Raw genomic sequence first — 57,671 nt, forward strand, 5'->3', positions numbered from 1 at the left:
CACCCGTTCCCATGCCGAACACGGAAGTTAAGCTCTCCAGCGCCGATGATAGTCGGGGGCTCTCCCCCTGTGAAAGTAGGACGTCGCTGGGCTTTTTTATTCAAATATGGGGCCTTAGCTCAGCTGGGAGAGCGCCTGCTTTGCACGCAGGAGGTCAGCGGTTCGATCCCGCTAGGCTCCACCATTTTATTTATACGGCGGCGTAGCTCAGCTGGCTAGAGCGTACGGTTCATACCCGTGAGGTCGGGGGTTCGATTCCCTCCGCCGCTACCATATTTTATTCGGAGGAGTACCCAAGTTCGGCTGAAGGGAGCGGTCTTGAAAACCGCCAGGGGCTTTGCGGCCCGCGGGGGTTCGAATCCCTCCTCCTCCGCCATATTTTGGTCCCGTGGTGTAGCGGTTAACATGCCTGCCTGTCACGCAGGAGATCGCGGGTTCGATTCCCGTCGGGACCGCCATTTCTTTTAAAACAAGCAACTGAATGATTTTGGAGGGGTAGCGAAGTTGGCCAAACGCGGCGGACTGTAAATCCGCTCTCTCAGAGTTCGGGGGTTCGAGTCCCTCCCCCTCCACCATTTTAGGGGTATAGTTTAATGGCAAAACGAAGGTCTCCAAAACCTTTGATGTGGGTTCGATTCCTACTACCCCTGCCAATTATTTTTATGGCGGCTGTGGCGAAGTGGTTAACGCACCGGATTGTGATTCCGGCATGCATGGGTTCAAACCCCATCAGTCGCCCCACTTAGGGCTATAGCCAAGCGGTAAGGCATCGGATTTTGATTCCGTGATTCGCAGGTTCGAATCCTGCTAGCCCTGCCATTTATATGCGGAAATAGCTCAGCGGTAGAGCACCACCTTGCCAAGGTGGGGGTCGCGGGTTCGAATCCCGTTTTCCGCTCCAGTGATATCCGCCCGTAGCTCAATTGGATAGAGCATCTGACTACGAATCAGAAGGTTAGAGGTTCGAATCCTCTCGGGCGGGCCATTTTTATGTCATTTTTACTTTGATAGAATGCGGGTGTAGTTTAGTGGTAAAACCTCAGCCTTCCAAGCTGATGTCGTGGGTTCGATTCCCATCACCCGCTCCATAGTTCATATGGGCCTGTAGCTCAGTCGGTCAGAGCGCACGCCTGATAAGCGTGAGGTCGGTGGTTCAAGTCCACTCAGGCCCACCATATTCCACAGTAGCTCAGTGGTAGAGCGCTCGGCTGTTAACCGAGTTGTCGTAGGTTCGAATCCTACCTGTGGAGCCATACGGCCCCTTGGTCAAGTGGTTAAGACACCGCCCTTTCACGGCGGCGACACGGGTTCGAATCCCGTAGGGGTCACCAATATAAAGAGCCATTAGCTCAGCTGGCAGAGCATCTGACTTTTAATCAGAGGGTCGGAGGTTCGAATCCTCCATGGCTCACCAAATCGACTTTAAACTTCCTCGGTTCAGGAAGTTTTTTTATTATTGCTGTAATTGATCAAGTATGAATCACAGATCATAATTGTAATTTAATGTAAAAATAATGGTCCTTTATTGTTCGATTAGAATCTGAAAGTTATAATTAGTGCATATCGTTTGTTTGTAAGAGTTTTCACATGTTTTAATTATCACTATCCATCTATTAAGAATAAGGTAAATTATTCGAATATTTAAAATGAAACGGAGTGTTTGATGTGAGTTTGGAACAACAAAGATATACGCACCAATATTTGTTAAATAATGAATGGAAAGATAGTGAGAGCGGCGATGTCGTAGAAATAAAATCGCCTGACGATAATGCAAGTGTAGGATCTGTTCCGGCAATGTCGCAAAACGAAGTCGATGCGGCTGTGGAATCCGCTTCTGATGTTCAAGAAAACTGGGCGTCAAAAGACGGACATGTACGGTCTGAATTATTGCATCGCTGGGCTGAGGAGCTGGAAAAAATGACAGATGAAATTGGTATGAGCATTCATAAAGAAGTAGGAAAAACTCTTTCCTCTGCAAAATCAGAAGTTAAACGAACAGCAGAATTGATTCGTCATACAGCCGAGGAAGGCCTGCGCACACACGGAAGCTTTATTCAAGGCGATGCGTTTCCGGGTGCTTCACGCTCAACAAAAGCAATGGTGCAAAAAGTGCCGCACGGTGTAGTGCTTGCGATTGCGCCGTTTAATTACCCTGTTAATCTCGCAGCTTCAAAAATTGCCCCGGCTTTAATTACTGGAAACACAGTTGTTTTCAAACCAGCTACACAAGGCGCAATCAGCGGTATTCTTATGGTAGAAGCTTTAGTGAAGGCAGGGCTTCCAAAAGGTGTATTGAATATTGTCACAGGCAGAGGGTCCGTTATCGGCGATTTTGTTGTGACTCATCCGAAAATTGATATGATCACGTTTACCGGCGGAACGGGAACAGGTAAAAACATCGCCAAAAAAGCGTCGATGATCCCGGTTGTATTGGAACTGGGCGGTAAAGATCCGGCAATTGTGCTTGAAGATGCTGATTTAGATTTATCGGCAAAAGAGATTGTCGGAGGAGCTTTCAGTTATTCCGGTCAGCGCTGTACAGCTATTAAAAGAGTTATGGCGACAACAGCTGTCGCAGATGAATTGACTGAAAAAATTAAAGAGATTGTCAACAATATGAAAGTCGGTAAATCAACAGAAGGAGCAGATATTATTCCGATGATTGACCAAAAATCAGCGGACTATGTAACTTCTCTTGTTGAAGATGCTGTTAACAAAGGTGCAACAGTTGTTACGAGCGGAGAACATCAAGATAATCTGCTCTCTCCAGTTGTTTTAGATCATGTCACAGAAGATATGCGCGTAGCTTGGGAAGAGCAGTTTGGACCTGTTTTGCCGATAATGCGTGTTGAAAATGAGCTCGAAGCGATTGATTTGGAAAAACGAAATGAATACGGCTTACAGGCGAGCATCTTTACAAAGAACCTGGAAAATGCCTTTACGATTGCTGATCGATTAAATGTAGGCACAGTTCAGGTAAATGGTAAAACATCCCGCGGACCTGACCACTTTCCGTTTCTTGGTGTGAAAAATTCCGGTCAAGGTGTTCAGGGAATCGGACGAAGCATCGATTCAATGCTGCGCGATAAAGTGCTAGTTTTGAATCTGTAATAGATTATTATGAAACAAAAGCGGCTTCCTCTTAAATCGAGGAAGCCGCTTTTAATGTTAAGGAGTTAAATCTTCGTCAAGATCTTCGTTAAGTATATCGCTGTCTGTTTGTTCTGCTGAATCAATTACGTCTTGCGGAATTTCTATTTCGTCAATTTCATCAAAGTCCCGGTACATAATTGTGTTTTCCTGACTGGTTTGAATAGACTGTCCCATCATATCCATCTTCATTGACAGTTCCACTAAAGATTCTGTTTGATAATACGTATCTTTATCAATCGACACTTGAAAATTCATCGATTCGATGTCGGTTTCCTCGAACATTTCTGTAAACATTTCATCCATACCGTCCATGCCGTCCATACCCATGCCGTCCAAATCTTCCATTAACTCTTGCATGTTCATCTCTTCGGTCTCTAATGTAATAACATAGGCACTGTCTGATTCATCCATGGAAATGTCGGAAATGTGATCCTCAAGAACTTGAAGCTGATCATCAGGTGAAACTTGCTGATCGGTTATCATCAAATAATCTTCCATCATATCGTCTTCCAATTGAAACCATGTGTCCGTTGTACTGTCTTCCATAAAAAAACCTTCGTCTTCATGAAAATAGGATAAATACGTCATTTCATCGGTTTCTTCATTTGCTTCATCTTCCATTTCCGGCAGATTCATTGTCATTGTTTGTGAGAACGACAGCGGATCTAATGTCATGTCCATTTCTGTCGTTGTTTCAATGCCGAACTCGCCATCGTCAGCTTCGTCTTCTCCTTCTGTGGAAATCGATTGTGATGTAGCCATATCAATTCCGTAGGAGTCCAAATTGTCCATCGCTTCCATTGACTGGTTGAGAATTTCTTCCGGATCTTCCCCGCTGTCAGTAACGTCATTGTTGCACGCAGCGAGAGTGATAACTGTTAAACCGGTTAACCCCATAGTGTAATACTTTTTCAAAGTTATTGCCCCCTGTTACTTGTCTTTCTCTCTATATATAACAGTTATATTTTACATGAATACGGTTATTTAAGCCAATATATTTCTGGAAGCGCTCATGCTTTACGACGCGACTGCGTTAAACTTTCGGTATAAAATAACAGAAAATTCGTTTCAAACCGTGCTGTCAATTTACTAATGCAAACACTGTTTAAAAAGTAATTAAATAGCGATGTTTGAAATGTTTGACTTTTTAGTGAAATCCGCTAAATCAGCTTGTTGAGGGGGGGGATTTTTGATATAAAAGAGTTAAGGAAAACGCTTTCTAACAATTTTACGAATAAAGTTTACAATCAAACAAGCGGGTGGAAATCCGTCTGAATTCGTTTGAGTTCATTAGAAAGGGGAGTATCATTGAAGGCAAACATATAAAAGTCAACAGATCTGCGACGGCTTTTTACGTGAATGCTTGAACATGCTGGAGCAGACCGGCAATTTCCAACGGTCTTCAAATGCCCTGGGGAAGCATGAAACTTCAGTAATGTCGTCATCACAAACAGAACCAGAACTAAAAACAATGAAAGAGGGTGGGGGACAGGATGAATATACTTGTCAGCATTAAGCAAGTTCCTGACACAAAAGTCATTAAAGTTAACCCGAAAACAAATACGCTGGACCGATCGAGTGCGCCGGCGATTTTAAATCCGTACGATGCACACGCCGTTCAAGAAGCTGTGCGATTGAAACAGAAGCACGGAGGCAAGGTGATTGTATTATCGATGGGGCCGCCGCAGGCAGCGAATGCGATTCGTAAATGTGTTGAAATCGGCGCGGATGAAGGCTATTTGATTTCCGATAAAAAATTTGCCGGTGCAGATACATTGGCAACAAGCTATGCCCTTTATAAAGCGATCGAGAAACTGGAAAAAGAGCAGGGGATCGACCTTGTACTGTGCGGAAAGCACGCAATTGACGGGGATACGGGTCAAGTCGGACCGGGAATTGCCCGCCGTATGGGGATGCCTCCTTTGACGAATGTGATCAATGTTGAAAGTGTTGATACGGACAATAAGCTGATTCGTGTTCATCGCAAAATAGAAGAGGGCCATGAAGTAATCGAATCTCCGCTTCCTTGCCTGTTGACGGTTGAAAAAACGATCAACGAAGTGGAATACGCACCCTTGCCGAATATGCTTCGGGCAGCCCGTTATGAACCGTATGTCTGGTCGGTTGATGATTTGGAAGATGTCGATATTAAACAGCTCGGTCTTAAAGGATCGCCGACGATTGTCGGGACGATGTGGCCGCCGGAAAAAAGTTCTGGAGCAGAAATGATTGAAGGATCGACGGATGAGCAAGTGTCGCGGCTTCTTGAAGTGATGAACGATACGCAAGAGCTTTTGGCTGTGAAAGGCGGGGATGGCGCATGAGTATTGAAGAATACAAAGATGTCTGGGTATTTATCGAGCAGCGCGAAGGAGAAATTTTCGATGTAGGCTTGGAACTTCTCGGGGCCGGAAGAGAACTTGCAGATAAATTAGAAGTCAATCTCTGCGGTGTTTTACTAGGGAACAATGTAAAAAATTCAGCCGAGGATCTTTATGCATACGGAGCCGACATTGTTTATGTCATTGATGATCCGGTTTTGGAAAACTATCGAACAGAAACGTATATGAAGGCTGTCGGCGATCTTGTGCGCAAATACAAACCGGAGATATTCATTTACGGTGCAACATCAAACGGCAAAGATTTAGCGAGCGCTGTTGCAACAGAAGTGATGACCGGTCTTACTGCGGATACAACGATGCTTGACATCAACTTGGAAAAACGTTTATTCGAAGCGAGCCGTCCGGCTTTTGGCGGCAATATTATGGCGACGATCTTGTGTAAAAAACACCGCCCGCAAATGGCCACCGTCCGTCCGAAAGTGATGAAAAAACCGGAAGCAGATTTTTCGCGCACGGGAAAAATTATCGAAGAAGGTCTCGGCTTAAAAGAAGAAGATTTGCAGACGAAAATTATCGATATTGTAAAATCGGCGAAAAAGTCCGTGAACTTGGAAGAATCTGATATTATTGTCACTGCGGGCAAGGGGATAAAAGATGAAAAAGGAATGGCAATGGTTAAAGAATTGGCCGATACGCTCAATGCGGACCTTGGCGCTAGCCGGGACGTTGTTGAAGCCGGCTTAATCGGCCATGCACATCAAGTCGGTCAGACAGGTGTGACGGTGACACCGAAGCTTTATATTGTGATTGGGGTTTCAGGTGCCGTTCAGCATACCGTCGGAATGCAAAATTCCGATGTGATTATTGCCATTAATAACGACCCGGAAGCTGCGATTTTTAACGTTGCACACTACGGGATCGTTGCCGATGCATTTGAGATTGTACCGAAATTGACCGCTGAGCTTAAGAAAGCGCTGGATAAAGAAGGGGTGACGACAAATGGCTGAAAAATTTGATATGATCATTGTCGGTGCCGGTCCCGCCGGTTCGGCAGCTGCGTATACAGCGGCGAAAGAAGGATTGAAAGTGCTTTTAATCGAGCGCGGGGAGTTCCCTGGTGCTAAGAATGTCATGGGCGGTATTTTATATCGAAAACAGCTGGAAGAAATCATCCCTGAATTTTGGCAAGAAGCTCCGCTTGAACGCCCGGTTGTTGAACAGCGGTTTTGGTTTCTTGATAAAGAATCGATGGTTACAACGAGCTATAAAGATAAAAGCTGGGCAGAAGAACCTTATAACAGCTTCACCGTTCTTCGCGCGAAGTTCGATAAATGGTTTGCGCAAAAAGCTGTTCAACAAGGAGCTTTGTTAATCAATGAAACAGTAGTAACAGAGTGTATTGTCGAGGACGGAAAAGTGATCGGCGTGCGCACAGACCGCCCGGACGGAGATGTCTATGCGGATGTTGTTGTCCTGGCTGACGGAGTCAACTCCTTGCTGGCGAAAAACCTCGGTTTTCACAAAGAATGGAAGCCGCAAGAAGTGGCGCTCTCGGTGATGGAAGTATTAAAGCTCGATAAAAAGACAGTTAATGAACGTTTTAATGTCGGTGAAAACGAAGGGGTTTCCGTCGAGATTTTCGGGGAAGCAACGAAAGGGGCGCTTGGAACATCCTTTCTCTACACGAATAAAGACAGTGTTAATATCGGTGTCGGAACGACGCTTTCAGGGATGATTGAAAGAAAAATGAAGCCGCATGATCTCCTAGAGGAATTAAAAGCACACCCGATGATTGCACCGTATTTAGAAGGATCGGAATCGCAGGAATATTTGGCGCATCTGATTCCTGAAGGCGGGTTTGATGCCGTGCCGAAGCTGGTTGGTGACGGCGTGATTGTTGTCGGCGATGCCGGACAATTCGTCAATGCGATCCACCAAGAAGGGTCGAACATGGCAATGAAATCAGGGAAATTAGCAGCCGAAACGGTAATAAAAGCAAAAGAGTTGAACGATTTTTCTGAAGCGGCGCTGGATTCATACAGAACAGACATCTATGACAGTTTTATCGGAAAAGACTTGAAGAAGTACCGCGATGCTGCTCATACGTTCGAAGAGAATCCGCAGTATTTCGAAGAATATGTGCCGATGATGAACCAAGCGATGAATACATTCTTCACCGTCGACGGCACGCCGAAATGGGAAAAGCAGAAGAAGATTGCTGCGAAAGTGACAGCCGGCCGCGGGAAAACAGGCTTGGTCAAAGATATGTACAAAGCATGGAAGGCGGTGAAGTAAGATGGCAAAAACGCTCGAAGATAAACAGTATCTCGTCCGTTTTAACTGCGACACAGAATCGCATTTGATCATTAAAGACCATCAAGTTTGTGCAACCCAATGTCCAGGCAAAGACTGTACAGTTTTTTGTCCGGCAGACGTGTACAGGTGGGAAGGCGATCGGATGTTTGTCGGCTTCGAAGGGTGTCACGAATGCGGGAGCTGCCGGATCGGCTGTCCAAATGACAACATTGAATGGCATTATCCAAAAGGCGGACACGGGATTGTATTCCGAATGGCATAAAAAAACGACCTCAGAAGATGTTAGCTACTTCTGAGGTCTTTTACATACCCGAACAACATTCGGGAACAATGGGTGGTGTGTGAAGATTGGCAAAGTGATGTTAGCACTATTTACACAGTGTTATTATAGCGAAGAAAGCCGTGAGAGTAAAGATATTTACGAAAATTATAGTTAGCCGTTCGTTTCAGTGAAAAAAATTGAAAATTTTGATAAAGTACAGATTCAGCCTAGCCTAACGGCTGTTTGTCATGTAGAATTAAAGACCATGAATGTTTGTGAAAAGTGGAGGAATGCTTAATGGATGAGAAAGATGTTGAATTGCTTTCTATTGTCGAAGAGCAAGGGAGGCTTTCTGAAGATCAGTTGGCAAAAATGATTGCCCTTCCGGCGGATGAAGTCACAAAGCGGCTGCGCTGCCTTGAAAAAGACAACGTTATTCTCGGTTATTCAGCTTTGGTTGATTGGTCTAAAACGGAAAAAGCAGAGCCGGTAACGGCGGCGATAGATGTAAAAGTGACGCCTACGCGAGGGCGCGGATTTGATGAAGTGGCAGAGCGAATTTATCGTTATCACGAAGTGAAAGCGCTCTATTTGATGTCTGGTACGTACGATTTATCTGTCGTGATTGAAGGTGAATCGATGTCAGAAATCGCCAGGTTCGTATCTGAAAAACTGTCGACACTGGAATCGGTCATTTCGACAACGACTCATTTTCAATTGAAACGATATAAACATGACGGCTTCATTTTTGTTGATGAAGACGACCAAGATCCGAGAATGGTGGTATCGCCGTGAAGACTGCAAACACAACTCATCAGCCGAAACTTTCGCAAGCGGTGAACAGTATTGAACCTTCGGGCATCAGGCGTTTTTTTGATTTGGCCGCTTCGATGGATAACATTATTTCGCTCGGTGTAGGCGAGCCGGATTACAGCACACCGTGGAATGTCCGGGAAGCAAGTATTCATTCGCTCGAGCGCGGGCTGACAGCTTATACAGCTAATGCCGGCCTGCCCGAACTGCGAAAGTCGATCAGCCGATACTTGCTTGAACGTTTTCAGCTGGAATACGATGCGGGAAACGAAGTTGTTGTCACAGTCGGGGCAAGTGAAGGGATTGACTTAGCGCTCAGGTCGATTGTTGACCCCGGCGACGAAGTATTGGTTGTTGAACCTTGCTTTGTCAGTTATGCTCCGCTTGTGTCGCTCGCCGGCGGGACGCCGGTGTCTGTACCGACGTCGATTGAAGCGGATTTTATGGTAGAGCCTGATTTGCTCGCTGAAAAAGTCACTGATAAAACAAAAGCAGTTATGCTCTCTTTTCCCAACAATCCGACGGGCGCGGTCATGGATAACGAAACGATGCAGCGCGTCGCTGAAGTTTGTATCGACCACGACTTAATTGTGATTTCTGATGAAATTTATGCAGAGCTCTCGTATGACTGTGATCATCAAAGTGTGCCGATTTTACCGGGGATGCATGAACGGACGATTTTAATCTCCGGATTTTCTAAATCGTTTGCGATGACAGGCTGGCGAATCGGTTACGTCTGCGCCCCGCCAATTTATACCGAGGCGATGCTGAAAATTCATCAATACGGAATGATGTGTGCGTCAACGATGGCTCAATATGCAGCTTTGGAGGCGCTGGAAAACGGAAAAGACGTCATGGAAGAAATGATCATCAGTTACCGGCAACGGCGCAACTATTTCGTCGAATCCTTGAAGGAAAGCGGACTGGAATGTCATACGCCGGGCGGGGCCTTTTATGCGTTCCCATCGATAAAAAAAACCGGACTCACTTCTGCCGAGTTCGCTGAGAAACTGCTGATCGAAGAACGTGTCGCGGTTGTCCCCGGGAGTGTGTTCGGTGAAGGCGGCGAGGGTCATGTGCGTTGTTCTTATGCGGCCTCGATGGCTCAGCTGGAAGAAGCAACGGAAAGAATCGGACGGTTTGTTGCTAAATACCTTTCTGGAGATGTTGAAAGCAGATAAGCGGGAGAAAAATTTTCAAATAGATCTTTGTGAATTCAGCTGCGCTGTGTTATAATAACGGAGTTAATAAATATTTAGGAGTTGTTTTCATGGCAGGTCAATACGAAGTCGGAAGTATCGTTGAAGGAAAAGTAACAGGAATTAAACCTTTTGGCGCCTTTGTCGCATTGGATGAAAAAAAGCAAGGACTTGTGCACATTTCTCATATTGCTCACGGATATGTAAAAGATATCAATGAGGTTCTATCTGTAGGAGATCAAATTAAAGTGAAAGTTTTGTCTGTTGACGAAGAGTCCGGTAAAATTTCGCTTTCAATTAAAGAAACGCAAGAAAAGCCAGAGCGCCAAGAACGTCCGCAGAGCAGCGGTCAAAACCGCGGCGGCGGCGGAAAGCCTCAACAAAAAGAGGCTTCACAAGGGTTTAACACGTTGGAAGATAAGCTGAAAGACTGGCTTAAACAGTCAAACGAAATCCAAGCCGATCTTAACAAACGCATCAAAAAGTAAAATTTTCTTCTTTTTCCTTATCGATACGATTGGAAAACGGGGCAATCTATTGACAGATTGCCCCGTTTTCTTGTTTTTATGATAATTTTCGGCGATAATAGACATATCTGCGTTCGAAACCCGGGCAGAAATCTACTCAGTTAATAAAAGTCGTTGCCCTTTGAAAAGATAAAGCTTAAACGACCGACTGTATTCAAGCTTTTTGTCCTTGCAGTGGAAACAACCTTTTATTAAAGTTAAAACAGCAGAAAATTAGGAGGAATTATTAAATGACAGAGAAAATAACGTTCGATTATTCCAAAGCGGCAAGTTTCTTATCTGAACATGAGGTCGACTATTTACAAGGAGCGGTTCAGCAGGCTCATGATGCATTGCATGAAAAGAGCGGACCAGGTAATGACTTCCTTGGATGGATGGACCTTCCGGTTAATTACGACCAAGAAGAGTTTGCCCGTATCCAGAAAGCGGCGCAAAAAATTCAATCTGACTCAGATGTTCTTATTGTGATTGGTATCGGCGGTTCGTATCTCGGCGCACGCGCGGCGATTGAAGCTTTGACCCACACGTTTTACAATGAGCTTCCGCAAGAAAAACGGCAAGCTCCGCAAGTATTTTATGTCGGTCACAATATCAGCTCAACTTACGCTGCTCATTTGCTTGAGATCATCGAAGGAAAAGATGTCTCTGTAAATGTCATATCAAAATCGGGAACGACAACAGAGCCGGCGATTGCTTTTCGGATATTCCGTGAATGGCTTGAAAACAAATACGGAGCTGAAGAAGCGAGAAAGCGCATTTATGCGACCACTGATAAAGAGAAAGGGGCGCTGAAAACATTAGCGAATGAACAAGGCTATGAGTCATTCATCATTCCGGATGACGTCGGCGGACGTTTTTCAATCTTAACAGCTGTCGGTCTTTTGCCGATCGCCGCAACAGGCATTGACATCCGTGCGATGATGAACGGAGCAGCCGATGCCCGTACGGACTACAGTGAACCGGACCTGCAAAAAAACGCGGCCTATCAATATGCGGCCGTCAGAAATGCGCTTTATAACAAAGGTAAAACGACGGAACTTCTTGTTAATTATGAACCCGGTCTTCATTACGTTAATGAGTGGTGGAAACAGCTGTTTGGAGAAAGCGAAGGTAAAGACGGCAAAGGGATTTTTCCGGCTGCGGCGGACTTTTCCACTGATTTACACTCCCTCGGTCAATATGTTCAAGACGGCCGGCGCGATCTGTTAGAGACGGTTCTTCATGTCGGCCGGGTATCAGAAGAAATCAAAATCGGCGAAGATCCGGAAGATTTAGACGGATTGAATTATTTGCAAGGTCAAACGATGCAGTTTGTCAATGACAAGGCTTACGAAGGTACGCTGTTGGCTCATATTGACGGCGGTGTTCCGAATCTTGTGATTGAAATTCCTGAACTGTCAGCCTATCATTTCGGTTACTTAATGTATTTCTTTGAAAAGGCATGCGCTGTCAGCGGTTACTTGCTGGGAGTCAATCCATTCGATCAGCCGGGTGTTGAAGCGTATAAAAAGAACATGTTTGCGCTGCTCGGGAAACCGGGATTTGAAGCTGAAAAACAAGCGCTTGAAGCAAGGCTGAAAGAAGAATAAACGAAGCAAACACGCCGGTTCCTTAAAAGGGACCGGCGTTTTCAAAAATTCTTCACATGTTTTCACGTTTAAAAGCGAAGATTTCCGTAAATACTTAAGGTGTGAGCAAGCAAGAGATTAATTGGAGGGATTTTTCAGATGTCGCAGCTTCCTGAAGAGCAAAAAAACTGGCATGCGATGAACGACGACGATGTCGTCGAAGCATTTCAGTCTGATACGAAAAACGGACTGTCAAAAGATGAGGCGGCCAAACGCCTCGAAAATTACGGAAAAAATGAACTGCCGGAAAAAGAAGATGAATCAGCAATTATCAAATATTTTAAACACTTTCACGATGTGCTGATTTATATTTTATTGGCTGCAGCTGTGATCACTTTTGCTTTAGGGCATTACATCGATACAGCAGTCATTTTGCTCGTAGCAGTAATTAATGCAACTGTCGGTTTCATGCAGGAAAGTAAAGCGGAGAAAGCGCTTGAAGGTATTAAAAATATGCTTTCTGCAGAAGCGACAGTTCTGCGAAACGGAGAAAAAGAAACGATTGATGCCGGTGATGTCGTGCTTGGCGATATTGTTTACTTGGCTGCAGGAGATAAAATCCCGGCTGATATGAGGCTTATCCAGGCAGACAATTTAAAAGCGGAAGAGGCGGCGTTAACCGGTGAATCAACATCGGCTGACAAGGATACAGAAACATTGGATGAAGATACAGTGCTGGGCGATCGTGTCAATATTGCTTTTTCCGGAACGTCGATTACATCCGGAACAGGTGTCGGTGTTGTCACAGCAACGGCGGAAAAAACGGAAATCGGAAAAATCAATGAATCGATTGCGGAAGTTGAAGAACTGAAAACGCCGCTGATGAAGCAAACAGACAAGTTCGGCAAACAAGTTGCCGTGTTCATCGTTATTGCTTCGATATTTATTTATGCGTTCGGTTTCTTCGTCCGCGACTACGGAGCGATTGAGTTGCTGATGTCGATTATCGGCTTAGCGGTAGCGTCGATTCCGGAAGGTCTTCCGGCGATTATCTCGATTATACTCGCACTCGGTGTGCAAAATATGGCGAAACGTAAATCGATCGTTCGCAACCTTCCTTCGGTCGAAACGCTCGGTGCTGTGTCGGTGATTAATTCTGACAAAACGGGAACGTTAACGAAAAACGAAATGACCGTCACAGCCGTTATGACAAGAAATGATGAGTATGAAGTTACGGGAACAGGCTATGCGCCGAACGGGGACATTAAGTCTGATGATGAAAAGGTAAATGTGAATGAGCATCCGGACTTAAAAACGCTTTTGACTGCGATGAAGACATGTAATGATGCCTCGTTAAAACAAGAAGAAGACGGCCAATGGAAAATTAACGGCGAGCCGACTGAAGGCTGTCTGTTAACTCTGGCAGAAAAAGCAGACGCCGATATTCCAAAGCTTGAAGTGCAGTCAAAAATCCCGTTTGATTCTGCTTACAAATATATGGCTGTTCTCGTTGAGGATGAAGGCGAAAAAGTTATTTATATCAAAGGGGCTCCAGACCGTTTGTTTGACATGGCAGCAAACGGTGAGAACGGATTTGACCGCGATTATTGGGAAAAACAAATGAAGACACGAACAACGAAAGGGGAGCGTGTCTTAAGCGCCGGGTATAAAAAAGTTGATGCTTCCAAGACAGAAATTGACCATGAAGACTTAGAAGACGGCGTTCAATTTATCGGCCTGACCGGTATTATTGATCCGCCGCGGGAAGAGGCGATTCTCGCCGTTGAAGAATGTAAAAAAGCCGGTATTTCCGTGAAAATGATCACAGGAGACCATAAAGATACCGCTGTAGCGATCGGTAAGCAAATGGGTATCGGTGACGGCGAACGCGGGCTGGAAGGCATTGAGATTGACAAGATGTCTGATGAAGAACTGTCAGAGGCGATTATGGAGTATGATGTTTTTGCTCGTACAAGTCCCGACAATAAACTCCGGATTGTTGAAGCGCTGCAAGCAAATGAACAAATATCAGCGATGACAGGCGACGGTGTCAATGATGCGCCTGCGCTTAAACGGGCGGACATTGGCGTCGCGATGGGAATCAAAGGGACAGAAGTGGCGAAAGAATCTTCGCAAATGGTATTAGTTGATGATAACTTTGAAACGATTGTCGGAGCGGTCGAAGAAGGCCGCCGTGTGTATGCGAACTTGAAGAAAACGATACTGTTTATTCTGCCGACAAACGGAGCGCAAGCGTTTGTGATTATGGCGAGTATCCTGCTTGGCACGACGATGCCGCTCACCCCGATTCAAATTCTTTGGGTGAATATGGTCATCGCGATTACCGTTTCGATGGCACTGGCGTTTGAGCCGCTGGAAGAGGGGGCAATGCAGAGGCCGCCTCGCAATGTGAAAACACCGCTTTTGACGCCGTATTATATCTTCCGGATCGTCTTTGTGTCGCTTCTAATCGGGGGCGGAACTTTGGCGCTCAGCATGATGCTGATGGATGGCGGCAATTATTCCGAAAGCATGATGAATACCGTCGTGCTCCACACGATCGTTATGATGCAAATGTTCCACCTTTATAATACACGAAACGAAATCGGTTATGCGTTCAACCGCAATTTCTTTAAAAATAAAGTTGCCTTTATCGTTTCAGGTATTTTAATCTTGCTGCAGCTGTCGATCTTGTACGTTCCGTTTATGAATACAGCATTTGAAACGGAACCGCTTGGAATTGAGTTTTGGATTATTCCGATTCTCATGGGAATTGCTGCCTTCATCTTGATTGAAATTGAAAAAACGATCACGCGCCGGATTATTAACGGCCGCAACAATATTTCGTAATGTCTGACCGCCCGAATGTTACTTCGGGCGGTTTTTCGTGATAAGATTGGTCAATGGGAGGGGGAAAATTTTATGGTTCAGGCCTTTATTTTTGCCGTGACGATTTTTCTCGGCTGGATAATATTCGATGGGATTAAACATAAAAAAATCCTGAAGGAAAATGTATTTGCCGGTTTGATAACGGGAGTAACAGCAGGGGTGTTTTGGTATATTCTCTTTATCATTTTTTGAAAAAATTTGTCGTATAAGGTTGCGTATTCTCCTTTCAATCGCTATAATATTAAATTGTGAGTCACCCGATACACGCATTAATAAGAAGTCTGTTTTGGGGCATTAGCTCAGCTGGGAGAGCGCAACACTGGCAGTGTTGAGGTCAGCGGTTCGAGCCCGCTATGCTCCACCAATTTTTTTGTGATCAACGATCCGGTTTTTGGCCGAAGCCAGAAGCTGGATCGTTTTTTAGTTCGCCTGCCTTTCCAATATTCGGAGATCGTGATATTCTGTTGAGTGGGATGCATATACGAGGAGGTTCTTCATTTGAAAAAACAGTTAACGGCAGGTTTCTCTGCACTCGTTCTCGGTCTTGTTGCGTGCGGATCAAACAATGAACAAACAGGGGAATACGACCCTTCGGAATACAATTACACACTGGTGAATACAGCGGGAGAGGAAACGGAGATATTTGAAGAAAATGAAAACGCCTTGTACCTTTATTTTACGGGGACGAATTGACAGCTTTGTATTGATCAGCTGGTTCAGCTGAGTGGAGATGTGGAAGAAATTCAAGATATGGGCTATGATGTTTACGGGATAAGTCCGGCAGATCCGACAGGTCATGCCCAGCTTCGCGAGCAAAATGATTTGCCGTTTGACATTTTGACAGATTCAGACGGAGAAATGGGAGCTGACACGGGGTTTATCGATATGGACGAGGAAATGATTTATCGTGGTTATGTTGCAGTGAATGCCGATACAGGGAAAATCGCTGAGGAAATCGATTATCTCGTCGGTGACAATTCGGAAGAGGTCATTGAAACGTTAGAAAATATGCAATAAAAGAGCACCGCTAAATTGCGGTTTTCAGACTGCAGACAAACTATATTTTGATGTCAGCCATGAATCCACTACCCTCCGCTTGCCCCGGGCAAGGACTCAGCTAGTATTCGGCGGCCCGAGACCGCCGAATCCGGATCTTCGTCGCTTGCTTTCCCGGAGGCGTCGGAGGAGTGGATGGATGGCTTCTTTTTTTTATCTTATGGATATTGACCGTGCTGTAGTGTAAGATGAAAAAAAGTATTAAAGGCTGGTGGAATGATGGACGTTAAAAACATTTATTGTGTAGGAAAAAATTATACTAAACATGCAGAAGAACTTGGGAGCACCGTTCCCGAAGAACCGCTGATTTTCTCCAAACCGACGCACTCGCTTATTAAAGCTGACGCCTGTCACATCCCCCTTCCTAACGACAAAGGAGCAGTGGATTACGAAGCGGAAATCATTATTCAATTGAGCTCGGAATACGATGCAGCGGCCGGAGCAGAGTCTTGTATTGCAGCAATGGGCTTAGGAATTGATTTCACGTTGCGCGATGAGCAGAATAAACTTCGTCAAGAAGGACATCCGTGGCTGACATCGAAAGGATTTCCCAATTCAGCTGCCGTAACGGATTTTTTCCCGTTTCCCGGCGAAAACGTGATGAACAGCTCGGAATTCAGCCTCGAAATAAACGGAGAAATTGCGCAAATCGGCGATCCGAAAGACATGGTTTATAAATTGGATGATATATTGGTGCATTGCCAACAGCGGCTAGGGTTAGGCGCAGGAGATCTCATTTTCACAGGAACGCCTGAAGGGGTTGGACCGGTAAAACACGGCGATCATCTGCGCTTATTATGGAACGGTGAAGAACTCGGCTCGCTGACAGTTGCATTAGTATAAATAAAACGCTCTGCAGTGTATCTGCAGAGCGTTTCAGATTGTAGACAAATTATTATTTTGACGTAAGCTACGCAGCTACTACCCTCCGCTTGCCCCGGGCAAGGACTCAGCTAGGATTCGGCGGTATCAGACCGCCGAATCCGGATCTTCGTCTCTTGCTTTCCCGGAGGCGTCGGAGGAGTGGATGCGTGGCTTTCTTTATTATGAATACACTCGATTCAAAGAAGGAGGATGACCCAGCATCCCGGCTTTTTCCTGCGGGATAGCGAGACAGACGAGACCCTGCAGGGCCAAGCCCGAAGCGGCTCGGCGCTCGCCCGCGGACTAGTAAGACACGGCGAAGTCTTTTTGAGCCGATGTCGCAGTGATACCTTCAGGTGAAAGAAGCCGGACGATGCGCAGTCATCCGTTCCTTATAATATGACATCTATCGATGTCATGACTTTATCAACAATCTAAAACGCTCTGCAGTGTATCTGCAGAGCGTTTTTATTGGATTTAAAATAACCCGATCGAGTTTAAGAACACGATGAAGATTGCTATTGGTGCAAAGTATCGAAGGACGTACAGCCAAAAATTCCCCCAAATCGTATCACCGAAGTCAGAGGCGTCAAGCGCATCTGCTTTTTTCCAGCCCCAGCCGATAAAGAGGGCGATAATCATACCGCCGAGCGGCAAAAAGATATTAGAAGCCAAAAAGTCCATCGAATCGAGAATATCATTGCCGGCAATGGTCACGCCGGAAAGAATACCGTTCCCAAGCGATGAAGGTACACCGATTAAAAAGATCAGACCGCCGACGATTAAGGCTGCTTTTTGCCGGCTCCATGCAAACCTGCGCATGAAGTAAGCTGTTGCAACTTCTAAAAGAGAGACACTGGAAGAGATTGCTGCTGCAACAAGTAAAAAGAAGAACAGCAAGCCGAAAATGATGCCGAAATTCAGACTTTCAAAAATGCCCGGAAGCGTGATGAAAACCAGCCCGGGACCGTCTGCCGGATCAATGCCGAATGCAAAAACAGCAGGGAAGATCATAATACCGGCGATCAGTGCAAAAACGGTGTCGAGTGTTACGACGCTCGCTGCAGCTCCCGGGAGCTTCTCTTTTTGCGACAGGTAGCTGCCGTATGTTATTAATGCCCCCATGCCGAGTGACAGGGAAAAGAATGCCTGTCCCATTGCTGCTAGATAAACTTGCGGATTGCCAAAAGCGCTCCAATCCGGGCTGAACATGAAGTTCATGGCTTCTGCCGCCCCGCCGAGTGTTAAGCTGTACCCCGCGAGCAGAATAACAAGAACAGCGAGTCCCGGCATAAGAATCTTGTTCCATTTTTCAATGCCTTTTTTCACGCCGCTGTATACGATCCCGATCGTCAGCGCCATAAACAGAAACTGCCAGAAAAGCGGTGCGAGCGGCTGGGAAATAAATCCGCCGAAATAGTCAGCATAACCGCCGGCCGCATCAACTGCCGGGCCGCCGCCAAGGTATTGCACAAAATAATGGATCGACCAGCCGCCGATCACTCCGTAAAAAGATAAAATAATAAATGCTGACGCTACGCCGAGAAAACCGGCTAATACATACGGTTTACCTGGGGCAAGATCTTGAAATGCTCCGACAACATCCTTTTGCGCCCGTTTTCCAATTGTAAACTCGGCCATTAAAATCGGCAGGCCGATCAACAATATACAGGCGAGATAAATGATCAGGAATGCTCCGCCGCCCATTTCTCCAGTTACATACGAAAAGCGCCAGATATTGCCTAATCCGACGGCAGATCCCATGGCTGCTAAAATGAAGCCGAGCCTTGATCCCCATTGTTCGCGTTGATTGTTTAGTGCACTCACAAATTTTCCTCCTTTAATGCGTTGGTGTAGCAAAAATTTAGACAAGTAAAACTATAACACACTCATAAATGGATTTGTCAGTGAATTTTAATTTTTTCGTGAAAATTCGAGCAGATTTGTCGAAATTTTAGCAGAAGCTGGTTTGACTGTATATTTCACGGATAAAAGAACGAGTGCAAAGCCTAAAACTTGCCAAAATGTTAATGATTCCGCAAAAATAAGCACACCGACAAGAATAGCTACGACCGGTTCGACTGTGGACAAAATCGCTGCGCGGCTCGATTCAACGTATGTCAAGCCCAAGGTATAGAGCGCATAAGCCATCACAGTAGCAAATAACGCTAAGCCGAAACCGTTTAACAGTACACCTGGTTCAGCGAAAAGTGCAGATTTCTCCCACAGCCGGCTGGTCGGCAGTAAAAAAAGGGCACCAAACAGCATGGAATAAGCTGTGATTGTTAATGTATGGTAGCTTTTACTGATATATTTGCCGAAAATGCTGTAGAGCGCATAGAAAAAACCGGACAGAATACCGAAGATGACGATATCCCAGCCGACAGATAATTGCCCTGCCGGAAAGAATTCGACGGTAAAGGCAATTCCGGTCATCATGAACACAAGGGCGATCAATTTGTTCGCGGTGAAAGGCTCTTTAAATGTAATCCTGGAAATGATTGCGACAAACACCGGTCCAGTGTAAAGCAAAACGACAGAAAGGGAAATCGATGCTTCGTGCATGACCGTGAAAAAGAAATAGTTGAAAAAAGCGATGCTGATGATGCCGGTTCCGATCGTAAACGGTATGTGGCGAAGGCGAATGTATAAAAAGCGCCGGTCTGTAATAAACAAATACAGAAAAATCAAAACAGCAGAGAACGAAAGACGAATACCGACAACTTCCCAAGGAGTAAACCCGTATGTATTTAAATTCGTGACGAATAGTCCCGTGATCCCCCAGAGTGCAGCCCCCAGCGCGACCATGAAATAAGCGGATCGATGTGACAAGTCAAACGCTTCCTTTCTATAAAAGACTTCGATGATGACATTGACAATATCATACAGGAAATTGATGCGCGAAAAAAGACGTAAGCAGCACGGAAGAAAGATTTACGGATGAGATAGACGTGGCAGAAATTACCACGATTTGATAAACTGAAGGAAGCGTTTTCTTGTAACAGACAAACGAAAGGAAGTGTAGCGGATGGGATGGACGGTCATGAGAAATCAGCTTGATGAAGAATCCTTGCTCGTGAATGAAAGTCTCTTTGCACTCGGCAACGGTTATTTAGGTGTGAGGGGCAATTTCGAAGAAGGGTATGCTCCGGGAATCAATTCAATACGAGGAACTTACATCAATGCGTTTCACGATGAAGTGCCGATCGAACAGGCAGAAAAACTGCATGCTTTTCCGGAAGTCAGTGAGAAATTGGTTAATATTATTGATGCGCAAACGATTATGATCTGTTTTGATGACGAATGGTTTTCACTTTTTGATGGTGACATTCTCGATTACAAACGAGAAATAAATATGGATGAAGGCTATAGTGAACGACGCATCCGCTGGCGCTCTCCGCAAGGGAAAACGGTTCGCTTGCATTTTCGCCGGCTCGTATCCTTTCGGACGAAAGAGCTGTTTTTACAATGGATTGATATTTATCCGGAATCAGCTTGCCGAAATATCCGGGTGATTTCTTATCTTGACGGTGATGTAACGAACGCTGCAGATCCTGACGATCCGCGGGTCGCATCAGGCCATACGAAACGGACGAATACAACGGATGTTTTTCAAGACGGGCCTAATCATACCGTCGTTAACCGAACGTTTGAAACAAGGCTGGAAACGGCAGCTTCCGTTCGAATCCGCACTTCGCGGACGCCGGACGTTTATTCCTGTGAATACCATGGAGAAGCGGTCGTGGAAGATATGACGTTTCGTGAAGAAGAACATATACGCGTGTCAAAGTGGACAGTGTACACAGATACTTACCGTCACGGACCCGATGTCAAAAGCGAAGCGCGAACGATTCATAATGAGCTTGAAAGTGTGTCGATTGCCGATGTGTTAACCGGGCAGCGCGAGTATTTGCACGGATTTTGGCAAAGTGCAGATATTCAAGTAGAAGGGGACGCAAATTTGCAGACAGGGATACGTTTCAATTTATTTCAGCTGCTGCAATCCGTCGGCAAAGAACCGGCCAGCAATATTTCAGCAAAAGGCCTTTCCGGTGAAGGGTACGAAGGTCATTATTTTTGGGACACAGAAATTTATATGTTCCCGGTCTTTTTAATGACCGAACCTTCGATTGCGAAAAATTTGCTTGAACACCGCTATTCCCTTCTTCCGGCCGCGAAATACCGGGCGAAAGAGGTCGGACACGAACAGGGGGCGCTGTTTCCGTGGCGGACAATTAAAGGACGGGAATGTTCAGGTTTTTTCCCGGCCGGAACAGCACAATACCATATTAGTGCAGATATCGCCTACAGCTTTGTCCAATACTATTTTGCAACCAATGACATGGCGTTTATGAGCGAGTACGGTGCGGAAATCCTCGTAGAAACAGCCAGGCTTTGGATCGATACCGGACACGAAAAGGACGGACAGTTCCGCATTGACGACGTAACCGGACCTGATGAATACACGTGTATTATCAATAACAATTTTTATACGAACGCGATGGCGCGGTTTAACTTACGCTGGGCGGTGAAGTCGCTGGCGCTCGTGCAGGATTACAGCCAGGAAGCTTTTGACCGGCTTGTTATGCGGCTCAGCATTGAGCCGGAAGAAATTTTCGCTTTTCAGCGCGCAGCGGATCGGATGTATCTTCCGTATGACCCCGAGCGTGACATCCACGCCCAAGACGACACGTTTCTCGATAAAGACCGCTGGAATTTAGCTGCGACGCCGAAAGAAAAATTTCCGCTGCTTTTGCATTATCACCCGTTAACCTTATACCGTTATCAAGTCTGCAAACAAGCCGATACGGTGCTCGCACACTTTTTGCTTGATGATCTTGCTGATGAAACGACTATGAGAAAGACGTACGAATATTACGAAGCGGTCACAACCCATGATTCTTCGTTGTCGTATTGTGTATTCAGTATTATGGCCGCTCGATTAGGAGATCAAGAAAAAGCGCTTCGGTACTTTTCTGAAACGGCCCGTTTAGATCTTGATAATACGCACGGGAATACGAAAGACGGTCTCCATATGGCAAACATGGGCGGTACATGGTCGGCTCTCGTTTACGGTTTTGCAGGGATGAGGATGTCGGAAAGCGGTCTGTCCTTTCGGCCGTCATTGCCGAAATCGTGGACATCGCTAACGTTTCATATCCGTTATCATGGCCGGATCATTCAACTATATATCGACCATGACGCCGCAGAATACACGCTTGTTCACGGAGAACCGATCACTGTAACGCATCGGGCAGCTCCTATAAAACTGGCGGATGGAACGGCGGTCAGAGCCGTTCTCTGATTGAATGTGTCAATTTAATGAACACACCCTCTTGACATAATACCAACAGGGGTATAAACTGTGGGTATAGTGTAAATACCTTATTGGGTATAAATAAAGGAGGATGCTGTATGTCTGATCAAGCGAAAGATAATGCAACGATGATCGTTTTTGACGGAGATCTCGACAAAGCGATTGCAAGTTTTATTATTGCGACCGGAGCGGCTGCTATGGGCAAGAAAGTGACGATGTTTTTTACATTCTGGGGATTGAATGTGCTGCGCAAAGACGAGGCAATCAATATCCAAGATAAAAACTTTTTGGAAAAAATGTTTGAAAAAATGATGCCTCGCGGACCAAAAAAATTGAAACTGTCAAAGATGAACTACGGCGGCGCCGGTTCTTATCTGATGAAGAAAATGATGAAAGAACACAACGTTCAAACGTTGCCGGAATTGATTGAGCTTGCCCAAGACCTGGATGTGAAAATGGTTGCCTGCACGATGACGATGGATGTTATGGGGTTAAAAGAGGAAGAACTGATGGACGGAATTGAATATGCAGGTGTAGCTTCGTACCTTTCTGAAGCTGAAGATGCGAACGTGAATTTGTTCATTTAAGGAGGAAGCACTGTGGAATGGCTGATTTATCTGCTGCTCGGCCTCCTTTTGCTCTTGACTGTTATCAAACGTCTCCCGGTAAAAGGCGTCGCTAACATGAGTGCGGACGATTTAGCGGCACGGGTGAAAAACAAGAAAGATCAGCCGCTGATTATTGACGTCCGCGAAGAACATGAATTTAAGAGCGGTCATATCCGCGGATCAAAAAATTTTCCTTTAAGCCGGTTGCACGAAAGTGCGGGGAAGCTGCCGAATAATAAAGAATTGGTTTTGATCTGCCGAAGCGGCAATCGAAGTAAATCTGCTGCGAAGAAACTGAGGAAGCAAGGTTTTCAGCATTTAATCAATGTTCAAGGCGGAATCAGTTCTTGGCGCGGGGAAACAGTGAAAAAGTAGAAGTTGTTTGACGCCGGCTGTATAAGCCGGCGTATTTCTTGATATACCCTGCTAGGTTTAATATAATGGGTATATAAATATTGGTGTCGTTTATAAAAATATAGTAAAATGATATGAAAAGACTGATATAAATCAGCTGACTCATTTATCACGATGAGGAAGATCTATTATATGGAAGAGGTGTGCATAATGGAATATTCACCAGAAGTGAAAAACCGGATGAAGCGGCTCGAAGGACAAGTGCGCGGTGTGTTGCGAATGATGGAAGAAGAAAAGGACTGTAAAGAAATCATTACGCAGATGACAGCGATTCGTTCAGCTTTGGATCGTGCAACCGCAACAGTCGTGGCGAAAAACCTTGAAACATGCTTGCGCAATGAAGTAAAGACCGATGAAGAGCGTGATGAAGTTATTGATGAAGCGATCCAGCTGTTAGTGAAAAGCAGATAAAAAAGTCCGGGAGGAAATCCCGGTTTTTTTATGCCTTTCATGATCGATTGTAATTATTTTTGATTTTTTTTGATTTAAAATGATTGATTTTGCTCGAAATATAAGTTATGATAACGTTAACAAAATAAAGGTGTGAGTCAGATGCTGACAGATGAACGATATGAAAAAATTCTCAAGCTGTTAAAAAAGCAAAATGTTGCAAAGCTTGCTGAACTGGTGGAAGCAACCGGAGCCTCAGAGTCGACGATACGCAGAGACCTCTCAGAACTTGAGAGCCGGAAGAAATTAAAGCGCATTCACGGCGGTGCTTCTTTATTGAAAAGCAAGACCGATGAGCCGACGATGATTGAAAAAAAAGACCGTTACACAGAAGAAAAAGCTGAGATCGGCCGCCGGGCGGCTTCACTCATTGATGACGGGGACTGTATATTTATCGATGCCGGTACGACAACGGAAGCTTTGCTCCCGTTTGTTGAAGCCAAACAGCTTACGGTCGTGTCAAATGGTGTGAATATCATTACAGAATCGTTGGCTGCCGGCTTTCATACCTACGGAATCGGCGGATATGTCAAGTCGGGCACTCGAGCTTTTGTCGGAAAGATGGCTGCCGAAGCGTTAATGCAATTCCGGTTTGATAAAGCTTTTCTCGGCACGAACGGCATCGATCAATCGTTCGGCTATTCGACGCCGGACCCGGAAGAAGCTCACGTCAAAGGGTTGGCAATCAATCAGACCTCGGAAGCTTATGTTTTAGCGGATGCTTCCAAGTTTAAAGAGACATCGTTTGCCAAATTCGCCGATTTGCAAGATGCCTTTCTCCTTACAGCGACAGACTCGGATCCTTTTTTAGATGAAATTGAATATGATACGAACGGAAAGGTGGTGAGATTATCATGATTTACACAGTTACATTAAGTCCTTCCGTTGATTATCTAGTCGAGGTTGAGAATTTGCAGCTCGGTGAAACGAACCGGGCGCATGCCCAGCATATGCTCCCGGGCGGCAAAGGGATCAATGTATCGAAGGTTTTGCAAAGACTCGGAACAGACTCGAAAGCGCTCGGTTTTACCGCGGGGTTTACCGGTGCATTTATTGAAGAAACATTGACAGTTGAAGGGATTGCGCACAACTTTATCCACACCGAAGGAACTTCAAGAATCAATATCAAATTAAAAGCGACTGAAGAAACAGAAATTAACGGAATGTCCCCGCAAATTACTGCGGATAATTTACGGCGCTTAAAAAATCAGCTCACAGGCAGTGAAGAAAATGATTTTTTAGTGCTTTCAGGCAGTGTTCCGGCCGATCTCTCTCCTGCGGTTTATGCTGAATTGATGGAATCAGTGGCGCATACCGGCGTGCAGACAGTCCTTGATACAAGCGGGCTGCCGCTTAAAGAAGGCTTGCAGTCCGGCCCATATTTGATTAAGCCGAATAAAGCTGAATTAAGCGCTTTATACAATGAAGAGATTCAAACGGTTGAAGATGCTCTTGCCTGTGCTGAACAAGCAGTCTCAGACGGTGCAGAACGCGTCATCGTCTCGCTGGCGGGCGAGGGCGCACTATTTGTCAGCCGGCACCTCATTATGCGCGCGGATGTTCCCGGCGGCGACGTTGTCAATTCTGTAGGTGCAGGAGATTCGATGGTCGCTGCGTTTCTCGACCGCAAATCCCGCGGTTTTTCCGATGAGCAGGCGTTCAGCTTCTCTGTTGCAGCCGGAAGCGCAACAGCTTTTTCGCAAGGCTTTTGTGAAAAGGAAGAGGTCGAAAGGTTAGAAAGCGACGTGTCAATTCAAATCCAAAAGAAAGAAGGAGGGGCATTATGAAGATCACAGAATTACTTGGAAAAGAAACGATCCGCTTAAATTTAGAAGCGACAAACAAGCAAGCTGTCATTGAAGAGTTGGCCGACCAGCTTGACCGTGCCGGCAAGCTCTCGAATAAATCGTCATTTATTCAAGAGATCAACGACCGCGAAAAACAGAGTTCCACTGGGATCGGCGAAAGCGTAGCGATTCCGCATGCAAAGTCAGCCTCTGTTAAAGAGCCGGCAATTGTTTTTGGCCGTTCGGCCGAGGGAATTGATTACGAGTCGATGGATGAAAAACCGGCGTATTTATTCTTTATGATTGCTGCAACTGAAGGTGCTAATGATATGCACTTGCAAGCATTGGCGAGACTCTCGACGCTGTTGATGGATGAGCCGTTCAGACAGGAGCTGTTTCATGCGGGTTCTGCCGAAGATATCATCAAGCTGATCGATGAGAAAGAAGAAGAAAAGTTAGCAGAAGAAAAGGCGGAAAAGCCGGCTGAAACTAACGGCGGGACACGCCCGTTTTTCGTCGCGGTTACCGGCTGTCCGACAGGGATTGCCCATACCTATATGGCAGCGGACGGCTTAAAAGACAAAGCGAAAGAGTTGGGCTATGATATAAAAGTCGAAACGAACGGTTCGGACGGTGTGCGCAATGCGTTGACAAGAGACGATATTGCCCGCGCTGATGCGGTCATCATTGCAGCCGATACGCAAGTAGAGAAAGAGCGCTTTTCCGGAAAACCGTTGATTAACGCCCCGGTAACAGCAGGGATTCGCAAACCGGCGGAACTGTTAGAGCAAGCCGCTTCCGGGAATGCGTCCGTTTATCAAGGGACAGGTAAAGGAGACAGCCACGCCGATGACGATGAGAAAAAAGGTGTCGGGGCAACGATTTACCGCCACTTAATGAACGGTGTTTCGAACATGCTTCCTTTTGTCGTTGCCGGCGGTATTTTAATCGCGTTGTCGTTTCTCTTTGAAGATCCGGTCGAAGGTGAAATCACCTGGTTTGGCGAAATTTTATCCACGATCGGCGGAGCAAATGCGTTCTTCTTCATGGTTCCGGTACTCGCCGGTTTTATTGCTTCGAGTATTGCGGACAGACCCGGGTTTGCTGCCGGTATGGTCGGCGGTTTAATGGCTCATAACGGTGATGCCGGTTTCTTAGGCGGGATTATTGCCGGGTTTCTTGCCGGTTACCTCGTTTTAGGATTACGCAGAGTTTTCTCATTTATACCGCAGTCGTTGGATGGAATTAAAACGATTCTGCTGTTGCCGCTGTTTGGGGTATTTGGAACCGGGTTTGTGATGTACTTCATTGTGACGCCGCTTGCCGGTGTGCAAGAAGGTCTTGTTACTTGGCTTGACGGTTTAGATGGCGCGAATATCATTTTTCTTGGGCTGATTCTTGGGGGAATGATGGCTGTTGATATGGGCGGTCCGATTAATAAATCTGCCTATGCGTTTGGACTGGCAATGATTGAAGCGGGAAGTTTCATGCCGATTGCTGCAATTATGGCTGCTGGAATGGTGCCGCCGCTCGGAATTGCGTTGGCAACGACAGTGTTCAAGAATCGCTTTACAGCTGAGCAGCGCGACGCAGGCAAGACAAACTATGTCATGGGCGCTTCTTTTATAACTGAAGGGGCGATTCCATTTGCTGCTGCTGACCCGGCGAGGGTGATTCCGTCAATTATTGCCGGCTCAGCTTTAGCCGGCGCGTTATCGATGGCTTTTGGCGCAGCAACCGAAGCGCCGCACGGCGGAATTTTTGTCATCGGCCTTGTTGACAATGCGGTTCTTTATTTGATTGCAATTATCGCAGGTGCTGTATTAACTGCTGCCTTGCTCGGGATCTTAAAGAAAAAAATTGCTTAAGAAAAAAACCATCCGTTTAACGCGGGTGGTTTTTCTACTGGGAATTTTAATTGATTTGCTCAAGCAGCGTTTTCAGTTCATCCAATGATTCGATTGTATGATCGGGCTTGACATCCGTTTCGTTTTGCTTATTAAAGCGGTTCAGCCAGACAGACGTTATATTTGCCGCATTGGCGCCGCGGATATCTGTGTTCAGGTTGTCACCGACCATGATGGTGTCTTCAGCGGAAGCATCTGCTGATTGCAATGCATGTTCAAAGATCGCCGCATCAGGTTTGCCGCGGCCGAAATCGCCGGAAATAATGATCCGGTTAAAGTACGGCGCGAGTTCCGGCGTAAGGTTAAGTTTAATGTTTTGCAGTTCCGGCGAACCGTTCGTCAGTAAAATTAAGCTGCAGTCATCTTGCAATTGATCGAGTATTGTCAAGGCATCGTCAAACAAATAAGGGTTTTCTTTACGCTTTAACCGAAACGTCTCAGCGAGGACTTCCCCGAGCGCTTCGTCATAAATATCATGAACTGCAAGGCTCTCCGTCCAAACCCGGCGCCGATATTCCGGTGCATGTGCGTTCATTTGCTCAAAAGAAGAGCCTTCGTCATTAAAATCGCCCCAAAGACCTTCGAACGGATTGATGCCGATCATTTTTGTGAATTCATACATCGGGTATTCAGCATAAAGTTCCGGCGCCTTTTTGATAACGGTCTCGTATAGTGCCGAAGCACTGACGCCGGTCTCTTTGGCTGCGAAAGCACACGTAAGTGTGAGCGCCTGCCGGATACTTTTTTCATCCCACAACAGCGTGTCGTCCAAATCAAACATGACGGTTTTCATTTCTTGTCCCTCCTCAGCTTATTATCATCTATCCTATCCAAGAAATGCCCCCTTGTAAATATTCGTTACAAGAGGGCATGTATTTATTCATCAGCCGGTTTTAGCGGCCTGTATTGTTTATCAAATGTAAATCCTTCGCCGGAGACTTCTTTCACATCGCTTAATGAGACGAATGCGTAAGGATCGACATCGTTAATCACACTTTTCAGCTGAATCAGCTCGTGCCGATGTACAACACAGTAGAGAATTTCCCGTTCATTATCTGTGAAAGCGCCGCGTCCGGTGATCACGGTTGACCCCCGGCCCATTCTGTTAATAATCGCTTCCGAAATAGCTGATGTATTGGCCGAAATGATCATCGCAGATTTTGCTGCATTGGCACCTTCGATCAGTAAATCAATGACCCTGCTCGCTACGAAGACAGCAACGAGAGTATACATCGCTTGCGTGAGGTTCAAATGCACTAACGAAAGAGTGATTACAGCTGCGTCAAAGCTGAACATAAACGTTCCGATACTTACCCCGAAGTATTTCTCCGCAAGTTTTGCGAGGATATCGACTCCCCCGGTTGTTCCGCCGGCCCGAAAAATCATTCCGAGCCCGGTGCCGGCAAAAGCGCCGGCAAATAAAGAAACAAGAATCATATCGTCGTGGAGCGGGATTTCAGTTACGGGATAAAGTTCAAAGATTCTTAACGAGACCGTTAAAGACAGTGTGCCGATTAAACTGTATATAAACATTCTGCGTCCAAACAGACGGTAGCCGATGAAAAAAAGCGGAATATTGAGCAGCAGGTTAGACAAAGACGGTTCGATAGTAAATACATAGTACAATAAGAGTGTAATGCCTGTGAATCCGCCGTGGGCAAGCCCGTTTTGCAAATTGAAGTGTATGATTCCGAACCCGAATATCAAGGTTCCGATAATAATAATGACCACTGAGCGAATGCGAATACCTTCGAAAAATTGTTTCATCGTTTCGGCCTCCTTAAGCATAAAACCTTACGAAGTATAACATACCCGTGCAGGGCACCCAACGGATTTAACCGATGTCGATATCTTCTGACAAATCCGCTCAGCACCGTTTCGCCTTTAATTGACGGTCTGAGTCCAAAGTGTTAATATTCAAATAATTATGAGGTCCGGCAACTGTAAAATGCCAAAACTAAAAAGCTTGAATGATTTCATTATGTATGAGGAGGCAATATCATGGTAAAACGAATGAACGAATTAGCGGTATCGACACAGTTGTTACACGCCGGTCAAGTGCCCGACCCGGCAACAGGAGCGAGAGCTGTACCTATTTATCAGACGACTTCTTATGTGTTCAATGATGCTGAACATGCGGAGCGTCTGTTTTCGCTTGCAGAACCGGGGAATATATACAGCCGCATTATGAACCCGACGGTTGATGCGTTTGAAAAAAGGGTTGCGATCCTCGAAGACGGTGTCGGTGCGCTTGGGACAGCTTCGGGAATGGCGGCTATTACAATGACGATTTTAAACATTGCTCAAGCGGGCGATGAGATTGTAGCAGCTTCTGAATTATACGGCGGAACGTATAATCTGTTTAATGTTACTTTGCCGAAATACGGCATCGATGTTCATTTTGCAGATGCGACCGATCCAGACGCGATCAGAGCGGCGATCACGCCAAAAACAAAAGCGGTATTTGCCGAAACAATCGGCAATCCGAGCTTAAATATTCTCGATTTTGAGGCGGTCAGCGAAGCAGCCCACGAAGCTGATATTCCGTTAATCATTGATAATACGTTCGGGACGCCTGCTGTTTGTAAACCGTTGCAGCACGGCGCTGATATTGTCGTTCATTCGGCAACGAAGTGGATCGGCGGGCATGGAACAACGATCGGCGGTGTCGTCGTTGACGGCGGTCGTTTTACATGGAATAAAGAAAAATTCCCCGGTTTTCATGAACCGGATCCGAGTTATAACGGTCTTGTCTACCAGGATCTTGGCGATATGGCGTTTATATTGAAGCTGCGGGTGCAGCTGATGCGTGACATTGGGGCAGCTTTAAGCCCGCAGAACGCATTTCAGCTTATTCAGGGCTTAGAAACACTCGGCTTACGAATGGAAAAACATCAAGCGAATGCCCTTGAAATAGCTAAATTTCTCAAAGAGCATCCCGCTGTTAATTGGGTCAGTTATCCGGGACTTTCTGAACATGCTTCCCATGAACTCGGGAAAAAATATCTCTCCGGCGGCCACGGTGCTGTTGTGAACTTCGGTATCGACGGCGGAGTCGAGGCGGGAAGAGAACTGATTCGTCATATCGAATTATGGTCGCACGTGGCGAATGTCGGCGATGCGAAGAGCCTGATCATTCATCCGGCAAGTACGACACATTTACAGTTATCGCCGGAAGAAATGGTCTCTACCGGGACGACGGAAGATCTTGTCCGGCTCTCTGTCGGACTTGAAGATGCCGAAGATTTAATTTTAGCGCTTGATGAAGGCATTTATAAAGCAACGGGGAAACGAGCGAAGGAGAAGAGTTCAGAAAAACAGCTCCTTAAAGAATTGACCGGATCGGCTGTCGAACATACCGAAGAGGGGCCCCGCCGCAAAAGTATCGTTGTATTGCACGACAGCGCATTAAATGATCCGTTAGTAAAAACCTTGCGAAAAACAGGGTATATCGTTTCTAAATACGAAGGCGCCGCTGATGAATTGCCAGATTACTGGGTATTAACAACAGAAGATGACGCGTCAAAAATAAGCGCTGTAAATCAAGTGTCATCGGCTAAAGCTGTGATTGATACATCGCAAACGTCCAGCCGGGGCGAAAGCGAAACCGTTCATGGTGTTCCGTATATTCGTTTTTCAAGCTGATCGATCTATCATTTTATCGCGGACTTTTGTATACTCGTAACCAGCAGAGAAAAAGGAGCCGGGTGCAATGATTAAGAAAATGACCGTAAGTCTCGTGTTTATGAGTGTCTTTTTTCTTACCGGTCTGCTTTTGTATATTCTCGTTGCAGAAGAAGAGAACAAGTCTTCGGCGGACAGTGTCAGCGAGGTAATCTCTGGCGGTTTTGATAACGAGGACTATTACTTTTATTTAAGCGATGATGAAATTCAAAGCAAGGCGGAAAGTGTCCTTGCCGGAGAGTATTCATTCAGCAGCTATACGCTGGAATCGGAAAATGCTGAAGATTCAAATGAAAAAATTGCTTTTGCTTATACCGAACCTCCGGGATTAACTGTAAAGCGCGAGGCGAAAAAACAATATAACCTTTACGGAACGATCCCTGCCCCGGAAGATTTGCGGGCGAAACTGTCTGATGAAATGATCCCGGTTCATATCCGTTTTTACGGCCAAGGCGCATATATCCATGATATCGAAACCGAACAAGACGGAGAGAGTTTGACTGGAGCAAAACGGCTGAATTTGGCTGATGGAGCAAAAACTTCGCTGCTGATTGATACGGCGGAAGCGGACTTTGATGAACCGTTGACGATTCATGTAACAGATCAGGCAAATCCGTCTGATCAAATAACTTATCATATTGATTGGGCGGAATTTCGCTAATCAATAAACAAGAGCCCTCCCGTTTTTTTCGGGACGGCTCTTGTTGTTTTGGAAAACGGTCATTGACTGCTTTCGCCTTCAAGGTACTCAGGGTATTCGTCGCCGATGTATTCTAGCACATCTTGGGCAAACATTCGTTCTGCTGCTTCTTCCCGCTCTTGTTCGTTTTCCGATGCAGGATCGTAATACGCGATGGCCTCGTCAGCAATTTCATGCCAAATATAAGGCTGAAGATATTGGTAGACAAGCTGACCAGTGTAGTAATCGTCATTCTCATTTGCTAAAACTTCAAACAAGACAGCGGCTCGCTTGCTCGCGTCCTCGATATAACCTTCTGTTTCAGCGACAGTTAAAAAATCATCTTCATTATAGGTAAAACCGTATTCTTCAGATGAAAATTCATACCAGCTGTAACGCTCGCGCATGATTCTCTCTGCGCTCTCTTGGCTGCCGTCAATATCATCAGACTCCAGTTCAGCCATTTGTGTATAAATTGAATACAGCTCAGCGTGGGCACGAAGCAATTCTTCAGAAATACTGTCTGTATCTTCCGGGAGATCGACGTTGTCCAGAGCCCTGTCAGCATATTCTTTTAATTGTTCGTCATCTGGTTCATCATTTTCATTGACGCCGCTATCTTCTCCCACAACCCCGTCTTCATCCGGCATATTAAAATTGTCCGATGTATCAGCTGTGTTTTCGTTTGCTGATGAGTTTTCCTCGTTGGCCGTTTCAGGTTCTGAATTCGTCTGCTGGGTATTTTGATCTGTCTCCGGCTGCAAGACGATAAGCAACGCTGATAAAATAATAATAAGTATTAATCCGATCCCAAGCACGATTAACTTGTTCTTTGTCATATAGTCACCTCATACGAATAGTAAATTGACTGCACTACATTATACCATGATCGCCCGTTCTAAGTGGAGACAGAATGTTTGTCTTTTCAAACCGGGACTTTTTACTTTGTTTTTCGAATGTTTAAAATGAGATACCATAGACGGTTGAGTCTTTGGTATCATTAGTGTGTCAGAAGTCAGACAAACTAAAGGAGATTAACGTGAACAAGTTTAAGCTTACCCAACTGAAAATACAGCACAAATTATTTGCGATCTTCGGTTTTGTCGTTATATTGCTTATTGCAGGAGCAGGTGTGACATACGTGCAAATGAACCAAGTAAGCGAAGAAATGGATACATATGCCGAAGAGAATCAACGGGCTCTCATTGCAGGGGATGTCGCGGCGCTGATACGGTCGCTTTATATTATTGAAACCGATGCGATCCGCACCGGCGAAGCAAGAGATGATGCTTATTTTGCATCACAAAGCGAACAGTTGCAATCTCATTTAACCGCCTTGGAAGGAACGATGCGATCCGAAGAGGGGGAAAACTTGCTTTTATCGATCGAAGCGCAAGTGCTCCAATTCCATAATTTACTTGAACGAATGCCTGACGAGGCCGGTCCGCTCCAAAACAGCCGGGTAGATGAGCTTGCTGAAATTCGCGGCAATGTCGTCGATCAATCCCTTGAGTTGGCTGAGGTCGTTCAGATGCAGTCCGTTGAAGCGGAAGAAAATGTTCAAGGCATCTTAAATGCTAACACAGTGACGTTTTTGGCGATTATAGCTGCCGTTATCCTGCTGGGCGGGAGTGCTTTTTATGTATTAAGCCGGAAAATTTCTTCATCAATCATTGACGTATCACAGGCAATGGACGAAATCAGCAAAGGAAACTTGCAAACAGAAAAACGCGAAATTCGCTCTAACGATGAAATCGGCCGCATGGCTGTATCTGTGAACGTAATGATCGAAAGCCTGCAGGAAATCATTGCAAGAATAAATGATACATCTGAGCAAGTTGCTGCAAGCTCGGAAGAACTGCTCGCCAGTGCGTCAGAAACGAGTACAGCAACTGAAGAGATTACCGAATCGATTCAGGAAGTCGCTTCAGGCGCTGAAAATCAGCTTGAACAGGCAAATGATAACGAAGGCATAGTACAGACGATGAGCAACGATATAAACAAAATCACTGAGACAATTCGCCGCGTGAATGAAACAGCGCAAGGAGCTGCTGAACAAGCGGGAAAAGGCAAAGAAGTTGTCAATGATACAGTTTCGCAAATGAATCAGATCAACGATTTAACTGAAAATATTGATCGTTCTGTTCATGAATTACAAGAGCGTTCCGGCAAAGTCAATGCGATCGTTTCAATGATTAATGATGTGGCCGAACAGACGAATTTGCTGGCGCTTAACGCGGCAATTGAAGCAGCGCGCGCAGGCGAACACGGCAAGGGATTTGCTGTTGTGGCGGATGAGGTTCGCAAACTGGCCGAACAAACCTCAAACGCCACAAAGGAAATCAGCACATTAATCGCGGAAATGCAAGATCAAGTCAAGCAGTCCGCTGAGTATACGGCATCAGGCCGAAAAGCTGTAAAAACAGGGGAAACCTACGCTGAAAATGCCGGTACAGCGTTTAACAAATTGACGGACTCGATTGATGATATCTCTTCGCAGTTGGAAAAAGTAAAAACGACAGCAGATGGAATCAATACCGGTGCAGCCAACGTTCAGGCTTCTGTTCAGACGGTAACGAAAACAGCTGAACAGTCTGCAGGAAATACACAAAACGTTGCTGCTTCCGCTGAAGAACAACATGCTTCCATGGAAGAAGTACATGCTTCTGCTAACCAGCTTGCTCAGTTAGCGGAAACTCTTCAGGATATTGTGCGAAAATACCGTACGTAAAAAATGAAGGTGCCCGTTTATTTCTTTGCGGGCACCTTCAGCTTGTAGACAAATTATTATTTTGACGTAAGCCACGCAGCCACTAACCTCCGCTTGCCCCGGGCAAGGACTCAGCTAGTATTCGGCGGTATCAGACCGCCGAATACGGATCTTCGTCTCTTGCTTTCCCGGAGGCGTCGGAGGAGTGGATGCATGGCTTCCTTTATTATGAATACACTCGATTCAAAGAAGGACGATGCGTCGTCATCCGTTCCTTTTAATATGACATCTATTGATGTCATGACTTTGTCAACACTCTGAAGGTGCCTGCTTATTTCTTTGCGGGCACTTTTATGTATTCTCAGTGTAAAATTTTTTCATATTACGTTATAATGGAACAAACGCAGTGAAGGGCAGGGGATACTATGGTCGATGATCAGTACAAACATATTCTCGTCGCTTATGATGGTTCCGTCAGTGCAGAAAAAGCATTAAAAAAAGCAGTGAATGTCGCAAAGAGAAATACGGCTTCGTTATCGGTTGTTTATGTTACCGATTTGCGGTCGCCTCAGATGGATGTGCGAAAATCAAGTCAATACGAAGAAATTTTAAAAGAGCATGAAGAAAAGATGAAGGAAACGATTATGGAGCTCATCGAAGCAAGCGGCTTGAAAAATTATCAGATTAAAGTGGAACGCGGCAATCCCAAGACAGTGATTACATACGATTTGATCGATCAAATCGGTGCAGATATGATCATTTGCGGATCGAACGGCCTTGATTCATATGACCAGCTTGTTATGGGCAGCACATCAGAAAATATCGTCCGTTACAGTTCTGTCGATGTTCTCGTCGTAAAATAGACCGCAACCGGTATGTCCGGTTACGGTCTGTTTTTTATGATCGGCGTTAATCGACAAGCGTTTTATTATCCAGGGCGACAAATTCATAACCGTCTGCTTGCAGTTCGGGGACCGCTTTTTGAACTCCTGCTGCTGTTTCGCTGTTTGGCTGATTCATATGCAGCAAAGCAATCGAACCTGCTTCGGCATTAAGCAGGGATTCTTTTACTTCCTCAGCACTATAGGTAGCACCGGCATCGCCAAGAATATCGTAATTGACTGTTTCTAAGCCGAGGCGGTTCACAAGCGCTACGGATGATTCGTCGACATGAGCAGTTCCGGAGCGAAAAAGTTCCGGTGTGTATCCAGTACGTTCGTAGATGGCCTGCTGGTTTATCATGACTTCTTCAACAGCTTCTTCCGGTGAGCCGGTGCCGTCAATGCCCCATGCTTCTTTTCCTTCGACCGAGAGCGGTTTATGCTCGGTTCCATGGTTTTCAATTGTAAACAAAGGGTCTTCATACAAATCGATGAATTGCTCTTCATTCTCTGTAAGCCATCTTTTGTTCACAAAAAGAACGGCGGGAATCTGTTCGTCTCGCAAGAAATCTACAAGTTCTTCATCCAATTCGGAGCCGAAATCTCCGCCGCATAAGTCAAATGTCAGCGCGATTTCCTGCTCATTTGTTTCAAAACGGTTTTTTACGCCGTCAATATGTACACCGAACTCTCCCCCGTCATGATCGTGTTCAGAAAGCGTTGCGAGAATCTCCGAAGCCCGGTCCGCCGGTTCATCTTGAAGATCGGACTTTTCCCGCTCGGATTGATCAGTCAGCCAATTTTCGGCCGAGTGAAAAGCAGCATATTTTTCACTTGGAGAGGAGAAATATGTCTGTATAAAAAAGGCCGAAACGGCTGTAAAGATTGCTGCTGTTATCCATAAACGCATTTTCATCAGAGGGTCCTTTCTCTTACGCAATTTTAATTTCAGTATACGCGGATCCTTCAGTAGTGAAAAGCGCAAAATTTACTTATTCTTGATGGACGCGCTTTCATGCTCAGCGGTATAATGATTATAAGTCTGAAAGCAGGAGGAAATTATCATGAATCCGAACGTTGTTTCTGAAGAATATATAGCTTTGCAAACGGCTTTGATCAATAAACAGTCTGATGTAAAAGCGGCGATCGATGACAAGATGGTTATGGACGTGACGAAGCAAACACTCGATCGCGAGATCCCGGTTTTACCGCAATTGGATTTTTCTCCCGTTCCCGGTGCTTTATTTCGTGAGACAATCAAGGATATGGCAGAAGTGCTTACTATGTATCAGCCGTCGCTTGATGAAGACGTAAATATGATTGCCGCAGGTTTAACTGATGAAACGATTTTGAAATGGATAAAAGAAAGCGTGACGTTCAATGACAGGTACTTTCAGCGCTGGGCGGCAGATCACGGCGTGTCCGACTGGCTTCCTCATTTTCTCGCGGAACAGAGCTTGCGTCCGTTTATGCAGCTGCTCGCCGATAAAGTCGCTGCGATTATTCAAGAATTTGACGTGATGGGGACGTGCCCATGCTGCGGTGAACCCCACCGGGTAGCGATTTTAGACGAATTCGGCTGGAAATATTTGCGCTGTCCGCGCTGCGAAACGGAATGGAAGCAAAAGCGTGTGGCGTGTGTGCATTGCGGTGATGACCGCACAGAGCATCTCTTTTATATTAATATCAAAGAAGACGAAACAGCCAAACTTGAAGTCTGTGAAACGTGCAGCAACTATTTGAAAGTCGTTAACCCGGCTGAAGAATTGAAGATGCAGCAAGCATCGCTGCTTGATCTTCAAACGATCCACCTTGATTTTGTTGCTCAAGAAGAAGGTTACGGCGGTGAATCACCTCATTAAAAAAGACGGAGGGAATGACATGGAACAATTGACTGGAGCGGTTCTGGCCGGCGGTGAATCGCGGAGGATGGGAGCGAATAAAGCGCTCTTGACGATCGGCGGAGAGGCGCTTGTGGAACGGTTAATTGCCGTTCTGAGTGAAGAGACGGACCGTATGCTGCTCGTGACGAACCAACCCGATCAGTTTTCCTTTTTACGCACAGAAAAAGTCATCGACCGCTATCCAGGATGCGGCCCGTTAGCCGGTTTAGATGCGGCTTTCTCAGCTGTTTCCGGCGGTTGGGTATTTTTATCATCTTGCGATTTGCCGTTTCCTGACCTGCGTGTCGTCCGAGCGCTGATTGAGAAGGCGGATACAGGGAACGGGCAAGCTGTTGTACCGGAAATTCACGGGGTGAAACACCCGCTGTTTGCACTGTATCACTATTCGTTGCAAGCAAAAGTTGAAAAAAAACTGGCAGACGGCGAGCACCGGATGACCGGGTTGCTCGAGGAAACTCAGGTGACCTATTTAAATGCTGAATTTTTCCGCAACCTTGGGATGACCGACGAAGACATATCGAAAGCTTTTTACAATATGAACCGTCCGGAAGATTATCAATGGGCCAAAAACCAATGATAGAGGTAATGCAGAGGGAGGCTTTGAATGGAATTCTTTCAAGTGCAATCGGTAAAAAGAATGCGAGAATTGATTGAAGAATATGTTCCGTCTCAACGTATGACAGAAGACGTGTTGCTATCGTGTGCACAAGGCCGTACGCTGGCAAAAGACGTGAAAAGCCGCGAAGATGTTCCGGCCTTTTCCCGTTCAACAGTTGATGGGTATGCTTTAAAGGCAGCAGATACATATGGGGCCGGCGAAGCGATGCCTGCCTTTTTAAACGATGCCGGCGCAGTAGAGATGGGAAAAGCTGCATCAATCAAAGTGCGTCCAGGTGAAGCGGTGTATGTTCCGACAGGAGCAATGATTCCTGAAGGAGCGGATGCCGTTGTCATGATTGAAGACGCGGAAATGTTCGACGATTTGCTCACCGTTATGAAACCGGCAGCTAAAAATGAAAACATTATTTGGCGCGGCGAAGATTGTGAGAAAGATGGTATTCTTTTTAAAGCCGGGAGAGTGATCAGACCGCAAGAGGCCGGCACTCTTGCCTCGCTGGGCATTACGGAAATAAACGTTTATCGGCAGCCGGTCATCGGCTATTTGTCTTCCGGCGATGAAATTGTTCCTTACGATACACCGTCATTGCAAGAAGGGGAAATTCGTGATGTAAACGGAGTCACGATTCCGGCGATGATCGAAGCGATGGGCGGCAAATCGGAAATCTCAGAGATTGCGAAAGATGAGCGAAACGATTATCTTGCAAAAGCATCGGCGTTATTTGAGAGATGCGATATGGTCATTTTAAGCGGAGGAAGTTCTGTCGGCACGAAAGATTTCACCACAGAGGTGATGACCTCGCTTGGCGATCAAAATCCGGGGATGCTTGTTCACGGGTTGTCTGTCAAGCCTGGGAAACCGACGATTTTTGCCGTGAGCTCAAACAAACCGGTCCTTGGTCTTCCCGGACATCCCGGTTCAGCAATGGTGATCTTTCAGATGTTTGGCAAATCGATTATTGCCCGCCTGCTTGGGCAAACACAAGCTTCGTCCTTTACAACAACAGCGACAGTGTCACAAAATATTCCTTCTTCGCCCGGCCGCACCGACTTTATCCGTGTTACATTAGACACAGAAACAGCGGTTCCGAAAGCGGTTCCGGTTTTAGGCAAGTCCGGCTTGGTGAAGACATTAGTGAAAAGTGACGGTTTGTTGGAAATTGAGGAACAAAAAGAAGGTGTTCTTCAAGGCGAAACGGTTACAGTTCACTATTTCATTTAAGGAGGAGACTTCGGATGAAGCGCAAACAAGAACGGACGATTTACTTGCAAGATAAACCGAGGATGGAAGCGCTGGAAGAATGTTTAGAGCTTTTTAAAGACCGCCGTTCATCTGAACGTATTCCCGTTCAAAATGCTGCCGGACGGGTGACGGCAGCTCCGGTTTTTGCTTCGGCTTCGAATCCGCATTTTCACGCTTCGGCTATGGACGGGATTGCTGTTAACGCAGCAAAGACAGAAACGGCTCATGAATCCGCGCCGCTTCGTTTCACGGAAAATGAAGATTTTGTTTACGTGGATACGGGACATGCGATTCCAGCTTCGTTCGATGCTGTTATTATGATTGAACATATAAACGAAACGGATATCAGTCCCGGTGAAATAGAAATCATCGAACCTGCTGTTCCGTGGCAGCATATTCGTCCGATTGGTGAAGACGTCACTTACGGTGAAATGATTTTGCCGGCTAAACATCAAATCCGGCCGATTGATACAGGCGCGATGCTGGCAGCTCAAATTGACGAAGTGGATGTGATGCGTACACCAAACGTTGCGATTTTCCCGTCCGGAAGCGAATTGATTTCGCCGGCAGAAACCCCGGAACTGGGGAAACTGATCGAGTTTAACGGCACGATTTTTTCCGGATTGATCAAACAGTGGGGCGGAAATCCGCACCTGCATCCTATTGTTAAAGATGATAAGGAAACGATTCGCAAGGCGCTAGCTGATGGAGCGGCGGCAGCGGATATCGTTATCATCAATGCCGGCTCTTCTGCCGGCGCCAAAGATTATACCAGGGAAATGATTGCAGAGCTCGGCACTGTTTTAACGCACGGGATAGCAACGAGACCCGGGAAACCGGTAATCATCGGTGAAATCAAGGATACGCCGGTCATCGGTGTGCCGGGGTACCCTGTATCCGCTTATTTTGTTATGGACTGGTTTGTCCGTCCGCTGCTTTTTGCTCAACAAGGATTGCCGGTCCCTGATAAAGAAACGCTCCAGGTTAAGGCAGGGCGCCGAATGACTTCGTCGATGGGATCAGAGGATTTTATCCGCGTCAATATCGGCAAAGCAGGAAATACTTATATTGCCAATCCGATGACGCGGTCGGCGAGCGTTACGATGTCGTTAGTAAAAGCAGACGGTATAGTTATAATCCCTGCTGAGAAACTCGGCATCGAACAAGGAGAGACGGTAGAAGCAGAATTGATGCGGCCCCTTAATGAGATTGACCGCGCTGTCTTGTTCTCAGGAAGTCACGATCTGTCGATTGATGTTTTATCCGCCCTGTTAAGAGAGCGAACAACACCGCCATTAAGCGTATCGGCATCTCATACCGGAAGCATGGCCGGAATTATGGCGGTACGAAGAGGCGAAGCTCATTTGACAGGCATTCACTTGCTCGATCCGCAGAGCGGTGATTACAACCTGCCGTATTTGCATAAATATTTAAACGGGATGACGATCGTACGGATTCCATTTTTAAAACGGTTGCAAGGTCTGATTGTCCCGCAAGGAAATCCGAACAACATCCAGTCGTTAAAAGATTTAGCTGCAAAGAAGATCCATTATATAAACCGGCAAAAAGGTGCAGGAACGAGGGTGCTGTTTGATCATTTGCTGAAAAAAGAAGGCATTTCTCCGGATGAGATCACAGGGTATGGACGGGAAATGTATACTCATCTCAGCGTTGCAGCTGAAGTTGCTTCCCGAAGCGATGCGGCGGGGATGGGGATTTTTTCCGCCGCTGATGCCATGCAATGTGAGTTTATCCCGGTGAGTGAAGAGTCGTATGATTTGATTATGACAGCGGAATTTTTTGAGCAGACTGAAGGGCAGTTCATTTATGAGATCTTGAAAAGCTCCGCATTCAAAGAACGAGTAGAAAACCTAGGCGGATATACAGTTAAACATGAGGCTGAAGCGGAGCGGTTAACTTTTTAAAGGAGGGGATAAGATGATTTCAAACATTGGTATTCCGGGTTTGGTGTTAATTCTTGTGATTGCGTTGATTATTTTTGGTCCGAGCAAACTGCCGGAGATGGGAAAGGCTGTCGGTCAAACATTGAAGGAATTTAAGAAATCAACGAAGGAACTGACAAATGAAGTCAGCGAGCCGGTTGAAGAAATTAAATCGGAAGCAAAAAAAATCACAGACGACGAGAAATAATCTATTGTAAAACCAGCTGTTGCCGGGAACCCGGTAAAACAGCTGGTTTTTATTTTTCGCGTAAGCTGCGGATGAAAGCAAACTGTCAGAGCAGGAAAGTTTTGCACAAGAGAGGCTTGGGAAGTAAAATAAAAGGATATCAGTTAAGTGAACGATGATAATTCGGAAGCGGTGCTTGGAGGGATAAGATGCAAAATGAATATCGCTTTTATGATTATTACCGAAATGAAGTTTATTTTTCGACAAACGACCACCCCTATTCTGTTGAACCGAAACATGTGTGGGTAGTTGCATGGTTCAAAGGAAGCTGGCTGCTGACGCATCATCCTTCAAGAGGTATTGAATTTCCAGGCGGAAAAGTGGAGGCGGGAGAAAAACCGGAAGATGCGGCTGTGCGTGAAGTATTTGAAGAGACCGGCGGGGTCGTGTCTTCATTAGAATATATCGGCCAGTACAAAGTGGCCGGAAAAAAAGAAACGGTTATTAAGAATGTTTATTTTGCCGTTGTCAGCGAAATGATTGATAAGAAAAATTATTTTGAAACGAAAGGGCCAAAGTTAATGAAAACGCTCCCTGCGGATGTCCGTACAAACCATCGCTACAGTTTTATTATGAAAGACAGCGTGTTGGAATACAGTATGGATGAAATCCTCCGCCGTTATTTTCAAGACGGGCGGCCGGTTTTTCAATGACCAGAGTGATGAGAAGCGAGCAGCTCGTATCGTCATCAGCGAGATTTCTGTTACACGAAATTACTTACCGTTCGGGCGACTGCCGTGTAAAAGGATTGCTTGTTACACCGCAGCATAAAAATTGCGGGGAGGGTATTCTCTACTTGCGCGGAGGAATTAAGCATATCGGAATGGTGCGGATACCGCGGCTTACGCAATTTGCGAATGAAGGATTCACTGTATTTGCTCCTTATTACCGCGGGAATGAGGGCGGAGAGGGCGAAGAAGATTTTGGCGGGCGCGACAGGGAAGATGCTTTTTCCGGCTTTGATGTTTTACAGGAATATTTAACCGGCGAGGCAACAATTCATATCGTCGGTTTTTCTCGCGGCGGTATTATGGCAGGATTGACGGCGGTTAACAGAGTTTCCGCTTCAGTGACGTTTTGGGGAGGGGTAGCGGATTGCTTTTTAATGTATCAGGAACGTCCTGATTTAAGAAAAATGCTGCGCCGAACGTTTTCCGGTCCGCCCGAGCAATCTGCTGAAATTTATAAAGAACGATCCCCGCTTTATTTTGCTGAACGAATCTCTTGCCCGATTTTCATCATTCACGGAACGCATGACAAGCATGTGTCGTTTCGCCATGCAGCCGAGCTGAATGAAGCTTTGCTCAAGCTGGATAAAGACGTTTCGTTTCGTGCGCTTTACGGTCAGTCGCATCGCATGAAGGCAAGCGATCAGCTGGCTGAAACGAAACGTTTGTGCCGGCAGCTGAAGCAGTAAACACTCTAAAAAAAAGCGAACAAGCACGCCCGGTATGCGGGCGTGCTTTAGAGTGTTGACAAAGGCGTGACATTGATAGATGTCATAATAAAAGGAACGGATGACGACGCATCGTCCGGCTTCTTTCACCTGAAGGTATCACTGCGACATCGGCTCAAAAAGACTTCGCCGTGTCTTACTAGTCCGCGGGCGAGCGCCGAGCCGCTTCGGGCTTGCCCTGCAGGGTCTCGCCTGTCTCGCTATCCCGCAGGATTAAGCCGGGATGCTGGGTCATCCTCCTTCTTTGAATCGAGTGTATTCATCATAAAGGAAGCCACGCATCCACTCCTCCGACGCCTCCGGGAAAGCAAGAGACGAAGAGCCGGATTCGGCGGTCTCAGGCCGCCGAATACTAGCTGAGTCCTTGCCCGGGGCAAGCGGAGGGTAAGTGGTTGCGTGGCTTACGTCAAACTAATAATTTGTCTACAATCTGAAGCACGCCCGGTATGCGGGCGTGCTTGTTTTATGCCGGCGGTCCGCCGCGATGTATTTCTTCGGGAACGTTCTCATATTTTTTAAAATTATCACGGAATTTGTCCGCCAGTTCTCTCGCTTTAAGATCATAATCTGCTGGATCATTCCATGTCTCCCGCGGGAGCAAGATGTGATCAGGAACTCCCGGGCATTCTACAGGGACGCTCAGACCGAAAAACGGATCCGTTACCGTTTCGGCTGAATCCAGTTCGCCGTTTAAAGCAGCCCGGATCATTGCCCGCGTATGCTTCAGCGCGATGCGCTCTCCGGTGCCGTAAGCCCCGCCTGACCAGCCGGTATTCACAAGATAAACATCCGTATTGTGTTCGAGCATCTTATTGCCGAGCATCTCTGCGTAAACAGTCGGATGCAGCGGCAAAAACGGAGCGCCAAAACACGTCGAAAAAGTCGCTTGAGGCGATGTGATCCCCCGTTCTGTCCCGGCGAGTTTGCTTGTGTAACCGGACAGGAAATGGTACATCGCTTGCGCCCTTGTCAGGCGGCTGATCGGCGGTAAAACGCCGAATGCGTCCGCTGTTAAAAATATCACTGCTGACGGGTGGCCTGCGATACTCGGCCGGGCTGAATTCGTAATATGATCGATTGGGTAAGCGACTCGGGTATTTTCCGTGTAATCCGAGCGGCAATAATTCGGCGCTCTAGTTTTTTTATCAAGAACGACGTTTTCCAAAACAGCGCCAAAACGGATCGCTTGAAATATTTCCGGCTCTTTTTCACCGCACAAGTCGATACATTTTGCATAGCAGCCGCCTTCGAAGTTGAAAATACCGTTAGCAGACCAACCGTGTTCATCGTCGCCGATCAGACTTCGCTCCGGCTCGGCTGAAAGAGTTGTTTTCCCTGTGCCTGACAGGCCGAAAAACAACGCCGCGTCACCTTCCGGCCCGATGTTCGCCGAGCAATGCATCGGAAGAACCCCTTTTTTCGGCATTAAATGGTTCATCACAGAAAAAATTGATTTTTTCATTTCTCCTGCGTATTCCGTTCCGCCGATTAAAACGATTTTCTTTTCCATGGATACAATAATAAAAGCTTCCGATCGTGTTCCGTCAATGTCAGGGACAGCTTTAAATGACGGGGCCGATAAAATCGTAAATTCGGGGATCGTCTGTTTGGCTGTTTCTTCGTCCGGACGCAGGAACAGCTGCTGGACAAACATGTTATGCCAAGCCCGTTCGTTCACGATTCGAATCGGGAGCTGGTAATCAGGATCAGCTCCGGCAATGCCGATTCTGACAAATAATTCGTCTTGCGCTTGAAGATGATCTAAAACTTTCCTGTAAAGCTTGTCAAAAACTTTTTCAGAAACAGAGCAATTGACATTTCCCCAGTCAACTTCGTCACGGACAGACAACTCATCGACGATAAATTTGTCCCGCGGCGAGCGGCCGGTGTAAGGAGCGGTTAATACACGCAGAGCGCCTGTTGAGGAAAGAATCCCTTCGCCGCGCTCTAAAGATTTTTCTACCAAAGCTGCGGTCGGCAGCTGGTTCCGACAATTTTCTCCTTGCAGAATTTTTGTCAGCTCAGCGTCAAAATGAAGCATGCTCATTGTTATCCCCGCCTTTATCATCGTTATAAAAGCTCAAGACGAAACCTCCGATCAATGATGTTTACAATAGTATAACATAATTGCCTAAAAGTACATACAAATATTAGGGTGAATTTATCGGTTACTTCCCTAATACCCTTTGTGAATAAATTCACAACACTTTTTTAAAGATTGCCATTAAATAGTCATTTTTTATGCGTTTCATTCATGCGGGACAAGTGCGCGTCTGTTGACACGAACATATAAATCAGTTATTCTACTTCCGTACGGATACTCTTATCCCGAGACAGCGGAGGGACAGGCCCTGTGAAGCGCAGCAACCATCACCGCCGAAAAAGGTGAACGGTGCTAACCTGCAAGACATGTCTTCGTATATGTCTTGACCGATAAGAGGTGAAAGGCAAACGCGTTCGACCTTTTCCTCTGCAGGGAGAAGGTCTTTTTTATGAAATGAAACCTTATTCGTGATGCCATCATCCCGCCCCGTAGAGGGGAAAGGAGTACCGTGGAATACAAAGCCGTAAGCGGCATAAGCATAAGAGGAGGTACACACTTTGGCAGAAAAAACCAGATTATTCACGTCCGAATCAGTCACAGAAGGCCATCCGGATAAAATTTGCGATCAAATTTCCGATGCCATTCTTGATGAGTTGTTGAAAAACGATCCAAACGCGCGTGTAGCTTGTGAAACGACCGTAAATACAGGGCTTGTACTCGTGGCAGGAGAAATTACGACTACGACGTATGTCGATATTCCGAGTATCGTCCGCGAAACTCTTCATTCAATCGGGTATACGAGAGCTAAATACGGCTTTGACGCAGAGACGTGCGCAGTGTTGACTTCGATTGATGAGCAATCCGCAGATATCGCCCAAGGCGTTGATACAGCGCTGGAGGCGCGCGAAGGTCAAATGACAGATGATGAAATCGAAGCGATCGGCGCCGGCGATCAAGGGCTGATGTTTGGCTATGCCGATAATCAGACGGAAGAATTAATGCCCCTTCCGATCTCGCTGTCGCATAAAATGTCGCGCCGGCTGTCAGAGATGCGAAAAGATCGCACGCTTCCGTATTTGCGGCCGGACGGCAAGACGCAAGTAACGGTCGAATACGGCGAAGACGGCCATCCGAAACGAATTAATACGATCGTTGTTTCCACACAGCATCATCCGAAGGTCGAACTGGAACAAATAAAGTCCGATGTGCTTGAACATGTCATTCGGCCTGTTGTGCCGGGTCATCTGCTTGATGAAAATACAAAGTATTTTATTAATCCGACCGGCCGCTTTGTCATCGGCGGTCCGCAAGGAGATGCCGGTTTGACAGGCAGAAAGATCATTGTCGATACCTACGGAGGATATGCCCGTCACGGCGGCGGCGCCTTTTCCGGAAAAGATGCAACAAAAGTGGACCGTTCTGCTTCTTATGCAGCGCGGTATGTAGCGAAAAATATAGTGGCAGCCGGGTTGGCTGACCGCTGTGAAGTTCAGCTGGCTTATGCGATCGGCGTCGCTCAGCCGGTGTCGATTGCGATTGATACGTTTGGAACCGGGACGGTCGAAGAAGATGTCATGGCCGACGTCATTCGCAACAATTTTGATCTTCGTCCGGCAGGGATTATCAAAATGCTCGATCTGCGTCGCCCGATTTATAAAAAGACTGCAGCATACGGTCACTTTGGACGCACGGATATTGAGCTTCCGTGGGAGCAAACCGATAAAGCCGATACAATACGTGATGAAGCATTTGCTAAAGCACATCCATCTGCATAATTTCAAACAGCAAACCCCCGTGCAGTGAGGAGGAAACGAACCTCTGATTGCACGGGGGGTTTTATTAATTGCGGTCGCGCTTGGCTGCTTGCGCTTCTTTATAAGCCTGACCTTTTTCAACATAACTTTTGCGAATCCTGGCGATTTCGTCATAATCATCGGCTGTTAAATCGCGGATAACCTGAGCAGGCCGGCCGAAGGCGAGAGTGTTTGAAGGGATTGTTTTTCCCGGCGGCACAAGACTGCCGGCGCCGATAAAGGCGTTATCGCCGATTTCGGCTCCATCAAGAATCGTTGAACCCATCCCGATTAACGAATCGGTCCCGATTGTACAGCTGTGCAGCATACACTGATGACCGATCGACGCGCCTTCTTTAATGTGCAGCGGATAAGAGGCGCTTTGATGAAGCATCGACTGATCTTGAATATTCACTTCCCGCTCAATAATCGTCGGAGCAACATCGCCGCGAATCACTGTGTTGAACCAAATGCTGGCATACGCGCCTACTTGAACGTCTCCTGTAATAACGACGCCTTCTGCTGCGTAAACTGTCGGATCAATCGACGGCGTTATCCCGTTGTATGGGTATTGAATCATCGTCTTCCCTCCTGTCAGAGAGCTAATTCGTGCAAATAAATTGTAACAAAAATCAAATGCCGATAACAGCTGGCACTTGACGAAAAGAGCTTGCGAGGGAGAAGATAGGTAACGAAAAGGAGTGAAGGACGTATGTGGAAATGGGAAACTGGCGATGAGATGCCTAAAGGCGTGTTTGTTCTTGTGCACGGGGCGGGAGAGTATCATGCCCGCTACGAATGGTTTATTAATCAATTAAATCAGGCAGGTTACCACGTTGTTATGGGAGATTTGCCCGGACAAGGCTTGACAGAGGGGCCGAGAGGCCATATCGAAGCGTTTGATCAATATACAGTTCAAGTCTCTCTTTGGCTTGAAGAGGCGCGTACATACAAGCTTCCGGTCGTTTTGTTCGGACACAGCATGGGCGGACTGATTGCTGTCAGGACGATGTTGCGGCTTGCTTCAAAGCAGCGGCCCGATTTGCTCTTGCTGTCCTCTCCGTGTTTCGCGCTTTTTCAAGCTCCCGGATTGCCGAAAAAAGTTCTTTCGAAAGTATTAAATCCGTTTTTGCCGAAATTGATGTTTCCGTCAAATTTAGAGCCGGGTTCCGGAACGCGCGATGAATGGATGCGCCGCAGGGATCAAAATGATGATCTGCTCGTGAAATACGTCAGTGTCCGCTGGTACCGGGAACTCGCGGAAGCGATGGATACAGTGCATGCTGAAATCAGCCGGATGCCGAATATGCCGGTTTTTATTTCGCAGGCAGGCGACGACCGAATTGTTGATAAAACAGCTGTCCGCAAATGGTTTAATGAACTCGATATTGACACGAAATATTATAAAGAGTGGCCGGGATTGTATCACGAAGTTTTAAACGAACCGGAAAAACATCAAGTGCTGATGCATATGCTCGGTTTTACGGCGATGCATTTGTCTCGGGCTCGTTATGGAGGGCATGTCACGTGAACATCCCGTTAAATTCTCCTGTTATGATGTATCGCATATATAAACGGGTTCTCCCGGCCGTGCACCGTGAATTAGCTGTCTGGAGAAACCGAGCTGAAAATATTCCCGACCCGGAACTTCGCAGTCAGGCACTTGCAAGCATTGCTGATAAAACTTTTCATTGTGAAGGCGGAGCGATTTATGCATTGCTTGCAGGTGAGAAGTTTTTCGATGCAGTTTCTTTTATCGTTTCGTATCAGACGATCAGCGATTATTTAGATAATTTATGCGACCGGAGCACATCGCTTAACCCGCTTGATTTCACAGCACTCCACGAAGCGCTGACGGATGCTCTCCAGCCCGGAGTTCCGGTCAAACGGTACTACCGTTTCCGTGCCGAACAAGATGACGGCGGCTATCTTGAAGCGCTGGTGAAAAATTGTCAGGAAAAAGCTGAATCATTTCCGTTTTACCGGCAGGCCAAGCCGTACACGCTGAAGCTTGCTTCGCTATACGGAGATTTGCAAATACATAAACATGTGGCCGAAGAGGAACGGGTCAAGAGGCTGACATCTTGGTATAAAGCTCATCCAAAAGAAAGCGCTGAGTTAAGCTGGTATGAATTTTCCGCTGCGGCAGGGTCGACGCTCGGTATTTTTTGTTTAGCTTCTTATGCGGCAGGGAGCGCTGGTTTTACTGCGTTGGATGCTTCTCGTATATATGAACGCTATTTTCCTTGGATGCAAGGTTTGCATATTATGCTCGACTATTTCATCGACCAAGATGAAGATGCACGGGAAGGTGATTTGAATTTTTGTTTTTACTATCCGGATGAAGATGCGTTAATTCACGGGCTTACCCGCTTTTATCACCGGGCCGTTTCACAGCTTCAAGCTTTACCTGACGCCGGTTTTCACCGCCGTGTGGCCGGAGGTCTGTTGGCAATATATTTGGCGGATCCGAAAGTGAAGGAAAACGGCCGGTTAAAACGGCGTCGCCGCCGAATCTTAACGAGCGGCGGAAAGGCCTCAGTATTCTTCTATCTGAACGGATGGGTGTACCGCCGCTTAAGCAAAACCTAACAAAGCAGACGCTCCGGTTCCCGGTTAAGCGTCTGCTTTTTTTTCAATCGCTGCCAAAAACGGCGGTTCGTTTTTTTGGTTCAAAAAAGCGTACAGCAGTACATCTGCTTTTTCTTGCGGCAAGCTGGCGAGGTAGGTCATTAATGTTTCTTTTTCACGGCGCCCTTCTTCGTGGCCGTGATAAATGACCAGCACGATGATGCCGCCGGGGCGTAAGCTGGTTAACAACGTTTCAATCGCAGCAATCGTCGTGTCTGCTTGCGTGCTGACCGTTTTATCGCTCCCGGGTAAATAACCGAGGTTAAACACGGCAGTATCGATTCGCCCCGCATGTTCAGGTGCAATGTAGGTTTTCATATTTTCATGGCCGTCGTTAACTAACACGACACGGCCGTCGAGCTTATGATCGGTTAATTTTTTTTGTGTCGCTTCAATCGCAGCGTGTTGAATATCGAAACTGTAGACTGTACCGGCCGGACCGGCAAGCTTCGCCAAATCGATCGTATCGTGGCCGTTTCCGGCCGTTGCATCCACAGTGATCCCGCCTTCTGGTGTATGTTCACTCAGCAGTTTTTTTGCAAAGGGCAATGCCCGGTGAAGACTCATAACGGTTTATCCTTTCGTATAAAATTCCCCTTGGAAACTGTCGCGCCGTTTCAGTTCATCATCGATGCCGTTTAAAACTTCCCATTTTTTCCGGCTCCACAACGGCCCGATTAATTGTTCTTGCGGACCGTCGCCGGTCACGCGGTGAATAATGATATCAGGGGGGAGAAGCTCGAGCTGATCGCAGACGGTTTGGATATAAGATTCTTTATCCATTAATGTGAGAGAACCGTTTTCATATTCTTTTGCCATCGGCGTATTACTCAGCACATGAAGCAAGTGTATTTTCATTCCCTGGATATCCAATTTAGCGGCTTCTTTTGCTGTTTGTTTCATCATCGCTTCGGTTTCCCCGGGCAGGCCGTTAATAATGTGGCAGCAAACACGAATTCCCCGGTTTCGCAGTTTCGCCACACCTTGTTTGTAAGCGGCGAAATCGTGAGCGCGGTTGATGCGTCTGCCGGTTTGATCGTGTGCGGTCTGCAGTCCTAATTCTACCCAAAGATACGTCCGCTCATGTAAGTCAGCGAGGTAGTCGACCACTTCATCAGGAAGACAATCGGGGCGCGTTCCAATCGCAATGCCGATGACGCCCGGTTCAGATAAAATCGGCTCAAACCGCTGTTTCAACGTTTCGACAGGAGCGTGGGTGTTTGTGTACGCTTGGAAATAAGCCATGTATTTTCCTTGTTTCCATTTACGGTGAATCCGATCTTTAATGTGATGAAATTGATCGCGAATATCATCTCGGCGGTCGCCGGCAAAATCTCCGGATCCTCTCGCACTGCAAAATGTACATCCCCCATAGGCTGCGGTGCCGTCGCGGTTCGGACAGTCAAAACCGGCATCGATCGGGACTTTAAAGATTTTTTCTCCGAACCGCGACTTTAAATGCCAGTTCCAAGTTAAGTAACGTTTATCTCCGAATTGATTGTATAAAACGCTGTCTTGCACGAAAATTCCCCCTCCGAACGGTTGCGTCCGTTTTGATCCTATCACAGATTGTGCCTAGCAACGAGCGTGAATTTTGAACAGCCGGCAACATTTAGTGCGAACGGATTAACTTGCTGTGATCTTGACACGGCAGGTTTCGATGCATACAATTAACAGATAGGCATAACGAATGAAAACGTAGAAGAGGAGCAGTAAAGCGTCATTACGATCCAGAGAGTTAACGGCAGCTGAGAGTTAACCGGAATGCGTTTGAACTCACCTCGGAGTTGCCGGCAGGGCGGTTCCTGTCAGGACGGATGTCTCCGTTATCAGACGAAAGTGAGCAATGAATCATTGCTAACGTGGGTGGTACCGCGGGAAGGCGAATATATCGACCTCTCGTCCCTGGCTTAAACCAGAGGCGGGGGGTTTTCTGCTTTTGCACAGCATTGTATTAAATTAATGGTTTGGGGAGGTTGTTTTGCGTGGCATTTGATCACCAGCAGTTAGAACGCAAATGGCAGCAGTATTGGGAAGATAATAAAACGTTTAAAACCGTTGAAGATGCATCAAAAAAGAAATTTTATGCGCTCGATATGTTTCCGTATCCATCCGGGGCAGGATTGCATGTCGGTCACCCGGAAGGCTATACAGCAACAGATATTTTATCGCGCATGAAAAGAATGCAAGGTTACAATGTTCTTCATCCGATGGGGTGGGACGCGTTCGGATTGCCTGCCGAGCAATACGCGCTTGATACGGGAAAACATCCGCGCGAATTTACAGAAGCAAATATTGCGAATTTTCGCCGTCAAATCAAAGCGCTCGGTTTTTCATATGATTGGGACAGAGAAGTCAATACCACGGATGAAGATTATTACAAATGGACACAGTGGATTTTTATTCAGCTGTATAAACAAGGTCTAGCCTACATTGATGAAGTGGCGGTCAATTGGTGCCCGGCGCTTGGAACGGTGCTGGCCAATGAAGAGGTGATCGACGGAGTCAGCGAACGGGGCGGCCATCCGGTGGAAAATCGCCCGATGAAACAATGGATGCTGAAGATCACTGCTTACGCCGATCGTTTACTGGAAGACTTGGAAGAACTGGATTGGCCGGAAAGCATCAAAGATATGCAGCGCAACTGGATCGGCCGTTCTGAAGGTGCAGATGTGTATTTTACTCTCGAAGCAACCGGCGAAACGATCGATGTGTTTACAACGCGTCCGGATACGCTTTTCGGTGCGACGTATTTGGTGCTTGCTCCGGAACATGACGCAGTTTCGCGCGTGACAACGGATGATCAGCGAGAAGCAGTGCAAACATACATTGAAGAAGTCACGAATAAATCCGAAATTGAACGGACCGATGCGCAAAAAGAAAAGACAGGCGTGTTTACCGGCGGTTATGCGATCCATCCGGTCACCGGCGAAGAGGTTCCGGTCTGGATTGCGGATTACGTTCTTGCCGATTACGGCTCCGGCGCGATCATGGCTGTCCCGGCGCATGACGAACGGGATTATGCGTTTGCCGCAAAATTTGAACTGCCGATTAAAGAAGTGGTTGCCGGCGGCGATGTATCACAGGCTGCTTACGACGGCGACGGTGAACACATTCATTCTGACTTTTTAAACGGCCTGGATAATGCCGAAGCGATCAAAGCGATGGTTGCTTGGCTGGAAGAACACGAAAAAGGTCAAGGCAAGGTGACGTACCGTCTGCGCGATTGGCTCTTCAGCCGGCAGCGTTACTGGGGCGAACCGATTCCGATTATTCATTGGGAAGACGGCTCGATGACTCATGTTCCTGAAGATAAACTGCCGCTTACCCTGCCGGAGATGGATGAGTTCAAGCCATCCGGCACCGGCGAATCACCGCTTGCCAATAATGAAGACTGGCTGATTGTCACCGACCCTGAAACGGGGATGAAAGGCCGCCGCGAGACGAACACGATGCCGCAATGGGCCGGAAGCTGCTGGTATTATTTGCGCTATGTCGATCCGCACAACGAAGAACAGCTGGCTGACCCGCAAAAATTGCAGCACTGGCTTCCTGTAGATATTTACGTCGGCGGTGCTGAACATGCTGTGCTGCACTTGCTTTACGCCCGTTTCTGGCATAAAGTCCTCTACGATATCGGTGCAGTGAATACGAAAGAGCCGTTCCAGAAGCTGTACAATCAAGGGATGATTCTCGGGGAAAACAGCGAAAAAATGAGCAAATCGAAAGGCAACGTTGTAAATCCGGATGATATTTTGCACACTCACGGCGCGGACACCCTCCGCTTATACGAAATGTTTATGGGACCGCTCGATGCCGCCGTTGCCTGGAGCACGAAAGGACTTGACGGAGCGCGCCGGTTTCTTGACCGTGTGTGGCGTCTTTTCATCACCGGCGAGAACGGTGAGTTGAATCCGGTTATTCAAGACACTCAGGCATCGGAAGAGATGACCCGCTTATATCATCAAACGGTTAAAAAAGTCAGCGAAGATTTTGCCTCGCTGCGATTTAATACAGGAATTTCGCAGCTGATGGTATTTATCAACGAATCGTATAAGCAGGAAACCTTATCAAAAAGTCATTTGGAAGGGTTTGTTAAATTACTGTCTCCAGTTGCTCCGCATATTGCTGAAGAGCTTTGGAGCCGGCTCGGTCATGAAGAAACGGTTTCTTATGCGACGTGGCCTGTGTATGATGAAACTTTGCTGATTGAAGATGAAGTCGTTATTATCGTTCAGGTAAATGGGAAAATCCGTTCGAAACTGACGATCGCAAAAGATGCGACGAAAGAAGAAATGGAAGAAAAGGCGCTGAATATTGAGCGTATCCAAGAAGAGCTGTCAGACAAAACGGTGCGCAAAGTCATTGCTGTTCCGGAAAAACTCGTCAATATTGTCGCAAATTAACACACTTAAAAACGCCTCCTGATTTGGAGGCGTTTTTTTTGTCCTCGCTATTGTGATAATACATGGATATGTTCGGCGGCTGCTTTTCCTGCAGTATAACCGGTTGAAAAAGCAACCGTGATGTTATAGCCGCCTGTATACCCGTGTAAATCCAACACTTCGCCGCTAAAGTATAAACCGGAAGTGAATTTCGAAGCCATTCGTTTTGGTTCGATTTCCTTTAAGCTTACACCGCCCCCGGTAACGAACGCTTTTTCGATCGAGAGGGTCCCGGTTGCGGTTAAAGGAAACCGTTTCACGAGCTGACTCCATTTCTGCACGTCAGCGCGGCTTAGGTGCAGGCTCGCCGTTCCGGGTTCGATGCCTGTTCTTTCCAGGGTGAGCTGAAGGAGCCGCTCGGGCAAAACGCCGCTAAGCGTGTTTTTTACCGCTTTTTTCTCACCTTCTTTCAATTGCTCGGCTGTTTTCGCAATCAGGCTCTCTTCCTGATCATCGGGAAATAAGTCAGCAGTAAGAGCGATTTGGTCGACAGCGTGTTTCGCTTTGGCCTTTACAACGTATTGGCTGCATCTGAGCGCGATCGGACCGGAAATACCAAAGTGTGTGAAGATAAAATCGCCCCGGTGAGTTTTGAGCGCTTTCCCTTTTTTAGGGTCGATGACGCTAAGTGAAACGTCTCGCAAGGATAACCCTTGGAGCGTCTTATCTGCTATAAATGCATCGTTTAACGTAATCGGCACTTCTGTCGGGAATAAATCAGTGATCGTATGCCCGGCTTTTTCGGCCCATGGATACCCGTCCCCTGTTGATCCGGTTTCAGGAACGGATTTACCGCCGGCAGCAATGATAACCGCTCGCGCCTTAATCTCAGTGCCGTCCTGAAGTTTCACCCCGGAAACAGCTTGAGATGAGCGGTCGACGAGTAAATCATTGACATGCGTGTTTTTTTGCAGTTCAACACCGATTGCTTGAAGATGGTTAAGCATGGCGCGGACAACATCGGCGGCCTTATTGCTGACGGGAAACATCCGCCCGTTATCTTCTTCTTTTAAATCGATGCCTAAATTTTCGAAAAAACGGATAATATCTTCGTTATTAAAAACAGAAAACGGACTGTGCATAAATCGACCGTTTCCCGGGATATGGCGGATCAGTTCTTCTAACGGCGCGCGGTTTGTTACATTGCAGCGGCCCCCGCCGGAGATAGCAAGTTTTCTGCCGAGTTTATTCCCTTTATCCAGCAAGAGAACATCCGCTCCATGCATTTTTGCGGAAGCTGCGGCCATTAACCCAGACGGTCCGCCGCCGACGACAATGACATCTTTCATCGTGTACATCCTTTCCAGTGTGAGCATTTTCATGTGAAATTCGTGTCTTTAGTGCGTATTATATCAGATTCTGCTGTTTGTGTATGGGTTGACCTGTTAGCGCAGTTTGTACCGGCGCTTATGAAAGGGGAAGGCGGATCGCTGAACAGGCGTAGCCTGTCTAACCGATCGTATGATAAAGTGAAACTAATGAAATTTCTGGGAGGGACTGCAATGCTTGAAAAACACGCGATTAATACGAAGGCGCATGCAGAGATGATTGATATTACCCGAGCGGTTAACGAAACGGTGCAAAAGAGCGGAGTGACAGAAGGGATCGTCTATATTTATTCCGCGCATACGACAGCCGGCATTACGATTAATGAAAATGCCGATCCGGATGTAAAAACGGATATGATTCAGCGTTTTGATAACGTATACCCTTGGAAAGATCCCGCCGATCGTCATATGGAAGGAAATACCGCGTCCCATATGAAGACGAGCACGGTCGGCGCTTCGCAGCCGGTGATCATTACCGGCGGTGAAATGCTTCTCGGCACGTGGCAGGGGATTTATTTTTGCGAATATGACGGACCGCGAAACCGAACTGTTCACGTTAAAGTCATGTCCGGATAAGCTGCCAAGCCGTCTTCCCGTTAAGCATGCGGAAGGCGGTCTTTTCTGTTTTCCTGACGCGGAAATATGATACAATCATTTGGAATCTTGTATAGAACGGAGCAGATACATGTCAGATCAACAGCTTATTCGCGGTACAATGATATTATCAGCAGGCATTTTTATGACGAAAATGCTCGGGCTTATTTACATCTTCCCCTTTCAGGCGATTGTCGGTCTTGAAGGGCTGGCTTTATATACATACGGATACACCCCTTATACGGTGCTGTTAAGTTTAGCGACACTGGGTGTGCCTTTGGCAGTGTCCAAATTTGTCTCGAAATATAACGCGTTGGGTGATTACAGAACGGGACAGCGGCTGTTAAAATCCGGTTTGGTTGTCATGAGCGCGACGGGTTTTTTCGCTTTTATGGTGCTGTTTTTACTAGCGCCGCTTATCGCCGGACATGTGCTTGATCCCGACAGTCTCGACGGCAATACGGTTGATGATGCGGTCTTTACGATCCGGATGGTGAGTGTTGCATTGCTGGTTGTGCCGGTGATGGCAATCATCCGCGGTTATTTTCAAGGACATCAGTCGATGGGACCGACGGCTCTGTCACAAGTTGTCGAGCAAATTGTCCGGATTGCTTTTATTCTTGTATTGACCTACTTAATTATCGAAGTGTTTAACGGTGATTTAGGCACAGCGGTCGGGTTTGCAACATTCGGAGCTTTTGTCGGCGCACTCGGCGGACTCGCTGTGCTGCTTGCTTATTGGTACCGGCGCAAACGTGCTCTTGATCAGCAGGCGGCCGAATCCGCTGAAGATTTTCAAATTCCGCTTCCGGCGATGTATAAGGAACTCTTTCGTTATGCGATTCCGATTTCGTTTGTCGGTTTGGCGATTCCGCTTTATCAAACGGTGGATTTGCTGACATTCAATCCTGCAATGCTTGATATCGGCTACACGTTGGAACAGGCGGAAAAGTATTATGCAGCGTTTACTCAGGCATCGCATAAATTGATTATGATCCCTGTCTCCGTTGCAACAGCGATGTCGTTAACGATTTTGCCGACAATTACGAATGCGTATATAAACGAGGATAATGAGCGTTTGCACCGGACGATCACACAGGCGTATCAAATCATTTTCTTTTTAAGTATTCCAGCTGCTGTCGGTCTTGCTGTTTTAGCAGATCCGATTTATACGACGTTATTTTCAGCGGAAGATGTTGATGTCGGCGGCTATATTTTAACGCGTTACGCGCCGGTTGCCGTTGCTTTCAGTGTGTTCGCCGTAACCGCTTCGCTCTTGCAAGGAATCAACAGACAAATGTACGCGGTGATTGCTTTAAGCATCGGTGTGTTATTTAAACTGCTAACGAACCAGCTGTTTATTGGATGGTTTGACGCGACGGGAGCAGTGCTGTCTACCGGCGGAGGATATGTGCTTGCGATTGCTGTTAATATGTACGCGATCGGCAAATTCGCCGCTTATGACTATGCGGTGATTTGGAAGCGCCTGCTGCTCATAACAGGATTTTCTGCAGTAATGGGTGCGACAGTGGCTTATATTTATGCCGGTCTTACACGGTGGCTCTCGATTTATGTCTGGACGGAATCCGTGATGATTTTAGTGATCACAGTCGGAAGCGGGCTCGTCGTTTATGTTTATTTAAGCTATCGTTCCGGTTTAGCGGGAATGGTATTAGGCGAGCGTTTTCCGGGATTGAAAAAAGAGTAAATAAAAAGACTGATTCGCGTCATTTGCTTAATGACAATGAATCAGTCTTTTTCTAATCGCGGTTTGCTGCCTAGATGTTATTCGTTTATCCATTGTTCCGCCCAATGTTGGATTTCATTAAGCGCCGGCTCTAAAGACTTTCCTTTTTCCGTCAGCTCATATTCGATTCTTACCGGTGTTTCAGGGTAAACGCGGCGTTGAACGATCCCGGCATCTTCCAGCTGTTTCAGCCGGTCCACAAGCATTTTGTCGCTCATAGCGGGAATGTTCACAGATAAATGTCGAAAACGC

Annotated in this window: 51 protein-coding genes, 16 tRNA genes, 1 rRNA gene, 1 riboswitch and 1 other annotated feature (1 of these 70 running past the window's edge); of the genes, 55 read left to right on the top strand and 13 right to left on the bottom strand. The window is 46.6% G+C overall.

Annotated elements, in window-relative coordinates; translation table 11 throughout:
• The 17 genes from rrf to EDD67_RS12180 all read left to right on the top strand — a co-directional run.
• Positions 1 to 92, top strand: a 5S ribosomal RNA gene (gene rrf, locus EDD67_RS12100); the annotation flags it as partial.
• Between the two features lie 16 nt (positions 93 to 108).
• Positions 109 to 184, top strand: a tRNA-Ala gene (locus tag EDD67_RS12105).
• Between the two features lie 12 nt (positions 185 to 196).
• A tRNA-Met gene (locus EDD67_RS12110) sits at positions 197 to 273 on the top strand.
• A 10-nt stretch (positions 274 to 283) separates the two neighbouring features.
• A tRNA-Ser gene (locus EDD67_RS12115) sits at positions 284 to 376 on the top strand.
• Positions 377 to 382: 6 nt separating this feature from the next.
• Positions 383 to 458 (top strand) — tRNA-Asp (locus EDD67_RS12120).
• 31 nt (positions 459 to 489) lie between these two features.
• Positions 490 to 575: transfer RNA gene (locus EDD67_RS12125), tRNA-Tyr, on the top strand.
• 4 nt (positions 576 to 579) lie between these two features.
• Positions 580 to 653, top strand: a tRNA-Trp gene (locus EDD67_RS12130).
• Between the two features lie 12 nt (positions 654 to 665).
• Positions 666 to 741 (top strand) — tRNA-His (locus tag EDD67_RS12135).
• A 3-nt stretch (positions 742 to 744) separates the two neighbouring features.
• Positions 745 to 819 (top strand) — tRNA-Gln (locus EDD67_RS12140).
• Positions 820 to 826: 7 nt separating this feature from the next.
• Positions 827 to 901 (top strand) — tRNA-Gly (locus EDD67_RS12145).
• A gap of 7 nt (positions 902 to 908) precedes the next feature.
• Positions 909 to 985, top strand: a tRNA-Arg gene (locus EDD67_RS12150).
• 29 nt (positions 986 to 1,014) lie between these two features.
• A tRNA-Gly gene (locus tag EDD67_RS12155) sits at positions 1,015 to 1,088 on the top strand.
• Positions 1,089 to 1,098: 10 nt separating this feature from the next.
• Positions 1,099 to 1,175 (top strand) — tRNA-Ile (locus tag EDD67_RS12160).
• A gap of 3 nt (positions 1,176 to 1,178) precedes the next feature.
• Positions 1,179 to 1,253: transfer RNA gene (locus EDD67_RS12165), tRNA-Asn, on the top strand.
• 3 nt (positions 1,254 to 1,256) lie between these two features.
• Positions 1,257 to 1,331 (top strand) — tRNA-Glu (locus EDD67_RS12170).
• Between the two features lie 7 nt (positions 1,332 to 1,338).
• Positions 1,339 to 1,414 (top strand) — tRNA-Lys (locus tag EDD67_RS12175).
• 257 nt (positions 1,415 to 1,671) lie between these two features.
• Positions 1,672 to 3,111, top strand: coding sequence for an NADP-dependent glyceraldehyde-3-phosphate dehydrogenase (locus tag EDD67_RS12180; protein ID WP_121438716.1), 1,440 nt, complete (start codon positions 1,672 to 1,674; stop codon positions 3,109 to 3,111).
• Between the two features lie 57 nt (positions 3,112 to 3,168).
• Here EDD67_RS12180 and EDD67_RS12185 read toward each other — a convergent pair whose 3' ends face one another.
• Positions 3,169 to 4,068, bottom strand: a complete 900-nt coding sequence (locus EDD67_RS12185) for a DUF6612 family protein (protein ID WP_123875848.1) — start codon at positions 4,066 to 4,068, stop codon at positions 3,169 to 3,171.
• A gap of 578 nt (positions 4,069 to 4,646) precedes the next feature.
• Between EDD67_RS12185 and EDD67_RS12190 the strand changes: the two genes are divergently transcribed.
• From EDD67_RS12190 to EDD67_RS12250, 14 genes are all read left to right on the top strand, one after another.
• Positions 4,647 to 5,477 carry an electron transfer flavoprotein subunit beta/FixA family protein gene (locus tag EDD67_RS12190; protein ID WP_121438714.1) on the top strand — a complete coding sequence of 277 codons (831 nt, stop codon included), beginning with the start codon at positions 4,647 to 4,649 and terminating at the stop codon, positions 5,475 to 5,477.
• Entirely contained in the window at positions 5,474 to 6,502 is a 1,029-nt protein-coding gene (locus EDD67_RS12195; RefSeq protein WP_121438713.1) for an electron transfer flavoprotein subunit alpha/FixB family protein, read from the top strand. The genes EDD67_RS12190 and EDD67_RS12195 overlap by 4 nt, the downstream gene beginning before the upstream one ends.
• Positions 6,495 to 7,790 carry an FAD-dependent oxidoreductase gene (locus EDD67_RS12200; protein ID WP_121438712.1) on the top strand — a complete coding sequence of 432 codons (1,296 nt, stop codon included), beginning with the start codon at positions 6,495 to 6,497 and terminating at the stop codon, positions 7,788 to 7,790. Before EDD67_RS12195 ends, EDD67_RS12200 begins: the two co-directional genes overlap by 8 nt.
• A gap of 1 nt (position 7,791) precedes the next feature.
• The gene (locus EDD67_RS12205) at positions 7,792 to 8,073 is read left to right on the top strand and encodes a ferredoxin family protein (protein WP_093073210.1); all 282 of its coding nucleotides are present in this window, start codon (positions 7,792 to 7,794) and stop codon (positions 8,071 to 8,073) included.
• A gap of 297 nt (positions 8,074 to 8,370) precedes the next feature.
• A complete protein-coding gene (locus tag EDD67_RS12210; protein ID WP_121438711.1) occupies positions 8,371 to 8,868 on the top strand; it encodes an Lrp/AsnC family transcriptional regulator in 498 nt (165 codons plus the stop codon).
• Positions 8,865 to 10,067 (top strand): aminotransferase, encoded by a 1,203-nt coding sequence (locus EDD67_RS12215; protein WP_121438710.1) that lies wholly within the window; start codon positions 8,865 to 8,867, stop codon positions 10,065 to 10,067. Before EDD67_RS12210 ends, EDD67_RS12215 begins: the two co-directional genes overlap by 4 nt.
• A gap of 89 nt (positions 10,068 to 10,156) precedes the next feature.
• Complete coding sequence (gene yugI / locus EDD67_RS12220; RefSeq protein ID WP_121438709.1) at positions 10,157 to 10,573, top strand: S1 domain-containing post-transcriptional regulator GSP13; 417 nt, start codon at positions 10,157 to 10,159, stop codon at positions 10,571 to 10,573.
• Between the two features lie 269 nt (positions 10,574 to 10,842).
• The gene (locus tag EDD67_RS12225; protein WP_121438708.1) at positions 10,843 to 12,201 is read left to right on the top strand and encodes a glucose-6-phosphate isomerase; all 1,359 of its coding nucleotides are present in this window, start codon (positions 10,843 to 10,845) and stop codon (positions 12,199 to 12,201) included.
• Positions 12,202 to 12,339: 138 nt separating this feature from the next.
• Positions 12,340 to 15,030 carry a cation-transporting P-type ATPase gene (locus EDD67_RS12230; protein WP_121438707.1) on the top strand — a complete coding sequence of 897 codons (2,691 nt, stop codon included), beginning with the start codon at positions 12,340 to 12,342 and terminating at the stop codon, positions 15,028 to 15,030.
• Positions 15,031 to 15,102: 72 nt separating this feature from the next.
• Entirely contained in the window at positions 15,103 to 15,261 is a 159-nt protein-coding gene (locus EDD67_RS14015) for a hypothetical protein (protein ID WP_162843809.1), read from the top strand.
• A 96-nt stretch (positions 15,262 to 15,357) separates the two neighbouring features.
• A tRNA-Ala gene (locus tag EDD67_RS12235) sits at positions 15,358 to 15,433 on the top strand.
• 134 nt (positions 15,434 to 15,567) lie between these two features.
• Positions 15,568 to 15,762: a hypothetical protein gene (locus EDD67_RS12240; protein ID WP_121438706.1), complete on the top strand. Its 195-nt coding sequence runs from the start codon at positions 15,568 to 15,570 to the stop codon at positions 15,760 to 15,762.
• Between the two features lie 18 nt (positions 15,763 to 15,780).
• Positions 15,781 to 16,086: a redoxin domain-containing protein gene (locus EDD67_RS12245; protein ID WP_277872100.1), complete on the top strand. Its 306-nt coding sequence runs from the start codon at positions 15,781 to 15,783 to the stop codon at positions 16,084 to 16,086.
• A gap of 258 nt (positions 16,087 to 16,344) precedes the next feature.
• Entirely contained in the window at positions 16,345 to 16,968 is a 624-nt protein-coding gene (locus tag EDD67_RS12250) for a fumarylacetoacetate hydrolase family protein (protein ID WP_244922843.1), read from the top strand.
• 498 nt (positions 16,969 to 17,466) lie between these two features.
• On the opposite strand, the gene EDD67_RS12255 is transcribed toward EDD67_RS12250, so the two are convergent.
• Together EDD67_RS12255 and EDD67_RS12260 are read right to left on the bottom strand one after the other, a co-directional pair.
• Positions 17,467 to 18,816 (bottom strand): sodium-dependent transporter, encoded by a 1,350-nt coding sequence (locus EDD67_RS12255; RefSeq protein ID WP_121438704.1) that lies wholly within the window; start codon positions 18,814 to 18,816, stop codon positions 17,467 to 17,469.
• An 87-nt stretch (positions 18,817 to 18,903) separates the two neighbouring features.
• Positions 18,904 to 19,821 (bottom strand): DMT family transporter, encoded by a 918-nt coding sequence (locus tag EDD67_RS12260; RefSeq protein ID WP_121438703.1) that lies wholly within the window; start codon positions 19,819 to 19,821, stop codon positions 18,904 to 18,906.
• 196 nt (positions 19,822 to 20,017) lie between these two features.
• Here EDD67_RS12260 and EDD67_RS12265 point away from each other — a divergent pair, with 196 nt between their 5' ends.
• The 7 genes from EDD67_RS12265 to EDD67_RS12295 all read left to right on the top strand — a co-directional run bounded on the left by EDD67_RS12265 (position 20,018) and on the right by EDD67_RS12295 (position 27,433).
• Positions 20,018 to 22,294 (top strand): glycoside hydrolase family 65 protein, encoded by a 2,277-nt coding sequence (locus EDD67_RS12265; protein ID WP_121438702.1) that lies wholly within the window; start codon positions 20,018 to 20,020, stop codon positions 22,292 to 22,294.
• A gap of 110 nt (positions 22,295 to 22,404) precedes the next feature.
• The gene (locus tag EDD67_RS12270) at positions 22,405 to 22,893 is read left to right on the top strand and encodes a DsrE/DsrF/DrsH-like family protein (protein WP_093073229.1); all 489 of its coding nucleotides are present in this window, start codon (positions 22,405 to 22,407) and stop codon (positions 22,891 to 22,893) included.
• A 12-nt stretch (positions 22,894 to 22,905) separates the two neighbouring features.
• Positions 22,906 to 23,289: a rhodanese-like domain-containing protein gene (locus EDD67_RS12275; RefSeq protein WP_121438701.1), complete on the top strand. Its 384-nt coding sequence runs from the start codon at positions 22,906 to 22,908 to the stop codon at positions 23,287 to 23,289.
• Between the two features lie 189 nt (positions 23,290 to 23,478).
• Positions 23,479 to 23,739, top strand: coding sequence for a metal-sensitive transcriptional regulator (locus EDD67_RS12280; protein ID WP_093073233.1), 261 nt, complete (start codon positions 23,479 to 23,481; stop codon positions 23,737 to 23,739).
• 141 nt (positions 23,740 to 23,880) lie between these two features.
• Positions 23,881 to 24,636, top strand: coding sequence for a DeoR/GlpR family DNA-binding transcription regulator (locus EDD67_RS12285; RefSeq protein ID WP_121438700.1), 756 nt, complete (start codon positions 23,881 to 23,883; stop codon positions 24,634 to 24,636).
• Positions 24,633 to 25,565, top strand: coding sequence for a 1-phosphofructokinase (gene pfkB, locus EDD67_RS12290; protein WP_093073237.1), 933 nt, complete (start codon positions 24,633 to 24,635; stop codon positions 25,563 to 25,565). Before EDD67_RS12285 ends, pfkB begins: the two co-directional genes overlap by 4 nt.
• Entirely contained in the window at positions 25,562 to 27,433 is a 1,872-nt protein-coding gene (locus tag EDD67_RS12295) for a PTS fructose transporter subunit IIABC (protein ID WP_121438699.1), read from the top strand. The genes pfkB and EDD67_RS12295 overlap by 4 nt, the downstream gene beginning before the upstream one ends.
• 46 nt (positions 27,434 to 27,479) lie before the next feature.
• Here the strand turns inward: EDD67_RS12295 and EDD67_RS12300 are convergent, their stop codons facing one another.
• Both EDD67_RS12300 and EDD67_RS12305 read right to left on the bottom strand, forming a co-directional pair.
• Positions 27,480 to 28,265 (bottom strand): HAD family hydrolase, encoded by a 786-nt coding sequence (locus EDD67_RS12300; RefSeq protein ID WP_121438698.1) that lies wholly within the window; start codon positions 28,263 to 28,265, stop codon positions 27,480 to 27,482.
• Positions 28,266 to 28,348: 83 nt separating this feature from the next.
• Positions 28,349 to 29,239, bottom strand: coding sequence for a YitT family protein (locus EDD67_RS12305; protein ID WP_121438697.1), 891 nt, complete (start codon positions 29,237 to 29,239; stop codon positions 28,349 to 28,351).
• Between the two features lie 234 nt (positions 29,240 to 29,473).
• Here EDD67_RS12305 and EDD67_RS12310 point away from each other — a divergent pair, with 234 nt between their 5' ends.
• Together EDD67_RS12310 and EDD67_RS12315 are read left to right on the top strand one after the other, a co-directional pair.
• Positions 29,474 to 31,117 carry an O-acetylhomoserine aminocarboxypropyltransferase/cysteine synthase family protein gene (locus EDD67_RS12310; RefSeq protein WP_121438696.1) on the top strand — a complete coding sequence of 548 codons (1,644 nt, stop codon included), beginning with the start codon at positions 29,474 to 29,476 and terminating at the stop codon, positions 31,115 to 31,117.
• A 67-nt stretch (positions 31,118 to 31,184) separates the two neighbouring features.
• Complete coding sequence (locus tag EDD67_RS12315) at positions 31,185 to 31,817, top strand: hypothetical protein (RefSeq protein ID WP_121438695.1); 633 nt, start codon at positions 31,185 to 31,187, stop codon at positions 31,815 to 31,817.
• Positions 31,818 to 31,876: 59 nt separating this feature from the next.
• Here EDD67_RS12315 and EDD67_RS12320 read toward each other — a convergent pair whose 3' ends face one another.
• The gene (locus tag EDD67_RS12320; RefSeq protein WP_121438694.1) at positions 31,877 to 32,674 is read right to left on the bottom strand and encodes a hypothetical protein; all 798 of its coding nucleotides are present in this window, start codon (positions 32,672 to 32,674) and stop codon (positions 31,877 to 31,879) included.
• Between the two features lie 200 nt (positions 32,675 to 32,874).
• On the opposite strand from EDD67_RS12320, the gene EDD67_RS12325 reads away from it, so the two are divergent.
• A complete protein-coding gene (locus EDD67_RS12325) occupies positions 32,875 to 34,566 on the top strand; it encodes a methyl-accepting chemotaxis protein (protein ID WP_121438693.1) in 1,692 nt (563 codons plus the stop codon).
• Between the two features lie 404 nt (positions 34,567 to 34,970).
• Positions 34,971 to 35,408 carry a universal stress protein gene (locus tag EDD67_RS12330; protein WP_093073253.1) on the top strand — a complete coding sequence of 146 codons (438 nt, stop codon included), beginning with the start codon at positions 34,971 to 34,973 and terminating at the stop codon, positions 35,406 to 35,408.
• A 46-nt stretch (positions 35,409 to 35,454) separates the two neighbouring features.
• Here EDD67_RS12330 and EDD67_RS12335 read toward each other — a convergent pair whose 3' ends face one another.
• Positions 35,455 to 36,342 (bottom strand): polysaccharide deacetylase family protein, encoded by an 888-nt coding sequence (locus EDD67_RS12335; RefSeq protein WP_121438692.1) that lies wholly within the window; start codon positions 36,340 to 36,342, stop codon positions 35,455 to 35,457.
• Between the two features lie 148 nt (positions 36,343 to 36,490).
• Here EDD67_RS12335 and EDD67_RS12340 point away from each other — a divergent pair, with 148 nt between their 5' ends.
• The 7 genes from EDD67_RS12340 (at position 36,491) to EDD67_RS12370 (ending at position 42,798) form a co-directional block, all read left to right on the top strand.
• Positions 36,491 to 37,288, top strand: a complete 798-nt coding sequence (locus tag EDD67_RS12340) for a formate dehydrogenase accessory protein FdhE (protein ID WP_093073257.1) — start codon at positions 36,491 to 36,493, stop codon at positions 37,286 to 37,288.
• 19 nt (positions 37,289 to 37,307) lie between these two features.
• Entirely contained in the window at positions 37,308 to 37,907 is a 600-nt protein-coding gene (mobA, locus tag EDD67_RS12345; RefSeq protein WP_093073259.1) for a molybdenum cofactor guanylyltransferase, read from the top strand.
• 27 nt (positions 37,908 to 37,934) lie between these two features.
• Positions 37,935 to 39,170 (top strand): molybdopterin molybdotransferase MoeA, encoded by a 1,236-nt coding sequence (locus EDD67_RS12350; RefSeq protein ID WP_093073261.1) that lies wholly within the window; start codon positions 37,935 to 37,937, stop codon positions 39,168 to 39,170.
• A 14-nt stretch (positions 39,171 to 39,184) separates the two neighbouring features.
• Entirely contained in the window at positions 39,185 to 41,116 is a 1,932-nt protein-coding gene (locus tag EDD67_RS12355) for a molybdopterin biosynthesis protein (protein ID WP_121438691.1), read from the top strand.
• A gap of 13 nt (positions 41,117 to 41,129) precedes the next feature.
• Positions 41,130 to 41,342, top strand: coding sequence for a twin-arginine translocase TatA/TatE family subunit (locus EDD67_RS12360; protein ID WP_093073265.1), 213 nt, complete (start codon positions 41,130 to 41,132; stop codon positions 41,340 to 41,342).
• 188 nt (positions 41,343 to 41,530) lie between these two features.
• The gene (gene ytkD / locus EDD67_RS12365; protein ID WP_121438690.1) at positions 41,531 to 42,034 is read left to right on the top strand and encodes an RNA deprotection pyrophosphohydrolase; all 504 of its coding nucleotides are present in this window, start codon (positions 41,531 to 41,533) and stop codon (positions 42,032 to 42,034) included.
• Entirely contained in the window at positions 42,031 to 42,798 is a 768-nt protein-coding gene (locus EDD67_RS12370) for an alpha/beta hydrolase family protein (RefSeq protein ID WP_121438689.1), read from the top strand. Before ytkD ends, EDD67_RS12370 begins: the two co-directional genes overlap by 4 nt.
• A gap of 502 nt (positions 42,799 to 43,300) precedes the next feature.
• On the opposite strand, the gene pckA is transcribed toward EDD67_RS12370, so the two are convergent.
• Entirely contained in the window at positions 43,301 to 44,884 is a 1,584-nt protein-coding gene (pckA, locus tag EDD67_RS12375) for a phosphoenolpyruvate carboxykinase (ATP) (RefSeq protein ID WP_121440552.1), read from the bottom strand.
• A 273-nt stretch (positions 44,885 to 45,157) separates the two neighbouring features.
• Positions 45,158 to 45,277: riboswitch (SAM riboswitch) on the top strand.
• 161 nt (positions 45,278 to 45,438) lie between these two features.
• Between pckA and metK the strand changes: the two genes are divergently transcribed.
• The gene (gene metK, locus EDD67_RS12380; RefSeq protein ID WP_093073273.1) at positions 45,439 to 46,656 is read left to right on the top strand and encodes a methionine adenosyltransferase; all 1,218 of its coding nucleotides are present in this window, start codon (positions 45,439 to 45,441) and stop codon (positions 46,654 to 46,656) included.
• A 64-nt stretch (positions 46,657 to 46,720) separates the two neighbouring features.
• On the opposite strand, the gene EDD67_RS12385 is transcribed toward metK, so the two are convergent.
• Positions 46,721 to 47,254: a gamma carbonic anhydrase gene (locus EDD67_RS12385; protein WP_318272125.1), complete on the bottom strand. Its 534-nt coding sequence runs from the start codon at positions 47,252 to 47,254 to the stop codon at positions 46,721 to 46,723.
• 132 nt (positions 47,255 to 47,386) lie between these two features.
• Between EDD67_RS12385 and EDD67_RS12390 the strand changes: the two genes are divergently transcribed.
• Both EDD67_RS12390 and EDD67_RS12395 read left to right on the top strand, forming a co-directional pair.
• Positions 47,387 to 48,205 carry an alpha/beta hydrolase gene (locus EDD67_RS12390; protein ID WP_093073275.1) on the top strand — a complete coding sequence of 273 codons (819 nt, stop codon included), beginning with the start codon at positions 47,387 to 47,389 and terminating at the stop codon, positions 48,203 to 48,205.
• Entirely contained in the window at positions 48,202 to 49,266 is a 1,065-nt protein-coding gene (locus tag EDD67_RS12395; RefSeq protein WP_277872135.1) for a tetraprenyl-beta-curcumene synthase family protein, read from the top strand. Before EDD67_RS12390 ends, EDD67_RS12395 begins: the two co-directional genes overlap by 4 nt.
• 24 nt (positions 49,267 to 49,290) lie before the next feature.
• Here the strand turns inward: EDD67_RS12395 and mnmM are convergent, their stop codons facing one another.
• On the bottom strand, positions 49,291 to 49,872 hold the full coding sequence (gene mnmM / locus EDD67_RS12400; RefSeq protein WP_121440551.1) for a tRNA 5-(aminomethyl)-2-thiouridylate-methyltransferase MnmM: 582 nt from the start codon (positions 49,870 to 49,872) through the stop codon (positions 49,291 to 49,293).
• Positions 49,873 to 49,878: 6 nt separating this feature from the next.
• Complete coding sequence (gene mnmL, locus EDD67_RS12405; RefSeq protein ID WP_121440550.1) at positions 49,879 to 50,826, bottom strand: tRNA modification radical SAM protein MnmL/YtqA; 948 nt, start codon at positions 50,824 to 50,826, stop codon at positions 49,879 to 49,881.
• Between the two features lie 169 nt (positions 50,827 to 50,995).
• Positions 50,996 to 51,215, top strand: a binding site (T-box leader).
• 75 nt (positions 51,216 to 51,290) lie between these two features.
• Between mnmL and leuS the strand changes: the two genes are divergently transcribed.
• Positions 51,291 to 53,711, top strand: coding sequence for a leucine--tRNA ligase (gene leuS, locus EDD67_RS12410; RefSeq protein WP_093073281.1), 2,421 nt, complete (start codon positions 51,291 to 51,293; stop codon positions 53,709 to 53,711).
• A gap of 47 nt (positions 53,712 to 53,758) precedes the next feature.
• Here leuS and EDD67_RS12415 read toward each other — a convergent pair whose 3' ends face one another.
• A complete protein-coding gene (locus EDD67_RS12415) occupies positions 53,759 to 55,039 on the bottom strand; it encodes a BaiN/RdsA family NAD(P)/FAD-dependent oxidoreductase (RefSeq protein WP_093073285.1) in 1,281 nt (426 codons plus the stop codon).
• 213 nt (positions 55,040 to 55,252) lie between these two features.
• On the opposite strand from EDD67_RS12415, the gene EDD67_RS12420 reads away from it, so the two are divergent.
• Together EDD67_RS12420 and EDD67_RS12425 are read left to right on the top strand one after the other, a co-directional pair.
• The gene (locus EDD67_RS12420; RefSeq protein WP_121440549.1) at positions 55,253 to 55,654 is read left to right on the top strand and encodes a secondary thiamine-phosphate synthase enzyme YjbQ; all 402 of its coding nucleotides are present in this window, start codon (positions 55,253 to 55,255) and stop codon (positions 55,652 to 55,654) included.
• A 109-nt stretch (positions 55,655 to 55,763) separates the two neighbouring features.
• Positions 55,764 to 57,380 (top strand): putative polysaccharide biosynthesis protein, encoded by a 1,617-nt coding sequence (locus EDD67_RS12425; RefSeq protein WP_121440548.1) that lies wholly within the window; start codon positions 55,764 to 55,766, stop codon positions 57,378 to 57,380.
• A gap of 77 nt (positions 57,381 to 57,457) precedes the next feature.
• Here EDD67_RS12425 and EDD67_RS12430 read toward each other — a convergent pair whose 3' ends face one another.
• Positions 57,458 to 57,671, bottom strand: the 3' portion of a protein-coding gene (locus EDD67_RS12430; RefSeq protein WP_093073291.1) for a winged helix-turn-helix transcriptional regulator. It continues 104 nt past the right edge of the window; 214 of the gene's 318 nt are visible here — the last part of the coding sequence; its start codon lies off the right edge, out of view; the stop codon is at positions 57,458 to 57,460.

Origin of the sequence: Salisediminibacterium halotolerans (assembly GCF_003814815.1) — a bacterium.
GTDB classification, from domain to species: domain Bacteria; phylum Bacillota; class Bacilli; order Bacillales; family Salisediminibacteriaceae; genus Salisediminibacterium; species Salisediminibacterium halotolerans.

What these genes read in the sequence shown, in the direction of transcription:
- EDD67_RS12190 (WP_121438714.1), top strand. Translation starts at nt 4,647, where the DNA reads ATGAATATACTTGTCAGCATTAAGCAAGTTCCTGACACAAAAGTCATT.
- EDD67_RS12195 (WP_121438713.1), top strand. Translation starts at nt 5,474, where the DNA reads ATGAGTATTGAAGAATACAAAGATGTCTGGGTATTTATCGAGCAGCGC.
- EDD67_RS12200 (WP_121438712.1), top strand. Translation starts at nt 6,495, where the DNA reads ATGGCTGAAAAATTTGATATGATCATTGTCGGTGCCGGTCCCGCCGGT.
- EDD67_RS12205 (WP_093073210.1), top strand. Translation starts at nt 7,792, where the DNA reads ATGGCAAAAACGCTCGAAGATAAACAGTATCTCGTCCGTTTTAACTGC.
- EDD67_RS12210 (WP_121438711.1), top strand. Translation starts at nt 8,371, where the DNA reads ATGGATGAGAAAGATGTTGAATTGCTTTCTATTGTCGAAGAGCAAGGG.
- yugI (WP_121438709.1), top strand. Translation starts at nt 10,157, where the DNA reads ATGGCAGGTCAATACGAAGTCGGAAGTATCGTTGAAGGAAAAGTAACA.
- EDD67_RS12225 (WP_121438708.1), top strand. Translation starts at nt 10,843, where the DNA reads ATGACAGAGAAAATAACGTTCGATTATTCCAAAGCGGCAAGTTTCTTA.
- EDD67_RS12230 (WP_121438707.1), top strand. Translation starts at nt 12,340, where the DNA reads ATGTCGCAGCTTCCTGAAGAGCAAAAAAACTGGCATGCGATGAACGAC.
- EDD67_RS14015 (WP_162843809.1), top strand. Translation starts at nt 15,103, where the DNA reads ATGGTTCAGGCCTTTATTTTTGCCGTGACGATTTTTCTCGGCTGGATA.
- EDD67_RS12250 (WP_244922843.1), top strand. Translation starts at nt 16,345, where the DNA reads ATGGACGTTAAAAACATTTATTGTGTAGGAAAAAATTATACTAAACAT.
- EDD67_RS12265 (WP_121438702.1), top strand. Translation starts at nt 20,018, where the DNA reads ATGGGATGGACGGTCATGAGAAATCAGCTTGATGAAGAATCCTTGCTC.
- EDD67_RS12270 (WP_093073229.1), top strand. Translation starts at nt 22,405, where the DNA reads ATGTCTGATCAAGCGAAAGATAATGCAACGATGATCGTTTTTGACGGA.
- EDD67_RS12280 (WP_093073233.1), top strand. Translation starts at nt 23,479, where the DNA reads ATGGAATATTCACCAGAAGTGAAAAACCGGATGAAGCGGCTCGAAGGA.
- EDD67_RS12285 (WP_121438700.1), top strand. Translation starts at nt 23,881, where the DNA reads ATGCTGACAGATGAACGATATGAAAAAATTCTCAAGCTGTTAAAAAAG.
- pfkB (WP_093073237.1), top strand. Translation starts at nt 24,633, where the DNA reads ATGATTTACACAGTTACATTAAGTCCTTCCGTTGATTATCTAGTCGAG.
- EDD67_RS12295 (WP_121438699.1), top strand. Translation starts at nt 25,562, where the DNA reads ATGAAGATCACAGAATTACTTGGAAAAGAAACGATCCGCTTAAATTTA.
- EDD67_RS12300 (WP_121438698.1), bottom strand. Translation starts at nt 28,265, where the DNA reads ATGAAAACCGTCATGTTTGATTTGGACGACACGCTGTTGTGGGATGAA.
- EDD67_RS12305 (WP_121438697.1), bottom strand. Translation starts at nt 29,239, where the DNA reads ATGAAACAATTTTTCGAAGGTATTCGCATTCGCTCAGTGGTCATTATT.
- EDD67_RS12310 (WP_121438696.1), top strand. Translation starts at nt 29,474, where the DNA reads ATGGTAAAACGAATGAACGAATTAGCGGTATCGACACAGTTGTTACAC.
- EDD67_RS12315 (WP_121438695.1), top strand. Translation starts at nt 31,185, where the DNA reads ATGATTAAGAAAATGACCGTAAGTCTCGTGTTTATGAGTGTCTTTTTT.
- EDD67_RS12320 (WP_121438694.1), bottom strand. Translation starts at nt 32,674, where the DNA reads ATGACAAAGAACAAGTTAATCGTGCTTGGGATCGGATTAATACTTATT.
- EDD67_RS12330 (WP_093073253.1), top strand. Translation starts at nt 34,971, where the DNA reads ATGGTCGATGATCAGTACAAACATATTCTCGTCGCTTATGATGGTTCC.
- EDD67_RS12335 (WP_121438692.1), bottom strand. Translation starts at nt 36,342, where the DNA reads ATGAAAATGCGTTTATGGATAACAGCAGCAATCTTTACAGCCGTTTCG.
- EDD67_RS12340 (WP_093073257.1), top strand. Translation starts at nt 36,491, where the DNA reads ATGAATCCGAACGTTGTTTCTGAAGAATATATAGCTTTGCAAACGGCT.
- mobA (WP_093073259.1), top strand. Translation starts at nt 37,308, where the DNA reads ATGGAACAATTGACTGGAGCGGTTCTGGCCGGCGGTGAATCGCGGAGG.
- EDD67_RS12350 (WP_093073261.1), top strand. Translation starts at nt 37,935, where the DNA reads ATGGAATTCTTTCAAGTGCAATCGGTAAAAAGAATGCGAGAATTGATT.
- EDD67_RS12355 (WP_121438691.1), top strand. Translation starts at nt 39,185, where the DNA reads ATGAAGCGCAAACAAGAACGGACGATTTACTTGCAAGATAAACCGAGG.
- EDD67_RS12360 (WP_093073265.1), top strand. Translation starts at nt 41,130, where the DNA reads ATGATTTCAAACATTGGTATTCCGGGTTTGGTGTTAATTCTTGTGATT.
- ytkD (WP_121438690.1), top strand. Translation starts at nt 41,531, where the DNA reads ATGCAAAATGAATATCGCTTTTATGATTATTACCGAAATGAAGTTTAT.
- EDD67_RS12370 (WP_121438689.1), top strand. Translation starts at nt 42,031, where the DNA reads ATGACCAGAGTGATGAGAAGCGAGCAGCTCGTATCGTCATCAGCGAGA.
- pckA (WP_121440552.1), bottom strand. Translation starts at nt 44,884, where the DNA reads ATGAGCATGCTTCATTTTGACGCTGAGCTGACAAAAATTCTGCAAGGA.
- EDD67_RS12385 (WP_318272125.1), bottom strand. Translation starts at nt 47,254, where the DNA reads ATGATTCAATACCCATACAACGGGATAACGCCGTCGATTGATCCGACA.
- EDD67_RS12390 (WP_093073275.1), top strand. Translation starts at nt 47,387, where the DNA reads ATGTGGAAATGGGAAACTGGCGATGAGATGCCTAAAGGCGTGTTTGTT.
- mnmM (WP_121440551.1), bottom strand. Translation starts at nt 49,872, where the DNA reads ATGAGTCTTCACCGGGCATTGCCCTTTGCAAAAAAACTGCTGAGTGAA.
- EDD67_RS12415 (WP_093073285.1), bottom strand. Translation starts at nt 55,039, where the DNA reads ATGAAAGATGTCATTGTCGTCGGCGGCGGACCGTCTGGGTTAATGGCC.
- EDD67_RS12420 (WP_121440549.1), top strand. Translation starts at nt 55,253, where the DNA reads ATGCTTGAAAAACACGCGATTAATACGAAGGCGCATGCAGAGATGATT.
- EDD67_RS12425 (WP_121440548.1), top strand. Translation starts at nt 55,764, where the DNA reads ATGTCAGATCAACAGCTTATTCGCGGTACAATGATATTATCAGCAGGC.